Below are 54224 nucleotides of genomic sequence, written 5' to 3' on the forward strand. Positions count from 1 at the left end.
GGCCGAAATCCAACCTGACGGCTCGATCATGGGCCAAATCTGCTTCCACAACGGCGACGATGCTAATTTCATCGCCCCCAAATGCACTTCTTCAACAGCCTGCTAGAGCATTTCCAGGAAAAGTGTGAAACGGTTTCCGTCGGAATTGCGCCCAATAAACAGAGAGAGCGATCCGGAGCGCCGCTACCCCGCGTCTGCGTCTTTCGTGACTTCGTCGAGAAGCCATTCGCGGAAGGCGACGATGCGCGCGTCGTCCTTCATCGCTTCCGGATAAACCAGGAAATAGGCGAACTCCGGCGCGACCTTGATGCCGAGTTCGAAGGGCCGGATCAGCCGCCCTTGCGAAAGGTCGTTGGCCACCATGGCGAAGTCGGCAAGCGCCACCGCATTGCCGTCGAGCGCCGCCTGCGCGGCATCGGTCGAGGACCCGAAGACAAGGGTGCGGCTGTCGTCGAAATCTTCGACCCCTGCCGCGTGCATCCACATGCTCCAGTTCGGCCAAGTGACGCCCTGCCGGGACCATTCGATATGCGCCAGCGTATGGTGGAAGAGATCGCGCGGCTCCTTCAGCGGCGGGCCTGAGGCGAGCAGCGCCGGGCTGCAGACGGGGATGATGATGTTCTCGAACAGCCGGTGAGCGCAGAGCCCGGGATATTTGCCGGTACCGAAACGAATGCCGATATCGACATCGTCCCGCTCGAAATCCCTGACTTCATAGGTAATGTCGAAGCGCAACTCAACGCCCGGCTTTTCCCGGCGGAAACCGTCGACGCGCCGCATCAGCCACTTGGTTGCGAACTGCGCGTCGAGCGTCACTTTCAGCAGCGCCGTGCCTCTCGCCATCTTGCGCGCGCGGGTAACGGCGCGGCCAAGCAGGTCGAGCGCATCGACCGAGGCTTCGAACAGAACGTTTCCCGCTTCGGTCAGCCGCATGGTGCGGCTGGTGCGCGTGAACAGCACGAGGTCGAGCTGATCCTCTATTTCCTTGATCTGGTGGCTGACGGCCGCCGGCGTCAGGCCAAGCTCGTCCGCGGCACGGGTGAAATTGAGGTGCCTCGCCGCTGCCTCGAACGTCCTCAACGCACGCGTTCCGGGCAGCAAGCGGGCCATCCCCATCTCCAAAAAAAACTTGATAATCGGACAAGAACTACTCGTTTCCCGTTTGTTTTTCAATCCGGCAAGATGGCCGCATCGATAAACCATCAAACCGGATTTGATATCCGGAGAACACGGATAGCGCCATGACCGAGATCGTCCTGGAGTCCCACGCCGCTCCGAAATCCAACTCCGGCATCACGCTTTGGCTGCGTTCGGCATTCGAGTGGCTGCGCCAGGCCCGGGTCGCCGCTCGGTTTCCCGACGAATCCGTCGAGGATCTCTCCGACCGCCAGCTGCGCGACATCGGCGTCGAGCGCAGGGACGTCGCAAAGGCGATGAACCGGGACCTTGGCCGGATCGGATTGCTGGATACCGGCTGGCAGCAGCCTAAGCGGCACTGAGGGAATAGGGGAGTAGGCAGAGAATCTCGCTTCGGTGGACGTGCGTCCTCCGTGACATATCCTACTCCCTACCCCCTACCCCCTACCCCCTACTCCCTACCTCACCACCTTCACCACCGTCCGGTCCGACAGCAGCGGCAGCAGCCTCGCCATGGTGCGCGCCGTCACCGCGACGCAGCCTTGCGTCGGCGTGAAGCCGGGACGCGCCAGATGGAAGAAGATCGCGCTGCCGCGCCCGCGCCGGCGCGGCGCGATGTTCCAGTCCAGCACCAGGCACACATCGTAGAGCCGGTCGGCGCGCCGCATCCGTTCATGGCTGGCGCCGTAAGGGATCTTCACCGGCCGGTTGTAGTTGCGGTCGTCCGGCACCTCGCACCAGCCGAGATCCGGGCCGATCGGCGCCATCGCCAGCCCCGTCCGGCGGCCGCCGGGAAACTGGTCGTTGCGGAAATAGCCTGACAATATCCGCATCGCAGCCAGTGGCGTCGCGCCGTCGCCCTCGCGCTTGCTGGCGGAAATGCCGCCGCGCCCGAGGGCGCAGGGAAACACCGTTTGGCCGGCTTGCAGTAATCCCTGCGCAGGGTTGCCGGGCCTCGCACGCACAACCAGGACATGCAGCCCTTTCGGCAAAAATTCGCCTGCCGCATTGCGCGCGCGTTTTTTCTTGTATGATTGTCTCACGGAACAAATCACTGTGAACGACTGTTGCGCCGGTGAGCTTCCGCATAAATGGGGGGAGGTCAACTGAATATTCTTTTTAAAACAACGGATTGATCATGACATCACGCACCATTCTGATCGTTGACGACGACGACGACCTGCGAGCCACCCTCGTCGAGCAACTGGCGCTTTACGAGGAATTCGACGTCCAGCAGGAAGCCACTGCCGCAAAAGGCGTCGCCACGGCGCGCGGCGGCCTTGTCGATCTGCTCATCATGGACGTCGGCCTGCCAGACATGGACGGTCGCGAGGCGGTGAAGATCCTGCGCAAGGGCGGCTATAAGGCCCCGATCATCATGCTGACCGGCCACGACACCGATTCCGACACCATTCTGGGGCTCGAGGCCGGCGCCAACGATTACGTCACCAAGCCTTTCCGCTTCGCGGTGCTCTTGGCGCGCATCCGTGCGCAATTGCGCCAGCACGAGCAGAGCGAGGACGCCACCTTCTCGGTCGGCCCCTACACCTTCAAGCCCAGCCAGAAGCTTTTGATCGATCCGCGCGGCGCCAAGGTGCGGCTGACCGAAAAGGAAGCCTCGATCATCAAATATCTCTATCGCGCCGATCAGAAGGTGGTAACGCGCGACGTGCTCTTGGAAGAAGTGTGGGGTTACAATTCCGGCGTCACCACCCACACGCTGGAAACCCATGTCTACCGGCTGCGCCAGAAGATTGAGCGCGATCCTTCCAATGCCGAAATTCTTGTGACAGAAAGCGGCGGCTACAAGCTGGTTCCTTAAACATTTCATGATCTAGAGCAATTCCAGGAAAAGTGTGAAAGCGGTTTTCCGATCGGAATTGCGTCGAACCAAACAGATAGGCGGTCGGGCGGGACTGCCTCGGGTACGATCCTGATGCTGGAGGGTGATGGATCGGCTCGCTGCACGCATCGCACGACGCGTGATTGAAAGTTGGAGTGCGCGCTCCCGCAAGGAGGCGGCGCTCCAAAGGAGGGACTGGACTGACCGCTCGGGGACACAGCTAGCATGGCGCTGGATGACGACATCCGCATCCTGTCCGCCGTGAAGCTTTTTCAGGGCTTCACGCAGGAACAGTTGCGCCTGCTGGCCTTCGGCGCCGAGACCACTTTTCTGCAGGCCGACCACAAGCTCTACCGTGAGGATGACGTGGCCGACTCGGCCTATATCGTCGTCAGCGGGCGGATAGTCCTCTATCGCGAGCAGGGCAGCGGCGAACGCGTCCCGATCGGCACGGCCGGCCCCGGCGCCATGCTCAGCAAACTGGCCCTTATCGCCGACACCAACCGGCTGACCAGCGCCTCGGCCGCGATCGATTCGGAGGTGATCCGCTTGAGCCGCAAGATGTTTCGCCGCATCTTGGAGGAGTATCCGGAGCTGGCGGTGCAGTTGCACGAGCGCATCCTGGAGGAATTCCAAGAGATGATTGCCCGCATCGAGGAGCTCGCGCCACGGTTTACGGAATAGAAGCGCCGCAGCGCCTCTGCCGATTGATAGCGCTCAATCCAATTCAAACTTCGCGATGACCGGCACATGGTCCGACGGCTTCTCCCAGCCGCGCGCCGCCTTGAGGACCTCGTAACCGGCAAAGCTCGGCACCAGATTGGCGGACGACCAGATATGGTCGAGCCGCCGGCCGCGGTCCGATGCTTGCCAGTCCTTCGCGCGGTAGCTCCACCAGGTGTAGAGCTTTTGCTCGGCCGGCACATTGAGCCGCATCAGGTCAACCCAGCCGCCGGCCTGCCGCATCGCCTCGAAGTTTTCGGTCTCGACCGGGGTGTGGCTGACGACGTTGAGCAATTGCTTGTGCGACCACACGTCATGCTCCTGCGGCGCGATGTTGAGGTCGCCCACCAGGATCGAGGCATCGTGCTCACTCGCCGGCACGCTGTTCATCTCATAGACGAAATCGAGCTTGTGGCGGAATTTCCGGTTGATCTCCGGGTCCGGCTCATCGCCGCCGGCCGGAACGTAGAAATTGTGCAGCAGAATCGACCTGCCGCCGGCCTGGACCCTGACCGAGAGATGCCGGCTGTCGTCGATCTCGCAGAAACGCCGCTTCTCGACCAGCTCGATCGGCCGGCGCGCCACCGTCGCCACGCCGTGATAGCCTTTCTGGCCGTGGAACAGGATGTGCTCGTATCCCGCCTTGCGGAACGCCTTTTCCGGAAACAGCTCGTCCGGAACCTTGGTTTCCTGCAGGCAGAGCACGTCCGGCGCGTGCTCCTTGAGCAGCCGCTCGACGATCGGCATGCGCAGGCGCACCGAGTTGATGTTCCAGGTGGCTATGGTGAAGGGCATTCAGGCAGGTCCGGCAAAAGATCGCCGATCTACTGCCAGCCACGCGCCATAAAGACAAGCCGGCCCGCGCTGCAAGCCGGCCCTGCCCTGAATATGGGCGGACCTACCGCGTCTTGGTATTGAGCTCGCGGTTCGCCGTATAGTCGATCGCGAAGGTGCCGTCCGGAATGGAGACGCCTTCCTTGACGTTGAAGATCATCACCGTTGTGTCCTTGCCCTGCGCGTCGGTGATCGTCCACTGGCGCAGTTCATAGGTCTTCGGATCAAACATCATGGTGATCTTGGCGTTGCCGAACACCGACTTGTCGGAGAGTTGGATGGTGGTGAGGTCGTCTTCTTCCTTGACGGCCTTCACGCGCCCGCCGGAGAGATCGATCCGGTCGTCGAGCAAAAGCTTCAAGGGCGTCTTCGACAGCGGATAGAGGTCGGAGGTGTTCAGCTTCTTGTTGAGGATGACGACCGACTTGCCGTCCGAGATCACCCGGAAATTCGACGATCCGTCATAGTTGAAACGGATTTTGCCGGGACGTTCGAGGAAGAACTTGCCGCCGGTCTGCTCGCCCTTCGGGCCGAACTGCACGAATTCGCCGCTCATCGATTTGACCGAGGAAAAATGGTCGGCGATCTTTTGCGCAGCCGGCGGAACGGCGGCCTGAGCCAAGGCCAGAAGTTGGAAGCCCGGCACGACATTGATGGCGGCGGCGCCAGCGAGCACCAGGCCAAGGCCGAGCAGCTGTCGGCGGGTCGGAGCGAAATCTGTCTGGGTCTTCATGCCGGTCACTTCCTGTGATTTGCCTTGGTCGCTGTCTCTGGACCGCCAGTTGGGCCTAAGTTTGGCGGGTCGCACGGCGCTTGGTCGCATCAACGCGCCAGAGGGTTCAAAGTTGCCGGCCGCCTCCCGTAGGCCTCGCCGGGCTAGAACTTATCGTCCTCGGTGGGGACGAGAATCTCGCGTTTGCCGGCGTGGTTGGCCGGGCCGACGATGCCTTCCTTCTCCATCTTCTCGATGATCGACGCCGCGCGGTTGTAGCCGATGCCCAGCCGGCGCTGGATGTAGCTGGTCGAGGCCTTGCCGTCGCGCAGCACCACGGCCACCGCCTGATCGTAGGGATCGTCGGAATCCTCGAAATTGCCGCCCCCACCGCCGCCGCCGGAACCGCCCCGGCCCGAGGCGCCGTCCTCGTCGTCTTCCTCGTCATCCTCGGTGATGGCGTCGAGATACTCCGGCACGCCCTGCAGTTTGAGATGGCCGACGATCCGTTCGACCTCGTCGTCCGAGACGAAGGGACCGTGGACACGCTGGATGCGGCCGCCGCCCGCCATGTAGAGCATGTCGCCCATGCCGAGCAGCTGCTCGGCGCCCTGCTCGCCCAGGATGGTGCGGCTGTCGATCTTCGACGTTACCTGGAAGGAGATGCGGGTGGGGAAATTGGCCTTGATGGTGCCGGTGATGACGTCGACCGACGGGCGCTGCGTCGCCATGATGACGTGGATGCCGGCGGCGCGCGCCATCTGCGCCAGGCGCTGCACCGCGCCTTCGATGTCCTTGCCGGCCACCATCATCAGGTCGGCCATTTCGTCGATGATGACGACAATATAGGGCATCGGCTCGAGGTCGAGATCCTCCGTCTCGTAGATCGCCTCGCCGGTCTGGCGGTCGAAACCGGTCTGCACGGTGCGCGAGATTTTCTCGCCCTTCTTCTCGGCCTGGCTGACGCGTGCATTGAAGCCGTCGATGTTGCGCACGCCGACCTTGGACATCTTGCGGTAGCGGTCCTCCATCTCGCGCACCGTCCACTTCAGCGCCACCACGGCCTTCTTCGGATCGGTGACGACGGGCGTGAGCAGGTGCGGGATGCCGTCATAGACCGAGAGCTCGAGCATCTTCGGATCGATCATGATCAGCCGGCATTCCTGCGGGGTGAGCCGGTAGAGCAGCGACAGGATCATGGTGTTGATGGCGACCGACTTGCCCGAGCCGGTGGTGCCGGCGACCAGCACATGCGGCATCTTGGCGATGTCGACGATGACCGCCTCGCCGTTGATGGTCTTGCCGAGCGCCAAGGCGAGCTTCGCCTTGGTGGTTTCGAAGTCGCGGCTCGCCATGATCTCGCGCAGATAGACCGTCTCGCGCTTGGCATTCGGCAGCTCGATGCCGATGGCGTTGCGGCCGGGCACGACGGCGACGCGGCAGGCGATCGCGCTCATCGAGCGGGCGATGTCGTCGGAAAGGCCGATGACGCGCGAGGATTTGATGCCGGGCGCAGGCTCCAGCTCATAGAGCGTGACGACCGGACCCGGGCGGACATGGATGATCTCGCCCTTGACGCCGAAATCCTCGAGCACGCCTTCGAGCAGCCTTGCGTTCTGCTCCAGCGCGTCCTTCGAAAGGCTCGGGTCTTTCGCCACGTTCTTCGGTTCGGACAGGAAATGCAGCGACGGCATCTCGAACGTGCCGGAGCCAATGAGCGAGGTCTGCGCCTCGCGCTGAACGCGTGCGCCTTGCACCGGGCGCGGCGCAGGCGCCTCCACGCGCGTCGCCGCGTCCGAGCGGAAGTTGCGCACATTGGCGCGGCGCTGGACCGGCTCTTCGTCGTCGAAGTCGTCGAGATCGGCCTCTTCGTCGTCGAAGTCATTGTCGTCCACCGGATCGACCGAAGCGCTGCGGTCGTTGACCATTGCGGCGAAGAATTCCGGCTCGACACGGGCGCGGCCGCCGGGGCTCATCCTGGATTCGGCGTACTCGGCCGATTCGACCCGTTCGGCGGCGCGGCGCCAGGCGCTGGCCCGCGGCTCAATCTGAGGCTCGAACTCGTCACGCTCCTGCCTGCGGCGCGCGGCACGCCGATGCATCCATGCACGGAACGACAGCCACCAATGGGTGATGGCGCCGAGCGCAAGAATGCCTTCGTCGCCCTCGTCTTCATCCTCATCGAAGAGCAGATCGTCCTGCTCGCGCGGTTCCGGCTCGGCGGCGCGCTCCATGACGGCAAAGCCGTTCTTGCGCGCGATCAGCGCTGAGCCATACGCGAACAGCCAGAGCGCCGGCGTGGCAAGCACAATGGCGATGATGGTGGCGAAAAGGCCCTTCGGATAGCCGCCGACGGCGATGCCCGGGATCTTCAGCACCATGTCGCCGAACACGCCGCCGAGACCGGTCGGCAGCGGCCAGGTGTTGGGCGGCGTCACGCAACCGACGATCGCCGCGCCAAGCAGCGCGAAGCCGAACCAGGCAAGCCCGCGCTTGCCCAGCCTGTCGACGCCGCGGGCGGAGAAGAGCAGAAAGCCCCAGATCACCGCCGGCACCAGCCCGGCGACGGCGGCAAGGCCGAAGAACTGCATGGCAAGGTCGGAAAACACCGCGCCCGCATAGCCCATGGCGTTGGTGACGAGATTGTTGGTGGCGTGCGAGAAGCTCGGATCGGCGACGTTCCAGGTAGCGAGGCTGGCGACGCCGAAAGCGGTGAACACGAACATCCCGGCGCCGACCAGGCGCCCAACCTGCCGCCGCGCGAACGCCTGGATGCCGTGCTCCGTATCGGTCAGCGCGAGCGGTGCTGAAGCGCCTGAACGCATGCCTCTTCCCCGTGTGTCGATGCCTGGCCGGATGCGTGACGCATGCCGGGAGATTCGTCTCCCAGACTATCGGCGGGAAGGTTAAGGGCGCATTAACCATGGCCTTTTACCGAGATGCTTCCCGGAAAGGAGATGGCGGGCCCATGAAGCCCGCCATCTCTCATTGGCAGAGACGAAACGGTCAGGCCCGTAAGGACCCGACCTGCCGCAAATCACTTATGGCCGGCGTACTGCATCAGGTTGGCGCAGAATTCGGCATGCGGCTTGCTCATCGCCGCGTCTTGGCACTCCTTCATCATCGCGTCCTGCTTGTCCTTTGCCGTCGTCGCCCAGGCGGCCTTGAAATCGGCCTCGGACTTCATGGTCTTCATGCTGGAATCGGTGAAGAACGGAGCCATATTGTCAGGCGAGTCGAGCGCGCCGGCAAGTGCAACACCGCTGACCATCGACAGAGCCATTGCTCCCAGGAAGATATTCTTGCAGTTCATTGGTCGATTCCTTCCCTGATATTTGGCGACACCACGATGGCGGTCGCAATCCCAGTACGGAACCGGAAGGGCGGACGTTTCACACATTCGCGATCAAGTGAATGTGATCGAAACGCTCAATGCTCATATCCGAGAAAAAGGAGGCCCGGAAAATTTTCCGGGCCTCAAGGCGTGAGCCCCTTTCGAGAGCATCACGACGGGATCTTGGGAGCAAATCGGGAAAGCCGCGCCGCGGCTTCCCTTGATATCCGGACCGGCGGGAGGAGTATCCGCCGGTCCTTGGCCGGGTCGGCCTTACGGCACGACTTCGCCGTGCTGGGTGACGTCGAGACCCTCGACCTCTTCCTGGGTGCTCGGACGCAGGCCGACCAGCGCCTTGACGATGTAGAGGATGACCAAGGTGGCGACCGCCGTCCATACGATGGTGACAGCGACGCCGTATGCCTGCTTGGCGAGCGAGGCGCCCGACGACAGGCTGTTGATCGCCGGATCGGCGAGCACACCGGTCAGCAGTGCGCCGACGATGCCGCCGACGCCGTGGACGCCGAAGGCGTCGAGCGAGTCGTCATAGCCCATGGCGTGCTTGAGCTTGACCGCCGACAGGTAGCAGACGACGCCGGCGATGATGCCGACGAAGAAGGCGCCGGTCGGGTTGACGAAGCCGGAAGCAGGCGTCACCGCGACAAGGCCCGCGACAGCGCCCGAGATGATGCCGAGCACCGAAGGCTTCTTGGCGACGATCCATTCGGCGAACATCCAGGCCAGCGCCGCCGCTGCGGTGGCGACCTGCGTGTTCAACATCGCAGCGCCGGCGAGGCCGTCGGCCGCCAGTTCCGAACCGGCGTTGAAGCCGAACCAGCCGACCCACAGCAGCGAGGCGCCGATCACCGAATAGACCAGGTTGTGCGGCGCCATGTTGGTGGTGCCATAGCCCTCGCGCTTGCCGAGAACGAGCGCGCAGACCAGGCCCGCGACACCGGCATTGATATGGACGACGGTGCCGCCGGCGAAATCGAGCACACCGGCGGTGGCGAGGAAGCCGCCGCCCCATACCCAGTGCGCGACCGGCGCGTAGACGACCAGCAGCCACAGCGCCATGAAGATGAGCAGCGCCGAGAACTTCAAGCGTTCGGCGAAGGCGCCGGCGATCAGCGCCGGGGTGATGATGGCGAAGGTCATCTGGAACATCGAGAAGACGAATTCAGGGATGTTCGCCACACCGGGCGCCCACAGCGAGGAAGTGGTGATGCCGTGGTGGAAGAATTTCGAGGCACCGCCGATAAACTTGTTCATGCCGCCGCCGTCGGAGAAGGCCAGCGAGTAGCCGAACATGAACCACAGCACCGTCACCAGGCAGGTGATGGCGAAGCTCTGCATGATGGTGGCGAGCACGTTCTTCTTGCGCACCATGCCGCCGTAAAACAGCGCCAGGCCCGGGATGGTCATCATCAGCACCAGCGCCGTCGAGGTCAGCATCCAGGCGGTGTTGCCGGTGTCGAGCGCGGGCGCCGGGGCGGCCGGCGCTGCGGCCGTGGCTGCCGGAGCGGCCTCCTGCGCGAAGGCGGCGGCGGTGCTGAACGCTACGAGAGCGAGCGCAGCGGCCGCGCGTCCCGTCGTCTTCAAGGGGGAAGGAATATTCATTGAACTCTCCGTTGGAATAGCTGGTCGCCGCTCAGAGCGCGTCGGTGTCTGTTTCGCCGGTGCGGATGCGCACCGCCTGGTCGATGCCGAAGACGAAGATCTTGCCGTCGCCGATCTGGCCGGTCTTGGCGGCGGAGCCGATGGCTTCGACGGCCTTGTCGACCATGTCGGCGCCGACGGCGACCTCGATCTTGATTTTGGGCAGGAAGCTGACCGCGTATTCGGCGCCGCGATAGATTTCCGTATGTCCCTTCTGACGCCCGTAGCCTTTGACTTCGGTGACGGTCAGGCCCTGGATGCCGACGGCGGTGAGCGCTTCGCGCACCTCGTCGAGCTTGAACGGCTTGATGATTGCCATCACGATTTTCATAAGGTTTCACCCTTTGCTGTTGCGGTCCCCCGCGTTTGCACACCTTCACCGATCCCGAGGAGAGCCGGAGAGTGCAGGACAGGAATCAAGCTCCGTGCCAATTGCCGAAGCAGGGCATTAACCTGTTGTAAACAAACGGGATCCGCAGCCCTTGCTCAATAAACGGGCGCAGTGCCGTAATGGCTCATGAGTAAAAAATGGGCAAAATTTGGAAAATGCCTGCTTTCTAGGCTTGCCTCGAAGCCGGCTCAGCGTTTCAGCCGGATGAGGCCTTCCTGCGCGACCGAGGCGATCAGCGTTCCGTCGCGCGCGAACAGCGATCCGCGGGTGAAACCGCGCGAGCCTTGCGTGGAGGGGCTGTCCTGCGTGTAGAGGATCCAGTCGTCCAGCGAATGACTGCGGTGGAACCACATGGCATGGTCGAGGCTCGCCGCCTGGATGTCGCGATCGAAGATGGCGCGGCCATGCGCGAAGGTCGAGGTGTCGAGCAGCGTCATGTCGGAGAGATAGGCAAGAACCGCCGCCTGCGTGGCGCGGTCTTCCGGCACCGGGCCCGTGGTGCGGATCCAGATATTCTGCTCCGGCTCCAGCTTCTCGCGGCTGGTATAGTGCTTGAGCATTACCGGCTTCATCTCGATCGGCCGGTCGCGCTCCCAGTAGCGCTTGATGCCTTCCGGCACCGCCTCGCCGAACTTGCCGAGCAGCTCGCGCTGCGACAGAAGCGTGTCGGGCGCCGGCACGTTGCGCGGCATCGGCAGCTGATGCTCCAGCCCGACCTCGTCCTGCTGGAACGAGGCTTCCAGCGAGAAGATCGCCTGCCCATGCTGGATCGCCACCACCCGGCGCGTGGTGAAAGAGCCGCCGTCGCGGATGCGGTCGACCTCATAGACGATCGGAACCTTGGTGTCGCCGGGCCGCATGAAATAGCCGTGCAGCGAATGCACATGGCGCCCGGGCTCGACAGTGCGCTGGGCGGCGACCAGCGCCTGAGCGATCGTCTGGCCGCCGAACACGCGCTGCCAGTCGAGCTTGGGGCTGCGACCACGATACAGGTTGTGTTCGAGCTGCTCGAGGTCGAGAATGTCGAGAAGCTCGTCCATGGCCGCCGTCATGTTCCACGTCCCTTGAAGATGTGTCATGGCGGGTTTCGGACAGGAGAGCCGGGCAGTCAAGCTGCAACGGCCGCCGCGGTGGCCGGAGGCCGCGAAAGGAAAGTGCCATGGTCGACCGCAAGGCGGATGCAGCGGACAAAACCTCGGTGGACGTGCTGGTGGCGGGCGCCGGCTATGTCGGCCTTGCCGCGGCCGTGTCGCTGAAGCAGGCGCGACCGAGCCTTGCCGTCGCCATTGTCGATGCGGCACCTGCCGGCGTCTGGCAGAAGGACGGCCGCGCCTCGGCGATCGCCGCCGCGGCCTGCCGCATGCTGGAGCAGCTCGGCGTCTGGGACGAGATCGCGCCCGAGGCGCAGGCGATCACCGAGATGATCATCACCGATTCGCGCGCCGCCGATCCGGTGCGCCCGGTGTTTTTGACCTTCGACGGCGAGGTGGCGCCCGGCGAACCCTTCGCCCATATGGTGGCCAACCGGGTCCTCAACGGCGCGCTGCGCCGCCGCGCCGAAAAACTCGGCATCGACGTCATCGAAGGCATGGCCGTCAGCGCCTTCGACACGAACGGCGCCGGCATCACCGTGCATCTGGCCGACGGTGCCGCGCTTAAGGCCTGCCTGCTCGTCGCCGCTGACGGCGTCAATTCGAAGCTGCGCGACATGGCCGGCATCAGGACGGTAAAATGGGAATACGGCCAGTCCGGCATCGTCTGCACGGTCGCGCATGAGCGCCCGCACAATGGCCGCGCCGAGGAACATTTTTTGCCCGCCGGCCCCTTCGCCACCTTGCCGCTGAAGCCTGACGAGGACGGCACCAATCGCTCCTCGATCGTCTGGGTGGAGCGCACGGAAGACGCGCAGAAGCTGGTCGAGGGCGACGAGTTCGTCTTCGAGCATGAGCTGGAGCAGCGCTTTGGGCTGAAGCTCGGCGAGATCCGCGTCGCCGACAAGCCGCGCGCCTGGCCGCTCGGCCTGATCCTTGCGCGCGCCTTCGTCGCACCGCGCATCGCGCTCGCCGGCGATGCGGCGCACGGCATCCATCCGATCGCCGGCCAGGGCCTCAATCTCGGCTTCAAGGATGTCGCAGCACTTGCCGAAGTGGTGGTCGAGGCCGATCGGCTCGGCCAGGACATCGGCGCGCTCGACGTGCTCGAGCGCTACCAGCAATGGCGCCGCTTCGACACGTTGCAGATGGGCGTCACCACCGACGTGCTGAACCGTCTGTTTTCCAACGACATCGGCCCGCTGCGCGCCGTGCGCGACATCGGTCTCGGTCTCGTCGAGCGCATGCCGAAGCTGAAGGACTTCTTCATCCGCCAGGCCTCTGGCTTGTCAGGCGACACGCCGCGGCTGCTCAAGGGCGAGGCGATCTGATCTGGGAGGAGTGCCGATGTTCAGGAGGGTCCAGAACGAACGCGAAGTGATCGAAGAGGCCGATTGGCGCAACGTCGGCGCCGCCCCTCATTGTCCTGCCGGGCATTTCTCCCCGTATAGTGACGGGGAGAAAGGGCTGGTCCAGCCTCGGCGTCCTTCTCGCAACGTTGGCGATTGGCGAAATCATCGAAGAGAGCAGGTAAGGGGCGGCACAGACGCCCGATATTAACTTGATACCTGAAGCTGACTGCCCGCAGGCTTCAATTGACCTCAAAACCCAGCTTCTGCCGCAGCCTCACCATCCGCTGGTCGGCGATCCGCAGGCGTTGCTCGCCGCCCTGTGCCACCCGGTTCAGCATGCTGAGCAGATCGTCCCGTTCGTGCGGCTCGAGGCGCTCGCGCAGGAACGGCGCCAGCTTGTCGATGACGATCGTGGTGTCGTCGACCTGCGCGGCCGCCCATTTGGCGTAGACGACGGCCTCGTCGGTTTTCTTAGGGTTGTCGGCAATCTGCGCGATCACCTCACGGATGACGGCTTCGCGCTGCGGCAGGATCGGGCCATGTTCCGAAACGATCGCGGTGATCAGCGTCGCGGCGGCCACGACCGGATCGTCGATCGCCGTCAGCGGCGAAAGTGCCGCCTGTTTGCGCAGCTTCTTGCGGCGGATATTGCCCTGCACGCGGCCGATAACGTCGGCGACCTCGCTGGCCGCCTCGTTCATCGCCTTCAGCCGGTACCACCAGATGGCCGCCACGCCGAGCAGGCCAAGCATAGCGAGCAGAAAAGGCATGCCGAATTCCCCCGAAACCGCGGCAACGATAGAAGAAGTACAGCATCGCTTCAACTCGCGACAATTGCGGCGATGAACAAACCGCTAATAGCTCCGGGTCATGACCCCGGTATGTCGTAGACAGCCCTGACCTCGACGGTGCCGAGCTCGGCCAGCGGAATGCCGTCTGCGATCGCCATCGCCTCGTCAAGATCCGCGGCCTCGACCATGACGAAGCCGAGCAGCTGTTCTTTCGTCTCGGCGAACGGCCCGTCGGTAACCAGCCGCTTGCCCTTGCGACGCCTGAGCGACTTCGACATCTTCACCGGCTGCAGCGCCTGCGCGATGATCAGCTTGCCTTGTCGATCGAGTCCCCTGTCATAGGCGAGCGAATCGGCGTCGAGCTTGGCGGATCGTTCCGGCGTGAGCGCGAAGAGGTCCTTTTCCTCGCCGTAGACCAGCAGGACATATTTCATTGTCAGTTCCCTTCCTGCGATGAACCATAGGAGGCGACCGCGATGCTGTCAGCCTTGCTTCTGGCCGCCGCATGATCGAGCAGGCATGCCGCAACCCCGATTATGGCCACGGCCGCCGCCAGCCGGCCGAGGCCGAAGGCCGGGGGATCCAGCCAGAACTCTTCCGGTCGCTGCACCCTTCGGCCGGGGCGCCTCCAAAGTGCGAAAAACAGATTGTCCATCTTCAACCTCCTTCGGCCCCGAACTTCGTGGCCGCCCCCAGGACGGTCCGGCCGCCGGGAAGTCGACATTTTTGCACGCGTTTTTTTCGAGAATTTTTTTGCGCGCGTCGACTTCGCGGGCACAATCGCGCCATGGTCTTCCGGCGCGCTCGCGCTATAGTTCAGCGGAACGCCGGCGCCCGCCGGCGCGAACCCCGACAAGCCAGGAGGACTTCATGGACCGCACCGCAAACGCCGTCTGGAAAGGCAATCTTAAAGAGGGCAAAGGCACGCTGGAGACGCAGAGCGGGACTCTGAAGGGCATACCCTATTCCTTCAAGGCGCGCTTCGAGGATGAGAGCGGCAAATCCGGCACCAATCCGGAAGAGCTGATCGCCGCCGCCCATGCCGGATGCTACGCCATGCAGCTGTCGCATTTCCTCGCCGAGAACGGCACCCCGGCCACCGCGCTCGACTCCAAGGCTGTTGTGACACTGGTGCCCGGCACCGGCATAACCGGCAGCGCCATCACCCTGGTCGGCAAGGTCCCGGGCATCGATGCGGCAAAGTTCCAGGAACTGGCCGAGAAGGCCAAGGCCGAGTGCCCGGTCTCAAAGGCGCTCGGCGCCATCAAGGTCTCGCTCGACGCCAGGCTGGGCTGACTTAGACTGCGCGGGGCAGCGATCCGTCGCGCCCCTCTCTGCCCTGCCGGGCATCTCCCCCACGAGGGCCCACGAGGGGGGAGATCGGATATCGCGCCGGCTTTCGCCAATCGCCGACGCCGCAGGAACGAGCGAGGCGCTGGGAACTGCCAATCTCCCCCCTCGTGGGGGAGATGTCCGGCAGGACAGAGGGGGGCGCTGTCCCGCCATCATCTCACGCTAGCCGCCCAGCGCCTCGATCTTCGCCCGCAACGAAGCAACCTCTTCCTCCAGAGCCCGCACCCGCGCTTCGAGATCGGACTCCGACGCCGCCGATTGCCAAGGCGCCGCCGCCGTGATTTCCACCGGCCCGCTCAAAAGATGCACGTAGCGCTCCTCGCGCTGGCCCGGTGCGCGCTCGAGCAGTTGCACCAGCGGCGGACGGCGGCCGATGAGGAGGTCGAGATTATCGCGAAGCTCTTCGATCGACCCGAAGCGCGCCATGCGCTCGGAACGGGCGAGCAGCTCATGCGCCGTCTGCGCGCCGCGCAGAAGCAGCAGACCGACGATCGCGATCTGCGGCGTGGTCAGCGAAAAGCGCTGCGCCATCAGATGCTCGTAACGCTCGACGCGCGAAGCAAAAGCCTGGCGCACCAGACCCTTCTGTTCGAGCGAGCTGAGCGCGCGCCTAACGTCGGTCAGTTCCAGCGCCATCACCGGCTCGCGCGCCGTCTTCTGGTTGGCGGCGGCATGCGCACCGTTGAGCGTCAGCGGATAGACATCCGGCGTCAGCTCCTTCTTCTCGATCAGTGAGCCGAGCACGCGGGCTTCGACGGAAGAGAGGACGGGAAGATCGGTCATTGGGTTTGGCTTTTCGATAAGGTCGGTTCTCCGGGTACCGATTTTGACAGAAATCGGATCGCCGCGACAAGGCAGAACCTTCGGAACGTCGGCGGGACAGCGCCCCCCTCTGTCCTGCCGGACATCTCCCCCACTTGGGGGGAGATCAGCAGCTTCGCCGACGGCGCTCATCCTTCAACGTTGGCGATTGGCGAAAGCCGCGATGACAGCCAATCTCCCCACCCGTGGGGGAGATGGCCGGCAGGCCAGAGGGGGGCGCGAAGAATCGCTGCGTACGAACTTGAGCCGCTAAACTTTAGACGCGCCGCTCAACCATCATCTTCTTGATCTCCGCGATCGCCTTCGCCGGATTGAGCCCCTTCGGACAGGTTTGCGCGCAGTTCATGATGGTGTGACAGCGATAGAGGCGGAACGGATCCTCGAGATTGTCGAGCCGCTCGCCGGTCGCCTCATCGCGGGAATCGATCAGCCAGCGATAGGCCTGCAGCAGCGTTGCCGGGCCGAGATAGCGCTCGCCGTTCCACCAGTAGCTCGGGCACGAGGTCGAGCAGCAGGCGCACAGGATGCACTCATAGAGCCCATCGAGCTTCTCGCGGTCTTCATGGCTTTGCAGCCATTCCTTGGCGGGCGTCGGCGAGACCGTCTTCAGCCAGGGCTCGATCGAGGCATGCTGGGCATAGAAGTTGGTAAGGTCGGGCACGAGGTCCTTGATCACTGGCATATGCGGCAGCGGATAGATCTTCACCGCGCCGGAAATGTCTTCGGCGCCCTTGGTGCAGGCGAGCGTGTTCGAGCCGTCGATGTTCATGGCGCAGGACCCGCAAATGCCTTCGCGGCAGGAGCGGCGCAGCGTCAACGTCGGGTCGATCTTGTTCTTGATCCACAGCAGCGCGTCGAGCACCATCGGCCCGCAATCGTCCATGTCGACGAAATAAGTGTCAATGCGCGGATTCTCGTCGTCGTCCGGCGACCAGCGGTAGATGCGGTATTCGCGCAGATTGGTGGCGCCCTCCGGCTTCGGCCAGGTCTTGCCCTGCTGGACTTTCGAATTCTTGGGAAGCGTGAGTTCGACCATTACCTGCGGTCCTTTCGGATGACGAGCTTCAGCCCGGACCAGATTTCGTTGAGGGCCGCGACCTTGACGTCGACAAGGTCGCGCTTGAGCGCCTCGGCGCGGATGACGTCCTCGGTGACGTCGGTCGGCACGTTCGAAGCCTTCTTCGGCCAGGAGACCCAGACCATGCCGTCGCGCTTGATCGCCGTCTCGATGCCGGCCAGGCCGTCCTCGATCTCGGCGCGCTGCCGGGTGAACGCGTGCACGGCATCGTATTTCCGGTTGCCCGAGATCGCCGACCAGTTGGGCAGCCGATCGACCCCGGCAAACGCGACGGCCCCAGCCAACTCGTCGAGCTCCGGCGGCAGGGCGATGAAGGCGGCGACCATGCCGTCCTTCAGGCCGAGCTTGGCCGGAAGGGGCGTGCCGGAATATCCCGCGGCCGCCAATGCCATGTCAGTAGACCCTGGCCTTTGGCGCGATCTTGGCCAGGCTGATGCCGCCATCCTTTTCCGCCAGCAGCGGGTCGGTGTGCACCGGGCGGTAGGAAAGCGTCACCTTGCCGTCCTCGCCGACCTGGGCCAGCGTGTGCTTGCGCCAGTTGGCGTCGTCGCGCGCCGAGAAATCCTCTCGCGCGTGCGCGCCGCGGCTCTCCTTGCGCGCCTCGGCGCCGTAGACCGTGGCGATGGCATTGACCATCAGGTTTTCGAGCTCCAGCGTCTCGACCAGGTCCGAGTTCCAGATCATCGAGCGGTCGAAGACCTTGACGTCCTTGAGCTCGCTCCAGATTTGAGAAACGCGCTTGCAGCCATTTTCCAGCGATTCCTGCGTGCGGAACACCGCCGCGTCTTCCTGCATCGCCCGCTGCATCTTTTCGCGCAGCGCCGCGGTCGGGGTCGAGCCGCTGGCGTGGCGCAGCTTGTCGAAGCGATCCATGATCTTGTCGACCGATTCCTGATTGGGCGACGCAATCGCCGACTTGCGATCGATCACCTGGCCGGCGCGGATTGCGGCCGCGCGGCCGAACACGACCAGATCGATCAGCGAGTTGGAGCCGAGCCGGTTGGCGCCATGCACGGAGGCGCAGCCGGCTTCGCCCACCGCCATCAGGCCGGGCGACACGCGGTCGGGGTTGTCGAAGCTCGGATTGAGCGCCTCGCCCCAATAATTGGTCGGCACGCCACCCATATTGTAGTGGACCGTCGGCAGCACCGGGATCGGCTCCTTGGTCAGGTCGACGCCGGCGAAGATCTTGGCCGATTCCGAGATGCCCGGCAGCCGCTCGTGCAGCACCGCCGGATCGAGATGGTCGAGATGCAGGAAGATGTGGTCCTTGTTCTTGCCGACGCCGCGGCCCTCGCGGATCTCCAGCGTCATGCAGCGCGAGACCACGTCGCGCGAGGCGAGGTCCTTGGCCGACGGCGCGTAGCGCTCCATGAAGCGCTCACCCTCGGAATTGACGAGATAGCCGCCCTCGCCGCGCGCGCCTTCGGTGATCAGGCAGCCGGCGCCGTAGATGCCGGTCGGGTGGAACTGCACGAACTCCATGTCCTGCAGCGGCAGCCCGGCCCGCGCGGCCATGCCGCCGCCGTCGCCGGTGCAGGTATGCGCCGAAGTGGCGGAGAAATAGGCGCGGCCATAGCCGCCGGTGGCCAGCACCACCATCTTTGCCGAGAAGCGGTGGATGGTGCCGTCGTCGAGGTTCCACGCCACCACGCCGGTGCATGTGCCGTTCGGCTCCATGATCAGGTCGAGCGCGAAATACTCGATGAAGAACTGCGCGTTGTTCTTCAGCGACTGGCCGTAGAGCGTATGCAGGATGGCGTGCCCGGTGCGGTCGGCGGCGGCGCAGGTGCGCTGAACCGGCGGGCCGTCGCCATAATTCATCATGTGGCCGCCGAACGGCCGCTGATAGATCTTGCCCTCTTCGGTGCGCGAGAATGGCACGCCGTAATGCTCGAGCTCATAGACGGCGGCCGGCGCCTCGCGCACCATGTATTCCATGGCGTCGACGTCGCCCAGCCAGTCCGAGCCCTTGACGGTGTCGTACATGTGCCATTGCCAGGAATCGGGGCCCATGTTGGAGAGCGAGGCGGCGATGCCGCCTTGCGCCGCGACCGTGTGCGAGCGCGTCGGGAACACCTTGGTGATGCAGGCGGTGCGCAGCCCCTGCTCGGCCATGCCGAGCGTGGCGCGCAACCCGGCGCCGCCGGCGCCGACGATCACCACATCGAATTTGTGATCGACAAAGGTGTAGGCCGAAGCCATGCTGGCTGTGTTTGCGCTGGCCAAAGACGTCAGCCTCCGAATGCGAGTTTGAGCAGAGCGAAGAGTGAGGCGACGCCGACTGCTATTGAGAAGAATGTGTTGAGGGCGATCAGCGCCAGCTTCATGCCCTCGCCATGCACATAGTCCTCGATGATGACCTGCATGCCGATCCGCATGTGGTAGAGCGCGGAAATCAGCACCAACGACAGCACCAGCGCCACGAAGGGGTTCGCGAGCGACGCCCGCACTTCCGCATAGCCGTGGCCGTTGAGGGCGATCAGGAAGCCGACGAAGAACAGGATGAGCGGGATATTGGCCACCGCCGTCAACCGCTGGCGCCAGAAATGGCCGGTACCCTCACGCGCCGAACCAAGGCCGCGAACCTTCCCGAGCGGCGTGCGCATGTCCGAATTCTTTGCGGTCATCAGAGTGCCCCCCGCGCCATGTAGCCCGCGACCCAGATCAGCAGCGTCAGCACGATCGAGCCGGCGAGCGTTGCCCATGCGATCCTCGAGGCGGTGTGTTTTTCGAGCCCGGCGCCGGTGTCCCAGACGAGATGGCGCAACCCGCCCAGCATGTGGTGCATCAGCGCCCAGGTGTAGCCGAACAGGACCAGCCGGCCGAGCCAGGAGCCGAAGGCCCAGTTGACCCAATCGAACGCAGCCTGCGAACTCGACGCAGCGATCAACCAGGCCGCCACCAGGAGCGTGCCGAAATAGAGCGCGCCGCCGGTGATGCGATGGACGATCGACATCGTCATCGTGATCGGCGGCCTGTAAATCGTCAGGTGCGGCGAAAGCGGCCGTTCACGTCTGGCAATTGCGCGGGTGGCTGGTGATTTGCTCATGGCTCCCCCAGATCGGCGTTCCTGAGCCGCGAAGGATGCGGCTTTTGCCGCACAACATAGGGCCTCGGATAGCGGGTTTCTAATGCGCTTTTTGCACCGCGTCAAAGCCGGAAAATCGTTTTGAAAACGTCATTTAGTCTGACAAAACGGGGAAATTCAGCTTCAATCGATTAGCGGCCGATCTGCAGCCGGCGCAACGTCGCTGCAGTGCAATAAGATCCGTTATCTTTTGCAGCTCTGCGGCGTGGACCCCTTCTTCATCACCAGCGCCTCGCGACCGTCGATCACGATTGCGTCATGCGTCGCCGCTTCCTGGTAGCGGCTGGTTTGATTGGCGGGCGACGCTGGAAACACTTCGGCCGAGCTATCCGGCCCGAGCACACGCAGAGAAGAGCCGAGATTTTGGATGGTGATCATGCCGCCATTGCCGCATCTGTAGGTGGCCGTTCCGACGCCGGCTCGCGGCGTGGTCAAGTCGGTGGTGATTTTGGTTGCGGGTGGCGAAGCTGTTGCCAATGTCTTGGGCGTTGCGGCAGCTCCGGCCCCGGGAGCGACGGGTTGGCTGGTTGGAACGGGCGAGACTGTTGGCGATAAAGTATTCGCCGCCTTCGGCACGCCGTCCTGCGGCACGCAGGCCGTAGCCGCAAGAAGCAGCGGAACAACGAGCGACACCCAAATCGCGCGGCCAAACATCATGTGCTGCCCCTTTCGTGCGCGGCACGCTAGCCACGCAATGCGCCAAGATCAAGCTCGCCTGGGTCAGCTGGGCCGGGGCGGGGCGATGGACGGAGTGGAGCCAAGGCGCCGAAATTAACCATGTTCATTAAGTTCCCCTCCTGAAGCCTGTCTGCCCCTTAACAAAGGTTAAGAAAGGGTTAATTTCCGATTCGCACGACGTTTGCAGGGCGATCCCGAGGGTCGCACCGTCCAAGGGAGAGCGACATGCGTTCGAATTCAGTGCGGGCAGGCCTGGCGGTCGCGACGCTGGCTGGACTTGCCACCGCCATTGCTGTGCCGGCCGAAGCCGGCCTGCGCCATCATGACCGCGTCTATGCCGATTCCTTCGGCAATCTCGTCATCGACAGCGCCGCCGGCTACAAGCGCATCATCGTCGGCGAGGGCCGGCACGCCAAGCAGCTCTCGAACTTCACCGGCGCCGGCCAGCCCGACGTCATCTACGATTCCGACGCAGCCGGTGCCCCGGGCTGCTACCAGCCGCCGGTCTTCATCAAGGGCCGTTCCTATATGTACGGCCTCTCCGACGGCGAGATGCCCAACCTCAGCCCCTGCCGCTGACCGCCGCCGGGAACTGCCGGCGCGCGGTCCCGAGCGAGACGCGCACGCAGTCGCGGCCGGCATTCTTGGCCGCGTAAAGCGCTTCATCGGCGCGCCGCAGCAGATCTGAAAAATCCTCAGCCACGGCAAGCTCGGCGACGCCGAAGCTCGCGCTGCAGCGATGCTCGGCGGGCAGGCCCTCGATCGGCAGCTCGCCAAACGCGCTGCGCGCGCCTTCCGCGAACAATCGCGCGGCAGTGAGGTTGGTACCGGGCAGGATGATGGCGAATTCCTCGCCGCCGATGCGGCCGGCGACGTGATGCTCGGCCGCCGCCTCGCGCAGCAAGCCTGCGAACGTCTCGATGACACGATCGCCGCAGGCATGGCCGTAGCTGTCGTTGATCCTCTTGAAGTGGTCGAGGTCGGCGATGACCAGCGCCACCGGTACGCCCCGGCGCACCGCATCGCGCAACGCCAGCTCGGCATGGCGTTCGAAACCGCCGCGGTTGAGGAGCCGCGACAGCGTGTCCGTCTCCGATTTCGACATCGCCTCGGCCAGCACGTCGCGCACCAGGATAGCGAGCGCGAGCAGCGCCAGCGCCAGACCGAACACGGTGCCAAGCGACTGCGACACCAGCGCATAACCCGTCTGCACATAGGATTGCGGATTGGCGCCCCAGCCGCCCAACGCGCCGGCGATGAAAGGCTTTGATGCGAACTGCAGGGCGCTTGCCGCGAGCACGAGCATCAGGAGGTGATCGAGCCGCTCGAGCCGCTGCCTGGAGGACAGCACGATGCCAAGCGCGGTGCACTGCATGGCCGCATAAGGAAGCTGATAGGCCAACATGCGGGTGAGCGAGTATCGCGGCAGGTCCTGCACCAGATAGACGGCGGCCGAGGCCACGGCCAGGAAGACCAGCATCGGCGCCCAGGGCGGCGTCACGCCATATTTGTGGGCAACCCCGCCGTTGAAGGCGATGGTCGCGCCGAGGAAGACAGCGAAGGCCATGACAACCGGCAGCCGGGCATCGGCAAAAGCGGGGATACTGAACTCGATGGCGAAATAGGCCATGCCGAGCAAATAGCCGAAAGCCAGCCAGCGCGCCGACACACGCCCGACGTCGTGGACGGCGATCGCCACGAAGGCCGCGGCCAACAGCCCGGCGACGAGCAGATTGATCATCAGGATGAAATCGGCGCTGCCCATGTTCCCTTCGAAGCCCCCCGGGCAGAAAACCATCGACGGGCGAAAAACACGTTAACGCCGCATGCCTTCGGACGGGGATGCTGGCTGTTGTCAGGTGCTCTGGAGTCTCCGATTTCAGCCGACGCTCACCGCTTCGGGCACGAAGGCGGTTTCGGGGCGCTCGTAGGAAAGGCGGACGCTGTCACGGCCATTCCTCTTGGCCTTGTAGAGCGCCTCGTCGGCGCGCCGCATCAGCGGCGCCAGCCCTTCCGCGCCGCTGCGGGCCGCAACGCCGAAGCTCGCTGTCACCCTGGTGCCGGGCGGCAGGCCGTCGACGGCTCCGGCCGAATAGAAAGTGCGGATCGCTTCGGCGAAAAGGCGCGCCGCGGCGAGATCACTGAGCGGCAGAAGCACGGCGAACTCCTCGCCGCCGATGCGCCCCGCTGCGCCGCGCGCACCGGTGGCAAAGCGCAGCTTGGCAGCGAAATCGGCAATCACTCGGTCGCCCGCCTCATGTCCGTGCTGGTCATTGAGCGCCTTGAAGTGATCGAGGTCGGCAAGCACCAGCGCGACGGGAAACCCGGCCTTGGCGCATTGATCGAGCAGAAGTGCTGCCCGTTCCTGGAAGCCGCGGCGGTTGAGAAGGCCGGACAACGGGTCGGTGTGCGTCTCGGCCTTCAGTGCCTTCAGCACGTCGAGGGCGGCCGCCGTGAACAGGCAGAGCGCGATCAGAAGCGACAAAAGCGCGTGCGAGAGCAGCGCCGTCGTCCAGTAGGACGAGCCGTAGAAGCCGTCATAGCTTGGGAACGGTCCATGCGCGATGACGACGATCAGGGTACGGGCGGTGAAGTTCAGCGCGGAAAGCAGGGCCAGCGCGACCAGGATTTTCTCAGGGCCATTGTTGCGCACTGTCCTGAGCTCGACGGCGACGAGCAGGCTCAGGCCGCCGAAGCCGAAATTCATGCTGAGCACGCGCCAGGTAAGATCCGGCTGGACGAACATGAACCATGCGAAGGCGGCGAGCCCGCCGCCGGCCATGACACCGATGCCGAAATAGGGCACGCGCCGGCCGTAGCGGGCGATGATCGCGCCGGAAAGGCAGCAGGCGGCTATCGTGAAACATATGTTGGAGATCAGCTTGGTCGCCACGATGCCGAGCGGCAACGTGAAATATTGCAGCAGGAAACCCGACGCCGACAGGCAGTAGCTCGCCGCCAGCACCGCCAGATACGGACGATGGCGCTGATAAAACCACAGCACGAAGAACGCAGCGCCGAGCGCCAGCGCTATCGTCGGATTGAGCAGCGCTATGAGCAGACCGGTGTCCAACGGACCGTGACTTCCCCAAGTTACCCAAGGGGAGATGCTAGTCGGGAAGCACAAACAAGCGGTTAAGCGACGGCACGGAACAGCTCCGGGAGACCGGCGTTCTCAACACAAAACAGGAGAACGCCGATGGCCGGTACAATCACCCTGACCGAGCACGATGCGATCCGTTCCTGGGCGGCGGCGCGCGCCGGATTTCCGGCCATTGTCGACATTTCGCCCGAGGCCGGCACGCAACCCATGCTGCGCCTGGTTTTTGGCCAGAACGCCTATGAGGACGACGACCGCCCGGAGCGGCCTCCCAACGCCGGCGGCTACGAGCTGGTCGAATGGGACGAGTGGTTCAAGATTTTTGACGAGCAGCAACTGGCGCTGATCGTCGCTGCCGACGAGCCTGGCCGACGTGAGGAGTTCCACGAGATTATTCGGCTCGGCGACCGCTGAGCGACAAAAGGCCCGGATCGCGGTGCGCTCCGGGCCTTTGATCGCCTCCGCGGCAGGCCGTTACTTCCAGTCGCGGATATCGACGAAATGGCCGGCGATTGCCGCCGCCGCCGCCATGGCCGGCGAGACCAGATGGGTGCGGCCCTTAAAACCCTGCCGGCCCTCGAAATTGCGGTTCGAGGTCGAGGCGCAGCGCTCATGCGGCTTCAGCCGGTCGTCGTTCATCGCCAGGCACATCGAGCAGCCGGGCTCGCGCCAGTCGAAGCCCGCGGCGACGAAGATCTTGTCGAGCCCTTCGGCTTCGGCCTGCTCCTTCACCAGGCCGGAGCCCGGCACGATCATGGCGTTCACGCGCGGATTGACCTTCTTGCCCTCGACAACCTTGGCGGCGGCGCGCAGGTCCTCGATGCGGCCATTGGTGCAGGACCCGATGAAGACGCGGTCGAGCGTGATGTCGGTGATCTTGGTTCCGGGCGTCAGCCCCATATAGTCGAGCGCGCGCAGCTTCGAGGAACGCTTGTTCTCGTCGGCGATGTCGGCCGGATTCGGCACGAAACCCTGCACCGAGACGACATCCTCGGGCGAGGAGCCCCAGGAGACGATCGGCGGCAGTTTTTGCGCATCGAGCACGACCACCTTGTCGAAATGCGCACCTTCGTCGGAATGCAGCGTCTTCCAGTAGGCAAGCGCGGCGTCCCAGGCGGCGCCCTTCGGCGCGCGCGGCTTGTCCTTCACATAGGCGAAGGTGGTCTCGTCCGGCGCGATCAAGCCGGCGCGCGCACCGCCTTCGATCGACATGTTGCAGATCGTCATGCGGCCTTCCATCGACAGCGAGCGGATCGCCTCGCCGGCATATTCGATGACGTAGCCGGTGCCGCCGGCGGTGCCGATCTCGCCGATGATGGCGAGGATGATGTCCTTGGCGGTGACGCCTTCCGGAAGCTGGCCGTCAACGCGCACCAGCATGTTCTTGGCCTTGCGCTGGATCAAGGTTTGCGTCGCCAGCACATGCTCGACTTCCGAAGTGCCGATGCCGTGCGCCAGCGCGCCGAACGCACCGTGCGTGGAGGTGTGGCTGTCGCCGCAGACGATGGTCATGCCGGGCAGCGTGAAGCCTTGCTCCGGCCCGATGATGTGGACGATGCCCTGGCGGACGTCGTTCTCCGAATAATATTCGATGCCGAAATCCTTGGCATTCTTGGCCAGCGCCTCGACCTGGATACGGCTTTCCTCGTTCTTGATGCCGAACTTGCGCTCGGGCGAGGTCGGCACGTTGTGGTCGACCACGGCGAGCGTCTTCTCAGGATGGCGAACGTCTCGGCCACTCATGCGCAGGCCTTCGAAGGCCTGCGGGCTGGTGACCTCGTGGACGAGGTGGCGGTCGATATAGAGCAGGCAGGTGCCGTCGTCCTGGCGGTCGACGACATGGTCGTCGAAGATCTTGTCGTAGAGGGTGCGCGGTGCGCTCATGTGCGTAAATCCGTCGATATGAGAATGGCAAAAGCTGGCGCCGGGGCTTCCGACCGGCGAAGCGGCTGGATCAGTCGCCTCAGCTAAGTCGGCTGGTAAGCGCGCCGCAGACGCGCGCGGCAAATCGCGACGGCAGGCGCTTCCTGTCCTGCAGCACGAAACCCTTATAGGCCGGATCGCCGAAAAGCTCTTCCATGGCGCTGCTCATATCAACGTTTTGGCTTTTCGGCAATTGCGGTAGCTTTGCCTTCTCCCCTTGTGGGAGAAGGGGAAGCCGCGCTCACAGCACCTCGAATACGAAAGTCTTCACCAGCGCGTCCGGGTCGCCGATCGCATAGCAGCGGAACCACGGGCTTTCTTCGGCCAGCCGCCATTTCCTTGCCTGCCTGAGTGCGTCGAACACCGCCTGGAAGCCGCCGCTCTCAAAAACCTGGTCGCGCACGGTGAAGATGGCGTGGCCGCCGCTCTTCGTGATGCGCACCAGCTCGTGCAGGCCCTCTGCCGGCACGTGGCCGATGGTGAAGACGCCGGTCGAGAAGAAGGCGCGGAAATGACTGTCGGGCCAAGGCAGCGGACCGCCGAGCATCGCCTTCTTCAGCTCGCCATAGGCATTGCGGCTGCCTGCGATCTTCAGCATGTCGTCGGAAAGGTCGAGACCGGCGATGTCGCCATAGCCCAGCGCTTTCAATGACGGCCCGGACAGGCCGGTGCCGCAGCCGGCGTCGAGCAGCGGGCCTTCGCCCGCCGGCACATGCCGCGCCACCCAGGCGGTGATGAGGAAGGGCAGCAGATAACCGAGCGAGGCGGTCTCGCTGTCATAGGTCGCCGCCCATTCGGCATAGGCCTTGGCGAGCGCCTCCGGCGTCTCGGCCGAATAGACGGAGTCCAGCGCCGCATTGGCCTTGTCGAAATTCATGGGTCAGCTCCTGGACGTACCAACCCAGGAAGCGTAGCGCGCTCTTGGCCCGGGGGCTATTGCTCATGCTGCCGTCGCAGCCGTTTCTCGAGCGCCCGCAGCGCCAGCGACAGGCCGACCGTCAAGATCAGATAGATATAGGCGACGATCGAATAGGTCTCGAAGAAGCGGAACGAGCCGGCGGCATAGACCTTGCCGATCTGCGTGATGTCGGCGACGCCCAGCACCGAGACCAGCGAGGAGTCCTTGACCATGGCGACGAAATCGTTGCCAAGCGGCGGCAGGATGGTGCGGATCGCCTGCGGAAAGACAATCAGCCGGAAGCGCTGCACGCGCGTCAGCCCGAGCGCCTTGGCCGCCTCGATCTGACCCTTCTCGACCGACAGGATGCCGGCCCGGAACACTTCCGAGATGAAGGCCGAATAGCCGATGGTGAGTGCCATGATGGCGCGCCACAGAAGCGAGATGTCGCGCACCAGGAGCTCGCCGATCAGGCCGGCGCTCTGCAGCGGCGCCGTCAGCGCGTTCCACGCCGCGACGAAGGCCGGCGCCCCGGCAAACGCGATCCAGAACAGCAGCACCAGGATCGGCACGCCGCGGATGATCTCGACATAGAAGCGCGCGATCTGGCGCAGCCATTGCGACCCCGACAAGGCCATCAGCGCGATGCCGAGTCCAAGCGCCGAGGCCAGCGCGAAGCCGACCACGGTGACGAAGACGGTGATGCCGATGCCCTTGGCGACGGTGGCGAAGACCTCGGCGTAGAGGTCGCTGGCGGCGATGGCCAGCGCCGCGGCGAGCGCCAGAATGGCCGCTGCGGCCAGCCACCAGGGGAATTCGGATTTGGCGGTGGACGTCGTGGCGGACATCAGGATGTGTCGCCAGCATAGTTGCGAAGGCCGCGTTCCGACACACCCCCCTCTGCGCTGCCGGGCATCTCCCCCGCAGGAGGGAAGATCAGCAGCTTTGTCGCCGGCGCTATTCTTGCAATGTCGGCGATTTGCGAAAGCGAAGGCGACAGCCAATCTCCCCCCTTGCGGGGGAGATGTCCGGTAGGACAGAGGGGGGTGGGAAGGAATGAGACTTTCGCGGTTTTCCGCCCGCCGCCGTCGCCGATCATTCGCAGCAAAGGAGCCTACTGCCCCATCTTGTAGTCGAGGAACCACTTCTTGTTCAGCGCATCGAGCGTGCCATCGGCCTTGAGCGCGGCGATCGCGGCGTTGACCGGCTTCACCAGGTCGGAGCCCTTGGGGAAAATGAAGCCGAAATCCTCACTGCCGAGCGGCCCGCCGATCAGCTTCAGCTTGCCCTCGGAGGCGTCGACATAGCCCTTGCCGGCGGTGCCGTCCGTCAGCACCACGTCGACATCGCCGGACTTCAGCGCCTGCACGCTGGCGCCGAAGGTCTCGAACAATTTTATGCGCGGGTTCTGCTCATTGCCGTCGAGCACGCTGTAGACGGCGGTGTAGAAGGGCGTCGTGCCGGCTTGCGCGCCGATCAGCCCGTCCTTGGAGGCGGCAAAGCTCTTGGCGTCGGTGAAGCGGCTCTCGTCGCCGCGGACCAGCATGAACTGTTCCGAGCGCATGTAAGGGTCCGAGAAGTCGACCTTCGCCTTGCGCTCGTCCTTGATGGTGATGCCGGTCATGCCGATATCGTACTGGTTGTCGGAAACGGCCTGGATCATCGCGTCCCAGGAGGTGTTCTGGTACTCGACCTTGAAATTCAGCCGCTTGGCGATCTCATCCATCGCGTCATATTCCCAGCCGATCTGCTTGCCGGTCTGCTTGTCGATGAACTGCAGCGGCGGGTAAGCGTTTTCGGTCACCACCACGACCTTTTTGCCGCCGAGATCGGGCAGCGTGTCGGCGAGCGCCGCAGCGGGCGCGAGAAGGCAGGCCAGCAGGCCGGCCAGCAGCAGTTTCGACTTGATCATGACGAACTCCGAACGTGACTGGTGGCGCTACGCTCGCCCCAAGAGAAAAACCGGCGCCGACTTTAGCTTTCCGCAAGCGCCTTGCAAGCCGATCCGCTGCCTCGATGAGCGCCAAACCGGATTCCCATGCTCTGATCGGCACGTTTCCCGAACCCAGCCATGCGACGGACCATCCCGCGGAATCCGCGACCGCTTCGCGCAACCCGGCGACCAGCCGGGTCGGCGTGCCATGCAGGGCTTTCAGCTCGGCGCGTTCCGGCGGCATGCTGCAGGCAAGCGCCGCTTGCACATCCAAACGAAAAAGGCGGCCGAGGCCGCCTTTCCAAAACAATCTGCGGAAGCGCCTTATTCGGCCGACGCAGACTCCGCAGCCTTCTTCTCGGCGGCGTCCTGCGCGGCTTTCTCCGCAGCCAGCGCCTCGGCGGCGGCGACCTTCTCGGCCTCGATGCGGGCGCGTTCGGCGTTCAGCGCATCACGCTCTTCATCGTTCAGCTTGCGGGCGCGCACGCCGGTGTTTTCCGAAATGCGGGCCGACTTGCCGCGACGGTCGCGCAGGTAATAGAGCTTGGCGCGGCGCACCTTGCCACGCCGCACGATCTCGACGCCTTCGACCATCGGCGAGTAGACCGGGAACACGCGCTCGACGCCTTCGCCGTAGGAAATCTTGCGGACGGTGAAATTCTCCTGGAAGCCGGAGCCGGAACGGGCGATGACGACGCCCTCATAAGCCTGGACGCGGGTGCGGCTGCCTTCGGTGACGCGCACCTGGACGCGCACGGTGTCGCCAGGCTGGAATTCGGGCAGCTTGCGCTTGGCTTCGATCTTGGCGGCCTGCTCGGCCTCGAGCTGACGGATGAGATCCATCTCAAATATCCACTTCTTGTTCTTCCGACAGCCAGAGCGTCCTCGACTTGCCTTGCAGTTCCAACGACCGCTCGGCTATGTCCTTTGCCCAGACATCAAATCGGGGGCATCGGACAGGGACGGCTACACCGCCATTTGTTGACGGGTCCGGAAGATCGTTCTTCCGGTTCGGGCGGCGACATACAGCTATTTCGGCGCTTTGTCACGCCTTTGACGCCTAATTTTTGAAAACTATGGCCTCATCATATTGCCGCCGTGCCGGGTTGCGCGCGCCATGCAAGCTTTCTAAGTCGGAGAAAGCTATTTCCCAGGCCTCCCTCGATGACATTCTTCGATGCCGTCCTGCTCCTCTTCGCGGGCTTTGTCTCGGGCGCGGTGAACGCCGTCGCCGGCGGCGGCACTTTCGTCACCTTCGGTGCCATGACGCTGGTCGGCCTGCCGCCGATCGTCGCCAACGCAACGTCCTCGGTGACACAGTTTCCGGGCTACATCACCTCGACGCTCGCCTATCTCGACGACATCAGGCATTTCTGGCGCCAGGCGCTTGTGCTCTGCGTGATATCAGGCTTTGGCGCGCTGGCCGGTTCGCTCATTCTGCTGGCGCTCTCCAACACGTCCTTCCGAGCGCTTGTGCCCTGGCTGCTGATCGCCGCGACCGCCCTGTTCGCGGCCGGTCCGTGGCTGAAGCCGGCGGCCGGACCGGACCACCAGGCCTCGGTCGGCTCGCTCGCGGGGTCGCTGGCGCAGTTCCTGACTTCGGTCTATGGCGGCTTCTTCGGCGCCGGCATGGGCGTGATGATGCTTGCCACCCTCGGCCTGACGCAGGCCGGCGACTACCACAAGCTCAATGCGTTGAAGAACATGCTGGCGGTGGTCATCGCGGCAATCGCCATCCTGGTTTTCGTTTCGGGCGGCATCGTCGCCTGGCCGCAGGCGATCGTCATGATCCCCGGCGGGGCGCTGGGCGGCTATGCCGGGGTGTGGATCGCCAGGCGCGTGCCGCAAGGCGTCGTGCGCGGCTTCGTCGTCGGCGTCGGCCTGTTTCTGGCCTTTTATTACTTCACCAAGGGCTGAGCACCCGCCAGCAGATCGGGCCGGCGCTCCCTCGTCAGCTTCTCCGCCTCGGCGCGACGCCACTCGGCGATCTTCTTGTGATTGCCGGAGGTCAGCACTTCGGGGATTTGCCTGCCCTCGAATTCCTGCGGCCGCGTGTAATGCGGGTGCTCGAGCAGGCCGTTCTCAAAGCTTTCTTCCTCGCCCGAGACGGCGTTGCCCATCACCCCCGGCAGCAGCCGCACCACCGCATCGAGCAGCACAAGTGCCGCCGGCTCGCCGCCCGACAGGATGAAATCGCCGATCGAGACTTCCTCCAGACCGCACGCCTCGATCAGCCGCTGGTCGACGCCCTCGAACCGGCCGCACAGGATGACGGCACCCGGCCCGGCGGCGAGCTCGCGCACCCGGGCCTGCGTCAGCGGTTTTCCACGCGGGCTCATCAGCAACCTTGGACGTTCATCGCCCTGCGGCGAAACGTGGTCGATCGCCCTGGCCAGCACGTCGGCGCGCATCACCATGCCGGCGCCGCCGCCGGCCGGCGTATCGTCGACGGTGCGATGCCGGTCAGTGGCGAAATCGCGGATCTGGATCGCTTCCAGCGACCAGGTGCCGGCTTCCAGCGCCCGGCCGGCGAGCGAAAGCCCAAGCGCACCCGGAAACATCTCCGGATAGAGCGTCAGCACCGAGGCGGCAAAGCTCACCGGTTGCCCCCCGCGTCCTTCGGTCCGCGCGGCCGGCCCTTCGGGTCGAAACCGGGCCGCCCGGCGGCTTCGCTATCCTCGTCCTCGACCAGCCCAGCCGCCAGGGGATCGACCTGAACGAAGCCGTCGGCGATCGACACATGCGGCACCGCGGCTTGCGTGAACGGGATCAGCACGCCCTTGCGGCCGGCGAGCGTGACGTCGAGTATGTCGCCGCCGCCGAAATTGTGCACGGCGACAATCCTGCCGATGACGCCGGTATCGTCCCTGACCTCCAGGCCGACGAGGTCGGCATGGTAGAACTCGTCCTCCTCGCCGTCGTTCGGCAGCACCGAACGGTCGACGAACAGTTCGGTGCCGGCAAGCGCCTCGGCGGTGTTGCGGTCGCCGACACCCTTGAAGCGCACCACCACGACCGTGCCGGCCGGCCGGATGTCGAGGATCTGGAAGGCTCGGCCATCCTTGGCATACAGCGGCCCGTAGTCGGCCAGCGCCAGCGGATCGCCGGTGAAGGTTTTCACCCGCAACTCGCCCTTGATGCCGTGCGCGGCGCCGATCACGGCCATCTGTACAGGGTTCTCGAGCTTCGACATCGGCATCACTTCCTTTGCCCTGCTCTAACCCTCTGAAGCCGCCATTTCAATGATCGGCTCTTCACCGCTTCCTAACCTGACTGCCCGAAAATGCCGGCATGCAGAAATTCCTCATCCCGGCAAAACCCGACCTCCAGGCGGCGCGCGAGAGCTGGCTCAAGATGCTGGCGCGCGAGCGCCGGCTGTCGCCCGAAACGGTCGAAGCCTATGAGCGCGACACGCGCCAGTTCCTGCATTTCCTGACCGGGCATTGCGGCGGCCCGCCAGGCATCTCCGATATCGCCGACCTGCGGCCGGCCGACCTGCGCGGCTTCCTCGCCGCGCGCCGCAACGGCGGCGCCGGCGCCCGCACGCTCGGCCGCGGCCTGGCCGGCATCCGTTCGCTGCTGCGCTTTCTCGAAAAGCGCGGCTTCGTCAACGCGGCGGGCGCGGCCGCCCTGCGCGCGCCGCGCCAGCCGAAATCGCTACCGAAACCACTGACGGCGAGCGATGCCAAGCAGGTCGTGACTGTCGAGGGCCAACTGGCGGAGGAACCCTGGATCGCCGCCCGCAACGCCGCCGTGCTGACGCTGCTCTACGGCTCCGGCCTGCGCATCTCGGAAGCGCTGGGCTTAGCCGGGGCCGATCTCGCCACCGAGGCTGACACGGTCCTGCGCATCACCGGCAAGGGCGGCAAGACAAGGCTGGTGCCGGTGCTGCCGGTGGCGCTCAGGGCGGTCGCCGAATACCGGCGGCTGTGTCCCTTCCACATCGATCCGAAAGAGCTGCTGTTCCGCGGCGCTCGCGGCGGCCCGCTCAATCCGGCCATCGTCCAGCGCGAGATGGCGAAGCTGCGCTCGGCCCTCAACCTGCCGGAAACCGCGACGCCGCATGCCTTGCGCCATTCCTTCGCCACGCATCTGCTCGGCCGTGGCGGCGACCTGCGCACCATCCAGGAACTGCTCGGCCATGCCAGCCTGTCGACCACCCAGGTCTATACCGGCGTCGATACGGCAAGGCTGCTCGACATCTACGACCGGGCGCATCCAAGGGCGTGAAGCGTTTGGCGAAGCCGCCCCGCTTCCTCGTGCCAAGGCGGAGCAACGAGCGGAGTGAACCCTGAAATCGTGCTGCAGGTCGAAACCGGCGGCTGTCGAGCAGCTGCAGGTAGCCTGACCCAACCTTGACATTCTTCGAAAGTCGGCCGCCCGTTTCCCGACGGCCGCCTCTCGAATACCCTAGGTCAGCGCATCACATAGACGATGCGCCGCGTGCCCGGATCGACCAGCGCCGGCTGGTTGTTCACATAGACATAGCGGTAGTTGTAATCCGGGATCTCGCGCAGCTCGACCGTGTCGGGCAGCACCGCGCCGGTCACCACTTCGCCCTCGAGATAGACCGGTTCGACCCGGTGCGTGGTGACATAGGTGCCGACCTCGGCCGGCGGCCTGGCGATCGGCTCGATGGCGTCGTCGCCGGAAACGATGGCGCCCGTGTAGGTGTCAGTGGTGTAGATATCATCGGTCGGCGGAGCCACGACGGCAATGCCGGCATCGGCCGGCCGGCGCGTCACCACAACACGGCTGCCGCCGAATTCGGCAGTCACATAGTCGGAATAAACCCAACCTTTGCCGCCGGCTTCGGCGATGGTGCACCATTTGCTGCCTTCGATGCAGCCTCTGAGCGTCGCCGACTGGCCGGCAGCCAGCACGCCGATAACGGGATACTGCGGCCCGGGGCCGGCGCGGACATTCAGATCCGTCACTGCCGAGACGGGCGTGTCGGCAAGCGCCGCGCCCGACGTGGCAAGCAGCGCACCGGCAAGTGCCGGAAACAATAGACTTTTCATGATTTCTCTCCGTTCTCAACGCTCCCTCGGGCTCGAAAACGAACCAAAACCTTATGCGTTCCGGCTAAAGTGCCGTCGCCTGCTCACGAATTGTTCCATTTGTTGTGGGCAACTCGGTCAAAAGCTGGTGAACGAAGGCCAGTTTTTGCGCCGTCATCTCCGAAATGACGAAGGGATAAAGGTCGGGCAGACCCATGCAGCGGTTGATCGAATTGGAGGCCTCCGACAGCACCAGCCAGCGGGCGAGGATCCTTTCGAACGGTTCCGGCGTCGGATCGGGTTCGGCGGGCTCCCGCAGCGGATGTCCCCCTGTATCGCCGGGCGGCAGGTCATTGGCTTCCACTGTCTCCAGCCGGCCGAGGGGAAAATTCAGCGCATGCACCATCTCCAGCGTGTCGGTGATATGCAGGTGGTGCGCCCAGGTCTCGGCCCAGTCTTCCCAGGGGTGGGACGCCGCATAGGCCGAGATGTGGCGCTGCTCCCAGTCCGGCGGCGCGCCGTTGGCGTAGTGGGCCTTCAGCGCTTGCTCGTAGTCGACCCGCTCGTCGCCGAACAGAGCGCGAAAGCCCGAAAGTCGCTCGGGATCGTCGCGGATCAGCCGATCCCAGTAATAGTGGCCGAGCTCGTGGCGGAAGTGGCCGAGCAAGGTGCGGTAGTTCTCGCCCATCTCGACGCGCCGCCGCTCGCGCTCGGCGGAATCGGCCTCGGCGACGTTGAGGGTAATCCTGCCGTTGTCGTGGCCGGTCAGGATGCGCTCGCCGCCTGGTCCGCCGCCGATCGGATCGGCGAGGAAGTCGAAAGCGAGCCCGGCCTCGTCCTGCGGTCCGGCCTTGGGCGCGACCGGCAGGCCGAAGGCGAGCAGCGAATAGACGGCGCGTTTCTTGGCCGCCTCGACGCGGATCCAGCGCCGGCGGTTGCCCTCCACCGAAAGGTCGGGGATCAATTGGTTGAGCGCGCAAGCGCGGCAGAAAATCCTGCCCGGCTCGGCCCGCCAGTTGCAGGCGCACTCGTCGGCATTTCCGCATGGAACGGCGTCGCCGCCGGAAAGCACGAAACACGCCCGCCCCGGATCGTAAAGCACCAGGCTTGAACAGTTCAGGCATTGCGCGTTCTCGAAATAGAGACGGTGGCCGCAATGAGGGCAGTCGAACAGCTTCATCGGTCATCGAACCGCGGGAAAAGGTCACCGGAGTTGGGCATCGCCCAAACGCCCGTCGCCGGCCCTCGTTCCGTTTCTATTTCGTCGCGAGCAGGGCGACGCCCCGCCTGGCCACGCTTTCGCCTGACAATGTCGCGCCGCAACAAAGCCTGGGTGAGCGGTCCGGCGACATGCTCGCCGGCGCAGAAGATCTTCTCCGCTACCGCCTGCATCAGTGTGGCGCGCGCTTCGGAACAGCCGGGATGGGCAGCCGCATAGGCGAGCCTGCGCCAATGATCACAATATCGACGTCTTCCCTCAAGACACGCCACAATAAATCCTTGCGCCATAATTTATGCTTGATCGTGCGCAAATTCCCCGGCATTCGCCAGCTTCAAGCGCCGCGCAGCCCGCGCGGGCGGTGACAACCGGGCGCTTCACTGGCAGATTTGCAGCCGGGACGTGATTCAGGCAACCAGGAGAACGATATGGCATTTTTTGCCAAGGGAAGGATTTTCATGGCCGCCGTTGTGGCGGCTTTCGGGCTGGCGACAGGGGCGCAGGCCGCGGCCAGCTGCGGCAAGAACGGCGCCGGCTTCGACGCTTGGAAACAGCAATTTGCCGCGGAAGCACAAGCCGAGGGCGTGGGCCAGAGGGGTCTGTCCGCGTTGGCCGGCGCGACTTACGCGACAAGGACGATCGCTGCCGACCGCGCGATCCACAAGGCTTTCAGCGGCTCGGTGGAAGCGTTCATGCAGCGTCGTGGTGGGGCCGCGATCATTTCCAAGGGCCGTGCGTTGAAGAAGCAGAACGCGGCGATGTTCGACAGGATCGAACAGACTTACGGCGTGCCGCCGGGCGTCCTGCTTGCAATCTGGGGCATGGAGACTGGCTTCGGCGCGTCGATGGGCAACCAGAACACGGTCTCCGCCATTCTGACGCTGGCCTATGATTGCCGCCGCCCGGACTATTTCACCCCGCATGCCATCGCCGCCCTGAAGCTGGTCGATCGCGGCGCGCTGACCGCCTCCTCGGTCGGCGCCATGCATGGCGAGATCGGCCATACGCAGTTCCTGCCCGGAAATGTTCTGAAGTATGGCGTCGGCAACGGAAATCTGCGCGACAGGAACACGGCGCTGGCTTCCACCGCCAACTTCCTCAAAGCCCATGGCTGGCAGGCCGGCGCGGGATATGAGGCGAATATGGGCGCCATCGCCGGCTGGAATTCGGCAAGCGTCTACCAGCAGGCCATCGCCCGCATCGCCGAGGCGATCGACGCCAACTGATGCAACATCTCCATTCCGACGAGAAGCCCGGCCTGCGCCGGGCTTTTTGTTACGGAGCAAGGATCAAAACCCAACCACCCGGAACGACCAGGTTCGATCTCATCACCTAACTCTCAATCATTCGCGTAACCGCTCAATGGACATTTCCGGGAAACGGGAATCTGGAAGGTACCGGTAGTGCCGTTGCAGGTACGGAATTTGGGGTTCCGCGGCGCTGGAGTAGCCGCCTTTGGCCTGTCCTCGATCACCGTCGGGACTCCGGCAGCTTGCGAGTAGCTGCCGCCTAAGGGGCATTTCTCGGAAGCGGCAACCTCGAAGGAGCCGGTGATAACATTTGAGCAGGTACGGAATTTAGAGTTCCGCGGCGCCGGTGTGGCCGCAGCAGCCGCCTTTGACTTGCCCTTGATGACCAACCAGATTTCGGTCGGTTGGTCGAGTTGCAGCCTGTTTATGTCGGAGTAGCTGATGCGGCCGCTGCGTATCCCCTCGGCTATGCGCTGGCAGAACAAGGCCGGCATGCGCTCCTGCGAGACGCCCATGAAGGAGGCGATTTCGTGCTTGAACGTGATGCTCCATAAATGGACAGCGGAGATGCACCCGTCCAAATTAGCCGCAGACGCCTGCTTCGTGGCTGCTTGCGAGGACCCGCACGTCATCAAGGTCAACGCCGTCGCGACCAGAAGAGAAACACTACTTTTCACTGTTAAAACCCCCGCATCCCGCTAGCGAACTTAATTGGAGCGGCGGAAAGGTCAAACGATAATTTCTCTGAAGTGGTCTGAACTTTCTAAGATTAGATACACGAAATAAAACCCGGCGTCTCCGCCGGGTTTCCCGCTTATCTCAACTTTCCGACGTTCGGATATCAGCCTTCGCGGTTCCTTGCCGCCAGCGTCCGCAACCGCAGCGCATTGAGACGGATGAAGCCGGCGGCGTCCTTCTGATCATAGGCGCCGCGATCGTCCTCGAAGGTGACCAGCGCGTCGGAATAGAGCGTCTTCTTCGACTTGCGGCCGGTGACGATGACATTGCCCTTGTAGAGCTTCAGCCGCACCGTGCCTTCGACGTCTTCCTGGCTCTTGTCGATCATCGCCTGCAGCATCACGCGCTCGGGCGAGAACCAGAAGCCGTTGTAGATGAGCTCGGCGTAGCGCGGCATGAACTCGTCCTTGAGGTGCGCGGCACCGCGGTCGAGCGTGATCGATTCGATCGCCCGATGGGCGGCGAGCAGGATGGTGCCGCCGGGGGTCTCGTAGACGCCGCGCGACTTCATGCCGACGAAGCGGTTTTCGACAAGGTCGAGACGGCCGATGCCGTTGTCGCGGCCGAGGTCGTTGAGCGCCGCCAGCATGGTCGCCGGCGACAGCTTCTTGCCGTTGAGCGCGACCGGATCGCCCTTCAGGAATTCGATCTCGATCTCGGTGACGACGTCCGGCGCGTCCATCGGCGAGACGGTGCGCTGGTGGACGAATTCCGGCGGCTCGCTCCACGGATCCTCGAGCACCTTGCCTTCCGAGGAGGAATGCAAAAGGTTGGCGTCGACCGAGAAAGGCGCATCGCCGCGCTTGTCCTTCGGCACCGGGATCTGATGCTGCTCGGCGAAGTTGATGAGATCGGTGCGCGACTTGAACGACCAGTCGCGCCAGGGCGCGATGACCTTGATGTCGGGGTTCAGCGCGTAAGCCGAAAGTTCGAAGCGGACCTGGTCGTTGCCCTTGCCGGTGGCGCCATGCGCGATGGCGTCGGCACCGGTTTCTTTGGCGATCTCGACCAGGTGCTTGGAGATCAGCGGCCGGGCGATCGAAGTCCCGAGCAGATATGTACCTTCATAGACGGCGTTGGCGCGGAACATCGGGAAGACGAAGTCCGAAACGAATTCCTCGCGCACGTCGACGATGCGGATGTCCTTGATGCCCATCATCTCGGCCTTGCGGCGCGCCGGCTCCAGCTCGCCGCCCTGGCCGAGATCGGCGGTGAAAGTGACGACTTCGGCGCCGAGCTCGGTCTGCAGCCATTTCAGGATGATGGAGGTGTCGAGGCCGCCGGAATAGGCGAGCACGACTTTCTTGACGTCTTTGGTCTTGGACATTTTGGCGGTTCCGCGGGAGATGGGCTTTGCGGGCGAGGTATCACGGCCCTTCCGGGCGGCGCAAGAGACGAACAGATGCCTGCCGGTGGCACAGGCTGGGCCAGATGTTTGCCTGAACAGACGCTGGCGACGCAAAAATCGCCGCGTTATAGAGCTGCGCGATCCACTCCGAGGCGACCCATGTCCTTCATTCCCGACACTTCGACGCTCATCCAGTTCGCCATCGCCACGGTCATCCTGGCGATCACGCCGGGACCGGACATGACGCTGTTCGTGTCGCGTACGCTGAGCCAGGGCCGCGCCACCGGCTTCGCCTCGATGGCAGGCGCGCTATGCGGCACGTTGGTCCACACCACGCTGGTGGTGGTCGGCGTCTCGGCGCTGATCGTGGCCTCTCCCATGGCTTTCTTTGCGCTGAAGATTTTCGGCGCCGGCTATCTGGTGTTTTTAGCCTGGCAGGCGGTGGCCAAAGGCTCGGCCTTTTCGCCGGAGAAGAAGACGGGACCGCAAATCTCGCTGTTCCGCAGCTGGGCGGCCGGGCTCGGGGTCAATCTCCTCAACCCGAAGATCATCCTGTTCTTCATGACGTTCCTGCCGCAATTCGTCTCCGCGCATGACCCGTACGCGCCCGGCAAGCTGTTCTTCCTCGGCGTCACGTTCATCGTGCTGTCGATTCCGGTGACGGCGCCGATGGTGCTCGCGGCGGAGAAATTCGCGGCGGCGATGAAGGCGAGCCCGCGCGTCACGCGCGTGGTCGACTATCTGTTCGGCGGCGTGTTCTCGGCCTTCGCGCTCAAGATCCTGACGGCACAGGCGAAGTAGAGCCCGCGCCGAGCTCAGGGCTCCAGATCGGGCAGCGCCTCGCGGCGCCAACTGCCGGCCCAGCGGCCGGCGGAGAGCCAGTAGATGATGCCGCCGACCATGCCGCTGCCGATCAGCGCGAGCCTGACATTGTTGTCGGCGACATCGAAATCGCCGTCGCCGATGTTATGCGCGAAGCCGAGGAAGACGACGGCGATCACGGCGCCGCCCAGCGCATAGAACAGCCAGTCGCGGCGGCCGAGCACTTCGGCGATCAGGATGACGATCGCCGCCGGCATGAAGCCGAAATAGGCGACGAACAGTGCCAGGAAAGGCACCGAAAAATAGAGCGCGGGCGCGATCGTCGGATTTCCGGGCTCCGGCGCATAGCCGAAATAGCCGAGGAACAGCAGGTTGAGAAAGGCGCTCGCCGCCAGCGAGGCGATTACATAGCCGATCAGGATGGCGGCGAAGCGGACGAGATAGGCGATGATACGCCTCACGCCTCGCCGTGCCCCGCGATCATCATCGCTTCAAGCGCCAGCCGGTCGATCTTGCGCATGCGTTCCGATTCCGACTTGAGCTGGCCGCAGGCGGCGAGGATGTCGCGGCCACGCGGCGTGCGGATCGGTGAGGCATAGCCGGCATTGTTGACGTAATCGGCGAACTTCTCGATCGTCTCCCAGTCCGAGCACTGATAGTTGGTGCCGGGCCACGGGTTGAACGGGATCAAGTTGATCTTGGCCGGAATGCCCCTGAGCAGCTTGACCAGCGCCTTGGCGTCCTCGAGGGAATCGTTGACGTCCTTGAGCATCACATATTCAAAGGTGATGCGGCGGGCGTTGGAGAGACCCGGATAGGCGCGGCAGGCAGCGATCAGCTCCTTCAACGGATACTTCTTGTTGATCGGCACCAGCAGGTCGCGCAGGTCGTCATTGGTGGCATGCAGCGAGATCGCCAGCATGACGCCGATCTCCTCGCCGGTGCGGGCAATCTCCGGCACGACGCCCGAGGTCGACAGCGTGATGCGTCTTTTCGACAGGGAAAGTCCGTCGCCGTCGGAAGCGATCAGCAGCGCCTTCTTCACCGCCTCGAAATTGTAGAGCGGCTCGCCCATGCCCATCATGACGATGTTGGATACCTTGCGGCCCTCGGCCGGCACGATGGCGCCGTCCGGCGTGTCGCGGTCGGGGAAGTCCCCGAGCCGGTCGCGCGCGGTAAGCAGCTGCGCCAGGATTTCGTCCGTCGTCAGGTTGCGCACCAGCTTCTGCGTGCCGGTGTGGCAGAAGGAGCAGGTCAGCGTGCAGCCGACCTGCGAGGAGATGCAGAGCGTGCCGCGGCCTTCCTCCGGAATATAAACGGTCTCGATCTCGACCGGACGGCCGGCGCCGCGCGGCGGAAAGCGAAACAGCCATTTGCGCGTGCCGTCCGAAGAGATCTGCTCCTCGACGATCTCGGGCCGCGCGACGGTGAAATGCTTGTCGAGCTCGGCGCGCAGATCCTTGGAGATGTTGAACATATGGGCGAAGTCGGAGACCCCGCGCACATACATCCAGTGCCAGAGCTGCTGGGCGCGCATCTTCGCCTGGCGCTCCGGCACGATGCCGGCGTCAACCAGAGCGGCGCCAAGCTCGGCGCGCGTCAGGCCGATCAGCGACGGCTTTTCGGCCGGCGTGGCGCGGGCGCGCAAGGCGTCGCGGGCGCCTTCGGCGGTCAGATCGAATGAAAGGGTCATGGTTGCGCCAATATAAGCGGTTTGCGGCCGATTTCAGCATCGTGCCTGAAATGAAACGCGCGCATAGCACAGCTTGCGACCGGAGTCATGTCGGCGGCACAGGCGGCCGGTGTCGCTATTCCCGCCCCGGCTGAGATCACATATTCGTGTTGACGTAACAGCTCGAAGCGCACCCGCGAACCTGAAAGGGGCGACCATGCCCTTGCAGAAATGGGAGTACGCGGAATGCATTCGATCAAGCTTGTTGCCATCGCCGGTCTCGCAAGCCTTTTTGCCTCGCAGGCGTTCGCCGAGGATACGATGGGCACGATGACCATGATGAAGGGTGGGCAAGTGACGGCGATCATGCCCGACGGCCATATGGGCACCATGATGCCTGACGCCAAGATGAGCGCCGAAATGATGAAGATGGCGAAGCCGATCAAGCATTGTATGATGATAATCACCGACGCCAAAGGCAAAGCCTACATGATCGATACGTCGAGCAAGAAGGCCCAGGCCGAATGTGAAAAGATGGCGATGTGAGAATGGTGGGACTCGCCAGCCCTGCTGCCCGCCGGCGCAGGCCGGCGGGATATCCAAACCGCGGTCCTGCCCTGGCTCCTCGATCTCCGATTTTCGTCGCTCGCCTCGACCTGACCTGACCTCGCAGGCTTGATCCTCCCTCTCAATGTGCTAGGGGCGGGTCATCACCCAGAGGACAGGCATGGCCGGCATATCGCGTAGATACCCGATGCTGCGGCGCTCGCAGGCTATGTGGGCGTCGCGCCGCGTCTGGCAGCCGCGCCTTGTGTTCTGGGCCGGCGCCATCTCGATCGGGTTGATCAGCGTGCTGTTCGCCATGCTGGCCGACCGGGCGCAGGCGCTGTTCCACGTCGTCACCGGCGGCGATAGCGGCAGCTGGCGCTTTTATCTGCCGCTGGTCATGACGCCCGCCGGCTTCGTGATTTGCGCCTGGCTTGCCCATTCCTTCTTTCCGGGATCGCAAGGCAGCGGCATTCCGCAGGCGATCGCCGCCCGTCACCTGCGCGATGACGAGGATCGCGGCCACCTTCTTTCGCTGCGCCTGGCAGCGGGCAAGGTTGCGCTTACCGTCATCGGTCTCGCCTGCGGCGGATCGATCGGCCGCGAGGGCCCGACGGTGCAGGTTGGCGCCTCGCTCATGCTTCAGGCGGCGCGCTGGGGCGGCATGGCGCAGGCGCGCGGCCTGATCCTGGCCGGCTCGGCTGCCGGCGTCGCCGCCGCCTTCAACACGCCGCTCGCCGGCATCGTCTTCGCCATCGAGGAGATGGGTCGCGCCTATGAGTCGCGCACCAACGGGCTGGTGCTGACGGCGGTGATCCTCGCCGGCCTCGCCTCGCTCGGCCTGCTCGGCAACTACACCTATTTCGGCGTCGCCACGGGCACGGTGGCCTTCGCCACCGACTGGCCGCTGGTGATTGCCTGCGGCGTCATCGGCGGCGGCTTCGGCGCGCTGTTTTCGCTGTTGGCGCTGAGGATCACGCGGCGCGTCCGACGCTGGAATGGCCTGCAGCCATTGTGGCGCGCGCTGCTCGTGGCAGGCATCTGCGGCCTGGCGGTTGCCGCGATCGGTCTCGTCTCGGGCGGCCTTACCTTCGGAACCGGCTACGCTCAGGCCCGCGGCGCCGTTGAAGGCGCGCCGCTACCCGCATTCTTCTTCCTGGAAAAATTCGCGGCCGGCGTGCTGTCGATGGTGTCGGGCATTCCGGGCGGCATCTTCGCGCCGTCGCTGGCGGTGGGCGCCGGTCTCGGCAGCACGCTTGGCCTGGCGTTCGGCGCCGGGACAGGCCTCGCCGCGCTGCTCGGCATGGCCGGCTATTTCGCCGGCGTCGTGCAGGCGCCGATGACGGCCTTCGTCATCATCCTCGAAATGACCGGCAACCACGACAACGTCATCGCGCTGATGTGCGCGGCGATGCTCGGCTACGGCACGGCGCGGCTGATTTCCAACGAGCCGCTCTATCACGCGCTGTCGCGCGTGTTCATCGCCGAGGCGATTAGGCGGCGCAGGGCCGTCGAGCAGCAAGGCTGAATGGCGAGCTTGGCGCTGTCGCCTTAGTCGCTTGTCCCTGGCCGCATTTGCGGAACACGGACTTCGATATTGCTATCCTCCGCCAAGGGAGCCTCAGCCTATTTGCACTTGGCGATCGAGGCCAGCGCGGCCGAGATGCCCTTCAGCGAAAAGACGTAGGAAGTCGGGTTGCCGCGGCCGGACTTCGCCTGCACCTTCATGTCGGTGCCCGTCTTCATGGCGGCGATCAGCACCGGCTCTTCAGCGGCGTTCTCGACCCAGGCCGACTTGCCGCGGGTGAACATCGAGAAGGACTTCTTGTCGATGGTGACGGTGGCCTTGGAGCCTTCCTGGAAGTTGTAGCCGGCGATGAACTGCGGCTCATAGGACACCTGCTGCCCGGGCCGCTGGCTGACGAAGAAGAACATGTCGCCATGGTCGAGCTTCGGCGGCTGCTTGTCGGTCGGCACCGTCAGCACATAACAGACCTTGCCGCCTGCCGACTGATAGCTGTAGGTGCCCCAGGCGTTGTGCTGGCCGATCTTGGTCGCCTGCTGCGCCAGCGCCGGCGCCGCGAAGGCGGCCGCCAGGACCAGGCTGGAAACTGTAGCAATCAATCCGCGCATCGTTCTTCCCGTATTCCGAAATGGTGCGGAGGCGGGCCGCATGGCGTCCTGCCGTCGCTTCATTTTGATTTAATCAGGGTTACCAAACGGTGAATTTTTCCCAACAAAAGGAACTCACCCCAGGAAACCGCCGCCATTCGCGCCGCCGCTTCCACGCGGCGGTCGCGTGTCCCGGCGCGAACTTGGAGGGCACGAAAGCGGCAAGAGTTTGTCTTTTCGCGCGGGCGGTTTCGCGGTTTCGTTGTGGCGAAAAGTCAGCCAGGATCAACCTTTGTCGGCGAGGGCGTCCCTGGCGGCCTGCCGGTGCGCCGGGGTGATATGGGCGCTGACGGCGGTGATCGCCGCGGTAAGCACGGCAAGGTCATCGGTGAACCCGAGACCGAGTACGAAGTCGGGGATGAAATCCACCGGCAGCACGAAATAGCCGAGCGCGGCAAGCAGGGTACCCTTGGTGCGCAGCGGCGTGTCCTTGTCCATGGCGCAATAGTAGGCGGCGACCACCTCCTCCATGAACGGTATCTGCCGGGCAGCCTTCTTGGCGGTGCGCCAGAACTTCTCGCGCACCTCGCCTTCGCCGGCGAGCCTGTCGCCGAAGCCAAAGAAATCGAAACGGGATTCCTGCGCCATCAATCTCTCCTCGGCCACGCGCCAGCTTGCGTTGCGGCCACCGCGGAAGATGTGGTGAAAGCGGCACCCCCCTGCAAGAGTCTCCACCGTTGCCGACCCGGAAAATCGGAACGGACTTATCGGCAGTCGTCAGCCGAAATAGCGGTTCATTCGCTTCGCCAGTTCGATGTCTAGCGCCGTGACGCCGCCGGCGTCATGCGTGTTCAGCGTGACGTCGACGGTCTTGTAGACGTTCGACCAGTCCGGGTGGTGGTCCATCTTCTCGGCGGCCAGCGCCACGCGGGTCATGAAGGCGAAGGCCTCGGAGAAGTTCTTGAAGCCGAAGCTGCGCTTGATGGAGGCGCCGTCGGCGGCCAGCGACCAGCCTTCGAGTTCCGCCAGCGCTGCAGTGATCGCTTCCTTGTTGAGTTTTTCCCTGGTCATGTCGGGTTCCCGTGCTATTCGGAGGTAATCCAACCATAGCGCCGGATCGATGAGCGCAAAGCCCATAAAATCCATTCTGTTCGTCTGCCTCGGCAACATCTGCCGCTCGCCCTTGGCCGAAGGCGTCTTCCGCGCCGTGTGGACCGAGCGCGGGGAAGGCCGGGACATCCTTCTCGATTCGGCCGCGACCAGCGGCTGGGAGGTCGGCTCCGCGCCCGATCCGCGTTCGATCGCGGTTGCCACAAGGCACGGCATCGACATTTCCGCGCAAAAGGCGCGCAGGATAGCGCTGGACGATTTTTCGCGCTTCGACCTGATTCTCGGCATGGACCGGACAAATGTGCGCGATCTGAAGGCGTTGGCGCCGCAGGCCGCGCGCCACCGCATCCATCTCTTCCTGGAGTTTGCCAGCGGAAATGCGCGCGATGTGCCGGACCCCTATTACGAAGACCAGCAGGCCTTCGTTTCGGTCTACCGCATGATCCGCGAGGCGTCGGAGGCGCTGGCGAAGCGGCTGGAAGCGAGCGGATCGGCGCCGACCAGCGGCCAGGCTTCCTCGACGATGTAGGGGCCGCCGCCGACCGAACCGCGCGACGACATCAAGACGAAGCGGCCGACCCGGAAGGGCAGCGTGGAAAAGTTGCCGCGCGCCGACAGATATTGCGCGACATCCGCCGGGCTCGAATTGCGCAGGCGCGCGAGCGTCACATGCGGCGAGAATTTGCGCGGATCGGCCGGCAGGCCGAGCCGCTGGCAGATGCGGTCGATCTCGCCCTGCAGTGCCACCAGGTCCGGCGAGGCGGACACGCCGGCCCATACGGCGTGCGGCTTCTTGCCGCCGAAAGCGCCCACGCCGGAGAGCGCCAGGGGGAAGGAGGGACGGTTGACGCGATCGAGCGCATTGGCGATGTCGTCGGCGATATGGCCCTCCACATCGCCGATGAAGCGCAGCGTCAGATGATAGTTTTCGACGTCGATCCAGCGGGCTCCGGGCAGGCCGCCCCGGAGCAGCGAGAGTGAAAGCGCGGCATCACGCGGAATTTCGAGGGCGGTGAAAAGACGTGGCATGGGAAGCCTCCTGTCCTCGAATCGAAACTCTCGCCCCTAGCGAATCATCGATAGCCATGCGGGGCAAGCGGTTTGTTGTCCACAAGCTTTCCCCTGGGGAAACCGTGGCGTTTTGGTCTCATCACGCGCCGCCCTTGGCGGCGATGGCCTTTTCCACGACCGGTAGAATGCCTTTGACCATGACGTCTATTCCCTTCGGGTTGGGATGAAGACCGTCCTCCAGCTGCATGGCCGGGTGGCCGGCGACCCCATCAAGAAAAAACGGATAGAGCGGAACGGCGTATTTCGCGGCAAGCTTCGGGTAGATGGCGTCGAAGGCCTTCTGGTACTCGGCGCCGAGATTGGGCGCTGCAAGCATGCCTGCCAGGAGCACCGGGATGTTCCGTTGCTTCAACTTGGCCAACATAGCGTCGAGATTTTTCTCGGCGATCTCGGGCGAGACGCCGCGCAGCATGTCGTTGGCGCCGAGCTCAAGGATGACGAGCCCGGTGCCGTCGGGCACCGACCAGTCGAGCCGCGCGAGGCCGCCGCTTGTGGTGTCGCCGGAAACCCCGGCATTGCCGACGGCGACGTCGAGGCCTTTTGCCTTCAAGGCCGCCTGCAATTTATCGGTGAAGCCCTCATCGGGACCAAGGCTGAACCCCGCCATCAGGCTGTCGCCGAAGCCGACGATCTTGAACGTATCGGCGCGCGCCGGCGAAATGGCACCGCAAACCACCAGGAGAAGAGTGAGGGCTGCGGCAGCTGAGTGTTTGAAAGCCATGCGGCGAGCCCCATATGACCGACACGATTCATGCAAAGGAGACATTTTTTGCCTCCTTCTTCCACCATATAGGGCGCATTCATTGTGACAGAAGCCGTCATCGCATTGAGGGATGTCTCGCTGACGCTCGGCGAGGGCGCTTCCTCCGTCCATGTGCTGAAGGGTGTCAGCCTCGATGTGGCCGCCGGCGAAGCCACCGGGATCGTCGGCCCGTCGGGATCCGGCAAGTCCACCTTGCTGATGGTTCTGGCCGGGCTGGAAAGGGTCGATTCGGGCACGGTTCGGATCGCTGGAGAATTGCTCAACGGCAGAAGCGAGGACCAGATTGCTTCATTTCGGGGGCGAAACATCGGCATTGTCTTCCAGTCCTTCCACCTTATTCCCAACATGACGGCGCTCGAGAATGTCGCGGTGCCGCTGGAGCTCGCCGGGCACAACGACCCGTTCGGGGTGGCCGCGCAGGAGCTCGCGGCGGTCGGCTTGAGCGACCGCGTGACGCACTATCCGGGAGAGCTTTCGGGCGGCGAGCAGCAGCGCGTGGCGATCGCCAGGGCCCTGGCGCCTTCGCCGCGCATCCTCATTGCCGACGAGCCGACCGGCAACCTCGACCAGGCGACGGGAAAGCAGATCGCCGACCTCCTCTTCGCCAAGGCGGCCGAGCGCGGCATGACGCTGGTGCTGGTCACGCATGACCCGGCGCTTGCGGGCCGCTGCTCGCGCCAGGTGTCGATGCGCTCGGGACGCATCGAGGACGCGCCAAGACAGGCTAGGGTGCCGGCCTGATGCGGACTTTGAAACTTGCCCTGCGCTTCTCGCTGCGCGAGATGCGCGGCGGCCTCTCCGGCTTCATGATCTTCCTCGCCTGCATCGCGCTTGGCGTCGCAGCGATCGGCGGCGTTAATTCGGTGGCGCAGGCGATTACTGCCGGCGTAGCCAACCAGGGCCAGACGCTGCTCGGCGGCGACTTGCGCTTCCAGATCAACCAGCGCAGCGCTTCGGACGCCGAGCTCGGCTTCATCAAGAGCCTCGGCACGGTCTCGCTGAATTCCAGCATGCGCTCGATGGCGCGGCTCGAGGACGGCTCCGACCAGGCGCTGGTCGAAGCCAAGGCGGTCGACGACGCCTATCCGCTTTACGGCACGCTGGAGACCGATCCGCAGCTGCCCAGGAATGAATTGTTCGGCGAAAGATCCGGCATCTTCGGCGCCGCCGCGCCCGCTCTCTTGTTCGATCGCCTCAATCTGCATATGGGCGACCGCTTGAAGCTTGGCGGCGCAACGTTCGAGCTGAGGGCCCGATTGGTCAGCGAACCCGACTCGATTTCCGACGGTTTCGGCTTCGCGCCGCGGCTGATGATTTCGGACGACGGGCTGGTCGCGTCAGGGCTGGTTCAGCCCGGCAGCCTGGTCGAGAACGCCTATAAGATCCGACTGCCCGATGGCGCGAGCGAGGCGCGGATCAAAGGCATTCAAGCCCAAGCGGCGAAAGACTTTCCGCAGGCCGGCTGGTCGATCCGCACGCGCAGCAACGCAGCCCCGGCGCTTTCCGCCAACATCCAGCGCTTCTCGCAGTTCCTGACGCTGGTCGGGCTGACGGCGCTTGTGGTCGGCGGCGTCGGCGTGGCGAATGCGGTCCGCGCCTATCTCGACGGCAAGCGCGGCGTCATCGCCACCTTCAAGAGCCTCGGCGCCTCCGGGGGCTTCGTCTTCGCCATCTATCTCGTGCAGATCCTTTTGATTGCCGGGCTCGGCATCGTGCTCGGCCTGATCCTGGGTGCGGCAATGCCGTTCGTGGCGAGCGCGCTCCTGCAGTCGGTCATTCCGGTGCCGGCGCAAGGCGGCTTTTATCCCGGCGCGCTTGCGATGGCGGCACTGTTCGGCCTTTTGGCGACGCTGGCCTTCGCGCTGCTGCCGCTCGGCCGCGCCCGCGACGTGCCGGCAACGGCGCTTTTTCGCGAGATGGGGTTCGAAAGCCGCGGCCTGCCGCGCCTGCCCTATGTCGGCGCCGCGCTGACGATCGTGCTCGCGCTGGCGGCGCTCGCCATCCTTTCCGCCGACGATCGGCGCATCGCCTCGATCTTCGTCGGCGCCACCGTCTTTGCCTTCCTGGTGCTGCGGCTGGTGGCGGCGCTGGTCCAATGGCTGGCCCGGCGAAGCCCGCGGCTGCGCTCGGTCTCTCTCAGGCTGGCGCTCGGCAATATCCACCGGCCCGGCGCGCTGACGCCATCGGTGGTGCTGTCGCTCGGGCTCGGCCTGACGCTGCTGGTGACGCTGGCGCTGATCGACGGGAATCTCAGGCGCCAGATCTCCGGCAGTCTGCCGGAGCGGGCGCCGAACTTCTTCTTCGTTGACATCCAGAGCAGCGATGTCGATGCCTTTGCCGGCCTGGTTGAAAAGGAAGCGCCGCAAGGGATGCTGGTCAAGGTGCCGATGCTGCGCGGCCGCATCATGGCGCTCAACGGCATCGCCGTCGACAAGGTGAAGGTCCCGGCCGACGGCGCCTGGGTGCTGCGCGGCGACCGCGGGCTGACCTATGACGCAAAGCAGCCGGAAAACGCTACGCTGACCGAAGGCAACTGGTGGCCGCAGCACTATTCCGGCGAGCCGCTGGTGTCGTTCTCGGCCGAGGAAGGCAAAGCGATCGGGCTGAAGCTCGGCGACACGGTCACGGTCAACGTGCTCGGCCGCAACGTGACGGCAAGAATAGCCAGCTTCCGCCAGGTCGAGTGGGAAACCATGGGTATCAATTTCGTCATGATCTTCTCGCCCAATACGTTCGCCGGCGCGCCGCATGGCTGGCTGGCGACGCTGACCGACAGAAAGGCCACCACGGCCGACGACGCGCGGCTGCTCAACGCTGTCACCCGCGCCTTTCCGGCAGTGACGACGGTGAGGGTCAAGGACGCGCTCGACATCGTCAACCGGCTGGTCGCGCAGCTGGGCACTGCGATCCGCGCCGCAGCCGGCGTGGCGCTGATCGCCTCCGTGCTGGTGCTCTCCGGTGCTTTGGCCGCCGGCAACCGGGCGCGCATCCACGACGCGGTGGTGCTGAAGACGCTCGGCGCGACAAGGAGGACGCTGATTGCGGCCTTCTCGCTGGAATATGTGCTGATCGGTCTTGCGACCGCGCTGTTCGCGCTTGCCGCGGGCGGCGTCGCGGCATGGTTCGTGGTGGCCCGCATCATGACGCTGCCGTCTCACTTCATGCCGGAAGTTGCGGTGGCGACGATCCTCGTCTCGCTCGCCGTCACCGTCGGCATCGGCCTTGCCGGCACCTGGCGGGTGCTTGGCCACAAGGCGGCGCCGGTGCTGCGCGAGCTTTGATCCGGCAGCGCCCTTCGGTGGCCTGTCTGCGTTAAATCTTGGTAAGAATGCCGGCGGGAAAGGCTGAAAATCGGGCTTTTGCCTTCTCACGAAGCGTTACCGCTCGTTACCGTCTTGTTCTTGAGGTCGAGAACGCTCATATTTCGCGCTAGGCATGCTGGAGTCCCGCCAGCGGCGCCTGGTCCAAGGAGGTCGCTCCAAGGACCTGTCACCGGACGGGGCAGAAGCAATAGAGGATTTCCAATGGCTGATCCCATTCGCAACTACCAGACGTCCGCCGCCTCCGGCGCGCGCGTCGATATCGATCAGGGCCTGCGGGCCTATATGATCAAAGTCTATAACCTGATGGGGCTTGGCCTGCTCATCACAGGCATTGCCGCCTGGGGCGCATTCCAGCTGGCCGTCACCGGCGACGGCCAGCTCACCGCCTTCGGCCAACTCATCTATGCTAGCGCGTTCCGCTGGGTCGTTATCCTGGCGCCTCTCGCTGCCGTGATGTTCCTGTCCTTCAGGATCCAATCGATGAGCGTGGCTGCAGCGCAGACCACGTTCTGGGTTTATGCCGGCCTTGTCGGCCTGTCGCTGTCGACGATCTTCCTCGTCTACACCGGCACCAGCATCACCCAGACCTTCTTCGCCACGGCCGCGGCCTTCGGCGGCCTGTCGCTCTACGGCTACACGACCAGGCGCGACCTGAGCGCGTTCGGCTCGTTCCTGATCATGGGCGTGATCGGGCTGCTGATCGCGATGGTCATCAACATCTTCCTGGCGTCGTCGGCGCTGGCCTTCGCCATTTCGGCGATCGGCGTGCTGGTGTTCGCGGGCCTCACCGCCTACGACACGCAGCGCATCAAGGAGATGTATTTCGAGGGTGACGTCGCGGATGTCGCCGGCCGCAAAGCGATCATGGGCGCGCTGCAGCTCTATCTCGACTTCATCAACCTGTTCATGTTCCTGCTGCAGTTCATGGGCGACCGCCGCTAAACGGTAGCCGTCCGGCTGGACCATAGACTTCGGAAAGGGCGGCCCAACGGCCGCCCTTTCCTTTTGTATGCTCCTCTGCTGTTATTGAAGCAACAGGACGAACTGCACAAATTATGAGCAATCTCGCGATCAGAGCCGCTACTGCCGCCGAACTCGACCGAATCACCGAAATCTATGCGGACGCGGTCACGCACGGCACCGCGAGCTACGAACTGGAGCCGCCCAGCCGCGCCGAAATGGGCAATCGATTCGACAGCTTGGCACGAGGCGGCTTTCCCTATCTTGTGGCTGAAAGGGACGGCGTCGTGCTCGGCTACGCCTATGTCGGACCGTTCCGGCCCCGGCCCGCCTATCGCTTCACCGTCGAGGACTCGGTCTATGTGGCGCCCGAGGCCAAGGGCCAGGGCATCGGCCTCCTGCTGATGCTGGCGCTCATCGAGGCGGTGCGCCTGGCCGGCTTTCGCCAGATCATCGCGGTGATCGGCGACGGCCATGCCGACAGCGCCTCGGTGCGGCTGCACGAGAGGCTCGGCTTTCGTCACTCCGGGCGCCTGGAAGGCTCGGGCTACAAGCATGGGCGCTGGCTGGACACCGTGTTCATGCAGCTGCCGCTCAACGGCGGCGCGGAACTGCCGCCGGATCCGGAGTCACTGCCGGAGCGAAGATTTCGCGGCAAAGCGGATAGTTAAGCTTCGACCAGCTTCAGCTTGGGATCGAATACGCCGAGCACGCGGCCGAGTTCCTGACCGCGCTTGAGGATGCGTCCGCCGGCGGCGATGACGGCGAAGGCGCCCTGTCGGCGCGCCAATTTCGGGTCCTTGACGATCTGGAACAGCGGCACTTCGCTGGCGCGGCGGAAGACCGAAAAGACAGCGCGATCGGAAAGATGGTCGATCGCATAGTCGCGCCATTCATTGGCCGCCACCATGCGCCCGTAAAGCCTTAGGATCTGGTCGAGCTCGCGCCGGTCGAAGCGCACCGGCTGGTCGAGGCGTGCGCTGCGCGCCTCATGCAGCGGGATCAGTATTCCGGATGCTTCCCCATCCTCCGTCCCGCTGCTGTGATCGGTCATGCCGCGATCCTTCGATTGAATCTTGCGCCGGCCAAGGTTCGCGCTTTCGCGGCCGAATTGCAAGGGCCGGCGAAGCAGGCTTGCGGTCCGCCGTTTCCGAAAGGTCCAGTCACGTTTGCAAAACGCGTGTTGGAATTGGTGATGCTCTGCCACATTGTCGCCACAAATTATCCGCGCTCATGCCCCAATGTCCGACGAGTTTAGCCGCGTTGCCTGAGACGGTTCGGTCCGGCACCGGCTCGTAAACCCCAAGCCCCCCGCCCACGGGTCAGCGTCGGATCGAACCAACCTCGGTTTTTCCTTGGAAAAATCAGGTGCGACGATCCCAAAACCTGAATAACCGGCGTCAGAAGCAAGCTGACGCCGGTTTTGCCATGCCTGTCCGCTCTGGCCCGCCGGCCCCTGTCTCGCGGCCAGGCGGGCGTCATCACAATGCACGATCAGGGAATGAGAGCTGGAACCGCTGCGCTGGATGAGCGACCAGTCCTAAGGAGCGCATACAGGATCTCATCGCGCCAGATGCCGCCGACACACAGATGATCGCGCAGTAGGCCTTCGCGCCCGAATCCGAGTTTCTCGACCAATTTGCGCGACGGGGTGTTGTTGGGATCGATGAACGCCTGCAGACGGTGCAGGCCGAGATCGTCGAAACAGAAGTCGAGCATCGCCGAGACAGCCTCGGTGGCCATGCCCCGGCTCTGATATGCGGGGTTGATGAAATAGCCGATGGCCGCACGCTTGTTGCGGATGTGGCCATCGTGATAGCTGACGAGGCCGAGGCAGCGGTCAGTCTCAATGTCGGCGACCGCCCAGTGCCGATGGTAGGACGGAGTGCAGGCGACATATCTGAGCACGGTGCGCTCGGTCTCGGTCCGCTTGGTGTGGACTGGTGCGTTCCAAAACCGCATCGCCTCCGGGTCGGCAAAGCATTCGTGCATCGCATCCGTGTCCTCAGCCCTGAACTGACGCAGGCGTAGCCGCGTCGTCAGGAGAATCGGGTGCGGCTCGGGTCGCTTTGCCATGGATGCTCTGCTTCGTGGGCCCCGGCCGGCTTTCGTCGGCGATCAGGTTTTGTCAGCGGAGCCGTCAGAGCCGGTCAGGCTTGCGGATGAGCGCGGCGCCGAGAATCGGTCCCGGGACGCCGTCCTTGCCGACGGACTGCAGCAGCACGGCACAGCCGCCCTTCTTCGCAATCTCCGTCATCGGCAGCTCGTAGCGCTGCGCCTTGCCGTTCCACATGCCAGCGATCTGGATGTCGGAAACGGCGTTCCAATAGGTCATGTTGCGGCCGCTGTTTTCGCCCTGGCCGATCTTCACCATCTGCGGCGGATCGAAATAGACGATCACCACATGGGCGTCGGTCGGCCCATTGCCGGCATCGCCGGCGTCAATCATGACCCGATCGCTGGTGCGGCTCACCTTGATGCCGACCCGCATGCCCTCGCCGGTCCTGTCCATGCGGGCCAGCGCGCCGTCTATCTCCTTGCGGTTGGCGCCGTTGACATGGCTGCGGCCGTTGATGACGGCTTGCGGGGTGTAGACCGAACGGCTGCCGAAGGCGCGCATATAGTCATACTGCCGCTCGGTGTTCTCTTTGTTGCTCAGCGTGTCCTGCCAGCCCAGGTAGTCCCAGTAATTGACGTGATAAGCGAGCGCGACGACATTTTCCTTCGCCGCCAGCTCGGCGAAGAATTCATCGGCCGGCGGACAGGAACTGCAGCCCTGGCTGGTGAACAACTCGACGACGCCCAAAGGCTTTTCAGTCTGCGGCTTGCCGGTCGCGACTTTCTCAAGCTCGGCTGCCACGGCCACGCGGCTCAACGCCGTGAGGACCAGCGCAACTGCCGTAAGCCGCAATGGTCCTCGCAATGCCATGACCGTTCCGATTCCCGCCGGTCACGCCGGCCTTGTTCTGGTTGCTAAAATATGTGGCAGAACGGACAGTCAACGGGAAGTCACGTTGCGGTGAAATTTTGTCGCCGACCGCAGGTAAGGCGGCGACAGGAGGGGCCACTGCATTCTTCGACCCGGTTCGATTTCGGGACCGCATCGCCGCGAAGGGGTAAGTTTGCTGCTCCGGAGGATTTCTATTGCGCGCCAATCGGACTTGGACTTTGAGCCGGGCCGGAGAATGCTTGGCCTGCCGCAGTTTAACTACGACGTCAGCAGGCACCAGGCAGTGGGAAAATCTCCCCTTGCCTATGCCTACCGCCTATTCCCTGTCGCTACGCAGCCAAATCGCGCAGCACGTATTGCAGGATGCCGCCGTTCTTGAAGTAGTCGAGTTCGTCCAGCGTATCGATGCGACAGATGATCGGCACGTTCTTCAGCGTACCGTCGCCATAGGTGACCTTGGCCGTCATCTTCTGGCGCGGCTTGATGGCATCCAGGCCGTCGATCTCGACCAGCTCGTCGCCTTTGAGGTTGAGGGAAGCCCATGAGGTGCCGTCCTCGAAGACGAAGGGGATGACCCCCATGCCGACCAGGTTCGAG

61 protein-coding genes (1 of these 61 running past the window's edge) are annotated in these 54224 nt (G+C 64.3%); 18 read left to right on the plus strand and 43 right to left on the minus strand.

All coding sequences use genetic code 11. The features are described from left to right. Positions 1-183: 183 nt before the first annotated feature. Positions 184-1110, minus strand: a complete 927-nt coding sequence (gene gcvA, locus CK221_RS26865) for a transcriptional regulator GcvA (RefSeq protein WP_095779914.1) — start codon at positions 1108-1110, stop codon at positions 184-186. 131 nt (positions 1111-1241) lie between these two features. Between gcvA and CK221_RS26870 the strand changes: the two genes are divergently transcribed. Beyond that, positions 1242-1499 (plus strand): DUF1127 domain-containing protein, encoded by a 258-nt coding sequence (locus tag CK221_RS26870; RefSeq protein WP_095779915.1) that lies wholly within the window; start codon positions 1242-1244, stop codon positions 1497-1499. 96 nt (positions 1500-1595) lie between these two features. Here the strand turns inward: CK221_RS26870 and CK221_RS26875 are convergent, their stop codons facing one another. After that, on the minus strand, positions 1596-2192 hold the full coding sequence (locus tag CK221_RS26875; protein ID WP_095779916.1) for a L,D-transpeptidase: 597 nt from the start codon (positions 2190-2192) through the stop codon (positions 1596-1598). Positions 2193-2275: 83 nt separating this feature from the next. Here CK221_RS26875 and CK221_RS26880 point away from each other — a divergent pair, with 83 nt between their 5' ends. Together CK221_RS26880 and CK221_RS26885 are read left to right on the plus strand one after the other, a co-directional pair. Then, on the plus strand, positions 2276-2959 hold the full coding sequence (locus CK221_RS26880; protein WP_066998380.1) for a response regulator transcription factor: 684 nt from the start codon (positions 2276-2278) through the stop codon (positions 2957-2959). A 246-nt stretch (positions 2960-3205) separates the two neighbouring features. After that, positions 3206-3664 (plus strand): cyclic nucleotide-binding domain-containing protein, encoded by a 459-nt coding sequence (locus tag CK221_RS26885; RefSeq protein WP_095779917.1) that lies wholly within the window; start codon positions 3206-3208, stop codon positions 3662-3664. 33 nt (positions 3665-3697) lie between these two features. Here CK221_RS26885 and CK221_RS26890 read toward each other — a convergent pair whose 3' ends face one another. From CK221_RS26890 to tesB, 7 genes are all read right to left on the minus strand, one after another. Then, positions 3698-4498, minus strand: a complete 801-nt coding sequence (locus CK221_RS26890) for an exodeoxyribonuclease III (protein ID WP_095779918.1) — start codon at positions 4496-4498, stop codon at positions 3698-3700. Between the two features lie 103 nt (positions 4499-4601). Next, on the minus strand, positions 4602-5270 hold the full coding sequence (locus tag CK221_RS26895; RefSeq protein ID WP_066998340.1) for an outer membrane lipoprotein carrier protein LolA: 669 nt from the start codon (positions 5268-5270) through the stop codon (positions 4602-4604). Positions 5271-5413: 143 nt separating this feature from the next. Continuing rightward, a complete protein-coding gene (locus tag CK221_RS26900; RefSeq protein ID WP_095779919.1) occupies positions 5414-8074 on the minus strand; it encodes a DNA translocase FtsK in 2661 nt (886 codons plus the stop codon). A 212-nt stretch (positions 8075-8286) separates the two neighbouring features. Beyond that, positions 8287-8562, minus strand: a complete 276-nt coding sequence (locus CK221_RS26905) for a hypothetical protein (protein WP_066998346.1) — start codon at positions 8560-8562, stop codon at positions 8287-8289. A 294-nt stretch (positions 8563-8856) separates the two neighbouring features. Next, positions 8857-10038, minus strand: a complete 1182-nt coding sequence (locus CK221_RS26910; protein ID WP_245322420.1) for an ammonium transporter — start codon at positions 10036-10038, stop codon at positions 8857-8859. Between the two features lie 196 nt (positions 10039-10234). Further along, positions 10235-10573 (minus strand): P-II family nitrogen regulator, encoded by a 339-nt coding sequence (locus CK221_RS26915; RefSeq protein ID WP_095779921.1) that lies wholly within the window; start codon positions 10571-10573, stop codon positions 10235-10237. Between the two features lie 248 nt (positions 10574-10821). Further along, on the minus strand, positions 10822-11685 hold the full coding sequence (tesB, locus tag CK221_RS26920; protein ID WP_066998363.1) for an acyl-CoA thioesterase II: 864 nt from the start codon (positions 11683-11685) through the stop codon (positions 10822-10824). Between the two features lie 107 nt (positions 11686-11792). Here tesB and CK221_RS26925 point away from each other — a divergent pair, with 107 nt between their 5' ends. Further along, on the plus strand, positions 11793-13055 hold the full coding sequence (locus tag CK221_RS26925) for a ubiquinone biosynthesis hydroxylase (protein ID WP_095779922.1): 1263 nt from the start codon (positions 11793-11795) through the stop codon (positions 13053-13055). A gap of 260 nt (positions 13056-13315) precedes the next feature. Here CK221_RS26925 and CK221_RS26930 read toward each other — a convergent pair whose 3' ends face one another. The 3 genes from CK221_RS26930 to CK221_RS26940 form a co-directional block, all read right to left on the minus strand. Next, the gene (locus CK221_RS26930; RefSeq protein ID WP_067322954.1) at positions 13316-13846 is read right to left on the minus strand and encodes a hypothetical protein; all 531 of its coding nucleotides are present in this window, start codon (positions 13844-13846) and stop codon (positions 13316-13318) included. Between the two features lie 98 nt (positions 13847-13944). Further along, the gene (locus CK221_RS26935) at positions 13945-14301 is read right to left on the minus strand and encodes a YciI family protein (RefSeq protein WP_066991875.1); all 357 of its coding nucleotides are present in this window, start codon (positions 14299-14301) and stop codon (positions 13945-13947) included. A 2-nt stretch (positions 14302-14303) separates the two neighbouring features. After that, entirely contained in the window at positions 14304-14522 is a 219-nt protein-coding gene (locus CK221_RS26940) for a hypothetical protein (RefSeq protein ID WP_066991872.1), read from the minus strand. A 215-nt stretch (positions 14523-14737) separates the two neighbouring features. Between CK221_RS26940 and CK221_RS26945 the strand changes: the two genes are divergently transcribed. Beyond that, positions 14738-15163 (plus strand): OsmC family protein, encoded by a 426-nt coding sequence (locus tag CK221_RS26945; RefSeq protein WP_095779974.1) that lies wholly within the window; start codon positions 14738-14740, stop codon positions 15161-15163. 219 nt (positions 15164-15382) lie between these two features. Here CK221_RS26945 and CK221_RS26955 read toward each other — a convergent pair whose 3' ends face one another. From CK221_RS26955 to CK221_RS26985, 7 genes are all read right to left on the minus strand, one after another. Continuing rightward, positions 15383-16003 carry a DUF480 domain-containing protein gene (locus CK221_RS26955; RefSeq protein WP_095779923.1) on the minus strand — a complete coding sequence of 207 codons (621 nt, stop codon included), beginning with the start codon at positions 16001-16003 and terminating at the stop codon, positions 15383-15385. A 295-nt stretch (positions 16004-16298) separates the two neighbouring features. Continuing rightward, positions 16299-17078 carry a succinate dehydrogenase iron-sulfur subunit gene (locus tag CK221_RS26960; protein WP_095779924.1) on the minus strand — a complete coding sequence of 260 codons (780 nt, stop codon included), beginning with the start codon at positions 17076-17078 and terminating at the stop codon, positions 16299-16301. Then, complete coding sequence (locus CK221_RS26965; RefSeq protein WP_095779925.1) at positions 17078-17512, minus strand: DUF3052 family protein; 435 nt, start codon at positions 17510-17512, stop codon at positions 17078-17080. The genes CK221_RS26960 and CK221_RS26965 overlap by 1 nt, the downstream gene beginning before the upstream one ends. A 1-nt stretch (position 17513) precedes the next feature. After that, a complete protein-coding gene (gene sdhA / locus CK221_RS26970) occupies positions 17514-19325 on the minus strand; it encodes a succinate dehydrogenase flavoprotein subunit (protein WP_095779926.1) in 1812 nt (603 codons plus the stop codon). A gap of 29 nt (positions 19326-19354) precedes the next feature. After that, positions 19355-19750, minus strand: a complete 396-nt coding sequence (sdhD, locus tag CK221_RS26975; protein WP_066991857.1) for a succinate dehydrogenase, hydrophobic membrane anchor protein — start codon at positions 19748-19750, stop codon at positions 19355-19357. After that, positions 19750-20172 (minus strand): succinate dehydrogenase, cytochrome b556 subunit, encoded by a 423-nt coding sequence (sdhC, locus tag CK221_RS26980; protein ID WP_095779927.1) that lies wholly within the window; start codon positions 20170-20172, stop codon positions 19750-19752. The genes sdhD and sdhC overlap by 1 nt, the downstream gene beginning before the upstream one ends. 222 nt (positions 20173-20394) lie before the next feature. Continuing rightward, entirely contained in the window at positions 20395-20868 is a 474-nt protein-coding gene (locus CK221_RS26985; RefSeq protein ID WP_095779928.1) for a hypothetical protein, read from the minus strand. A gap of 246 nt (positions 20869-21114) precedes the next feature. Here CK221_RS26985 and CK221_RS26990 point away from each other — a divergent pair, with 246 nt between their 5' ends. Then, positions 21115-21468, plus strand: coding sequence for a hypothetical protein (locus tag CK221_RS26990; RefSeq protein WP_095779929.1), 354 nt, complete (start codon positions 21115-21117; stop codon positions 21466-21468). Here CK221_RS26990 and CK221_RS26995 read toward each other — a convergent pair. Further along, the gene (locus CK221_RS26995; protein ID WP_095779930.1) at positions 21452-22654 is read right to left on the minus strand and encodes a GGDEF domain-containing protein; all 1203 of its coding nucleotides are present in this window, start codon (positions 22652-22654) and stop codon (positions 21452-21454) included. The two genes, CK221_RS26990 and CK221_RS26995, sit on opposite strands and share 17 nt — an antisense overlap. A gap of 114 nt (positions 22655-22768) precedes the next feature. Next, the gene (locus CK221_RS27000) at positions 22769-23962 is read right to left on the minus strand and encodes a GGDEF domain-containing protein (protein ID WP_095779931.1); all 1194 of its coding nucleotides are present in this window, start codon (positions 23960-23962) and stop codon (positions 22769-22771) included. Positions 23963-24088: 126 nt separating this feature from the next. On the opposite strand from CK221_RS27000, the gene CK221_RS27005 reads away from it, so the two are divergent. Further along, on the plus strand, positions 24089-24403 hold the full coding sequence (locus CK221_RS27005) for a hypothetical protein (RefSeq protein ID WP_066991843.1): 315 nt from the start codon (positions 24089-24091) through the stop codon (positions 24401-24403). Positions 24404-24463: 60 nt separating this feature from the next. On the opposite strand, the gene leuC is transcribed toward CK221_RS27005, so the two are convergent. From leuC to rplS, 5 genes are all read right to left on the minus strand, one after another. Then, positions 24464-25873 (minus strand): 3-isopropylmalate dehydratase large subunit, encoded by a 1410-nt coding sequence (gene leuC, locus CK221_RS27010; protein ID WP_066991840.1) that lies wholly within the window; start codon positions 25871-25873, stop codon positions 24464-24466. 280 nt (positions 25874-26153) lie between these two features. Further along, the gene (locus CK221_RS27020; protein ID WP_095779932.1) at positions 26154-26789 is read right to left on the minus strand and encodes a methyltransferase domain-containing protein; all 636 of its coding nucleotides are present in this window, start codon (positions 26787-26789) and stop codon (positions 26154-26156) included. 56 nt (positions 26790-26845) lie between these two features. Beyond that, positions 26846-27658: an amino acid ABC transporter permease gene (locus tag CK221_RS27025; protein ID WP_095779933.1), complete on the minus strand. Its 813-nt coding sequence runs from the start codon at positions 27656-27658 to the stop codon at positions 26846-26848. Between the two features lie 266 nt (positions 27659-27924). After that, complete coding sequence (locus CK221_RS27035) at positions 27925-28722, minus strand: transporter substrate-binding domain-containing protein (RefSeq protein WP_095779935.1); 798 nt, start codon at positions 28720-28722, stop codon at positions 27925-27927. A 345-nt stretch (positions 28723-29067) separates the two neighbouring features. Further along, complete coding sequence (gene rplS / locus CK221_RS27045) at positions 29068-29586, minus strand: 50S ribosomal protein L19 (protein WP_040974610.1); 519 nt, start codon at positions 29584-29586, stop codon at positions 29068-29070. Positions 29587-29907: 321 nt separating this feature from the next. Between rplS and CK221_RS27050 the strand changes: the two genes are divergently transcribed. Beyond that, positions 29908-30660 carry a sulfite exporter TauE/SafE family protein gene (locus CK221_RS27050; RefSeq protein WP_095779936.1) on the plus strand — a complete coding sequence of 251 codons (753 nt, stop codon included), beginning with the start codon at positions 29908-29910 and terminating at the stop codon, positions 30658-30660. Here CK221_RS27050 and trmD read toward each other — a convergent pair. Both trmD and rimM read right to left on the minus strand, forming a co-directional pair. Further along, complete coding sequence (trmD, locus tag CK221_RS27055; RefSeq protein ID WP_095779937.1) at positions 30642-31343, minus strand: tRNA (guanosine(37)-N1)-methyltransferase TrmD; 702 nt, start codon at positions 31341-31343, stop codon at positions 30642-30644. The genes CK221_RS27050 and trmD overlap by 19 nt on opposite strands. Continuing rightward, positions 31340-31936, minus strand: a complete 597-nt coding sequence (gene rimM, locus CK221_RS27060; protein WP_095779976.1) for a ribosome maturation factor RimM — start codon at positions 31934-31936, stop codon at positions 31340-31342. The genes trmD and rimM overlap by 4 nt, the downstream gene beginning before the upstream one ends. Positions 31937-32034: 98 nt before the next feature. Here rimM and CK221_RS27065 point away from each other — a divergent pair, with 98 nt between their 5' ends. Beyond that, positions 32035-32973 (plus strand): tyrosine recombinase XerC, encoded by a 939-nt coding sequence (locus CK221_RS27065; protein WP_095779938.1) that lies wholly within the window; start codon positions 32035-32037, stop codon positions 32971-32973. A 185-nt stretch (positions 32974-33158) separates the two neighbouring features. On the opposite strand, the gene CK221_RS27070 is transcribed toward CK221_RS27065, so the two are convergent. Then, positions 33159-33764: a DUF1236 domain-containing protein gene (locus CK221_RS27070; RefSeq protein ID WP_095779939.1), complete on the minus strand. Its 606-nt coding sequence runs from the start codon at positions 33762-33764 to the stop codon at positions 33159-33161. A 64-nt stretch (positions 33765-33828) separates the two neighbouring features. Continuing rightward, the gene (locus CK221_RS27075; RefSeq protein WP_095779940.1) at positions 33829-34923 is read right to left on the minus strand and encodes a putative zinc-binding metallopeptidase; all 1095 of its coding nucleotides are present in this window, start codon (positions 34921-34923) and stop codon (positions 33829-33831) included. Positions 34924-35390: 467 nt separating this feature from the next. Here CK221_RS27075 and CK221_RS27085 point away from each other — a divergent pair, with 467 nt between their 5' ends. Continuing rightward, complete coding sequence (locus tag CK221_RS27085; protein ID WP_066991813.1) at positions 35391-36188, plus strand: lytic transglycosylase domain-containing protein; 798 nt, start codon at positions 35391-35393, stop codon at positions 36186-36188. Between the two features lie 113 nt (positions 36189-36301). Here the strand turns inward: CK221_RS27085 and CK221_RS30460 are convergent, their stop codons facing one another. Next, positions 36302-36889, minus strand: coding sequence for a hypothetical protein (locus CK221_RS30460; protein WP_179295211.1), 588 nt, complete (start codon positions 36887-36889; stop codon positions 36302-36304). 164 nt (positions 36890-37053) lie between these two features. Then, the gene (locus tag CK221_RS27095; protein WP_095779941.1) at positions 37054-38277 is read right to left on the minus strand and encodes an argininosuccinate synthase; all 1224 of its coding nucleotides are present in this window, start codon (positions 38275-38277) and stop codon (positions 37054-37056) included. 180 nt (positions 38278-38457) lie between these two features. Here CK221_RS27095 and CK221_RS27100 point away from each other — a divergent pair, with 180 nt between their 5' ends. Next, positions 38458-39099 carry a LysE family translocator gene (locus tag CK221_RS27100; RefSeq protein WP_095779942.1) on the plus strand — a complete coding sequence of 214 codons (642 nt, stop codon included), beginning with the start codon at positions 38458-38460 and terminating at the stop codon, positions 39097-39099. A 14-nt stretch (positions 39100-39113) separates the two neighbouring features. Here CK221_RS27100 and CK221_RS27105 read toward each other — a convergent pair whose 3' ends face one another. Both CK221_RS27105 and rlmN read right to left on the minus strand, forming a co-directional pair. Further along, positions 39114-39581, minus strand: a complete 468-nt coding sequence (locus tag CK221_RS27105) for a hypothetical protein (RefSeq protein ID WP_095779943.1) — start codon at positions 39579-39581, stop codon at positions 39114-39116. Next, positions 39578-40813, minus strand: a complete 1236-nt coding sequence (gene rlmN / locus CK221_RS27110; RefSeq protein WP_095779944.1) for a 23S rRNA (adenine(2503)-C(2))-methyltransferase RlmN — start codon at positions 40811-40813, stop codon at positions 39578-39580. The genes CK221_RS27105 and rlmN overlap by 4 nt, the downstream gene beginning before the upstream one ends. Positions 40814-41038: 225 nt before the next feature. Here rlmN and CK221_RS27115 point away from each other — a divergent pair, with 225 nt between their 5' ends. Together CK221_RS27115 and CK221_RS27120 are read left to right on the plus strand one after the other, a co-directional pair. Further along, a complete protein-coding gene (locus tag CK221_RS27115) occupies positions 41039-41338 on the plus strand; it encodes a hypothetical protein (RefSeq protein ID WP_095779945.1) in 300 nt (99 codons plus the stop codon). Between the two features lie 181 nt (positions 41339-41519). Then, positions 41520-42866 carry a chloride channel protein gene (locus tag CK221_RS27120; RefSeq protein WP_095779946.1) on the plus strand — a complete coding sequence of 449 codons (1347 nt, stop codon included), beginning with the start codon at positions 41520-41522 and terminating at the stop codon, positions 42864-42866. 98 nt (positions 42867-42964) lie between these two features. Here the strand turns inward: CK221_RS27120 and CK221_RS27125 are convergent, their stop codons facing one another. The 3 genes from CK221_RS27125 to CK221_RS27135 all read right to left on the minus strand — a co-directional run bounded on the left by CK221_RS27125 (position 42965) and on the right by CK221_RS27135 (position 44521). Beyond that, positions 42965-43471, minus strand: coding sequence for an invasion associated locus B family protein (locus CK221_RS27125; RefSeq protein WP_066991787.1), 507 nt, complete (start codon positions 43469-43471; stop codon positions 42965-42967). Between the two features lie 264 nt (positions 43472-43735). Then, positions 43736-44098, minus strand: a complete 363-nt coding sequence (locus CK221_RS27130; RefSeq protein ID WP_066991933.1) for a YkvA family protein — start codon at positions 44096-44098, stop codon at positions 43736-43738. Positions 44099-44227: 129 nt separating this feature from the next. Then, positions 44228-44521, minus strand: coding sequence for a 4a-hydroxytetrahydrobiopterin dehydratase (locus tag CK221_RS27135; protein ID WP_066991930.1), 294 nt, complete (start codon positions 44519-44521; stop codon positions 44228-44230). Positions 44522-44570: 49 nt separating this feature from the next. Between CK221_RS27135 and CK221_RS27140 the strand changes: the two genes are divergently transcribed. Next, the gene (locus CK221_RS27140) at positions 44571-45089 is read left to right on the plus strand and encodes a low molecular weight protein-tyrosine-phosphatase (RefSeq protein WP_095779947.1); all 519 of its coding nucleotides are present in this window, start codon (positions 44571-44573) and stop codon (positions 45087-45089) included. Here the strand turns inward: CK221_RS27140 and thpR are convergent. Next, positions 44993-45589: an RNA 2',3'-cyclic phosphodiesterase gene (thpR, locus tag CK221_RS27145; RefSeq protein WP_095779948.1), complete on the minus strand. Its 597-nt coding sequence runs from the start codon at positions 45587-45589 to the stop codon at positions 44993-44995. The genes CK221_RS27140 and thpR overlap by 97 nt on opposite strands. A 121-nt stretch (positions 45590-45710) precedes the next feature. Next, positions 45711-46352, minus strand: coding sequence for an arylesterase (locus CK221_RS27150; RefSeq protein WP_067323694.1), 642 nt, complete (start codon positions 46350-46352; stop codon positions 45711-45713). 84 nt (positions 46353-46436) lie between these two features. Here CK221_RS27150 and CK221_RS27155 point away from each other — a divergent pair, with 84 nt between their 5' ends. The 4 genes from CK221_RS27155 (at position 46437) to CK221_RS27170 (ending at position 51348) form a co-directional block, all read left to right on the plus strand. Next, on the plus strand, positions 46437-47135 hold the full coding sequence (locus CK221_RS27155) for an ABC transporter ATP-binding protein (RefSeq protein ID WP_095779949.1): 699 nt from the start codon (positions 46437-46439) through the stop codon (positions 47133-47135). Then, a complete protein-coding gene (locus CK221_RS27160) occupies positions 47135-49675 on the plus strand; it encodes an ABC transporter permease (protein ID WP_095779950.1) in 2541 nt (846 codons plus the stop codon). The genes CK221_RS27155 and CK221_RS27160 overlap by 1 nt, the downstream gene beginning before the upstream one ends. A gap of 243 nt (positions 49676-49918) precedes the next feature. Beyond that, positions 49919-50659, plus strand: coding sequence for a Bax inhibitor-1/YccA family protein (locus CK221_RS27165; RefSeq protein WP_067323688.1), 741 nt, complete (start codon positions 49919-49921; stop codon positions 50657-50659). Positions 50660-50772: 113 nt separating this feature from the next. Next, entirely contained in the window at positions 50773-51348 is a 576-nt protein-coding gene (locus CK221_RS27170; protein WP_095779951.1) for a GNAT family N-acetyltransferase, read from the plus strand. Here the strand turns inward: CK221_RS27170 and CK221_RS27175 are convergent. The 4 genes from CK221_RS27175 to acnA form a co-directional block, all read right to left on the minus strand. Next, entirely contained in the window at positions 51345-51731 is a 387-nt protein-coding gene (locus CK221_RS27175) for a DUF2794 domain-containing protein (protein WP_095779977.1), read from the minus strand. The two genes, CK221_RS27170 and CK221_RS27175, sit on opposite strands and share 4 nt — an antisense overlap. A 440-nt stretch (positions 51732-52171) precedes the next feature. Next, positions 52172-52753: a GNAT family protein gene (locus CK221_RS27180; protein WP_095779952.1), complete on the minus strand. Its 582-nt coding sequence runs from the start codon at positions 52751-52753 to the stop codon at positions 52172-52174. 64 nt (positions 52754-52817) lie between these two features. Continuing rightward, a complete protein-coding gene (locus CK221_RS27185) occupies positions 52818-53606 on the minus strand; it encodes a thioredoxin family protein (RefSeq protein ID WP_095779953.1) in 789 nt (262 codons plus the stop codon). 350 nt (positions 53607-53956) lie between these two features. Then, positions 53957-54224 carry the end of an aconitate hydratase AcnA gene (acnA, locus tag CK221_RS27190; protein WP_095779954.1) on the minus strand. The gene runs 2423 nt beyond the window's last position, so the window shows 268 of its 2691 coding nt (coding positions 2424-2691); the start codon falls outside the window, past its right edge; the stop codon is at positions 53957-53959.

It is taken from the genome of Mesorhizobium sp. WSM3868 (assembly GCF_002294785.1).
In the GTDB taxonomy this organism is placed as follows: Bacteria; Pseudomonadota; Alphaproteobacteria; order Rhizobiales; family Rhizobiaceae; genus Mesorhizobium.

Coding starts and splice junctions, on each gene's coding strand:
- CK221_RS27070 (WP_095779939.1), bottom strand. CDS start 33,764: ATGAAAAGTCTATTGTTTCCGGCACTTGCCGGTGCGCTGCTTGCCACG.
- rlmN (WP_095779944.1), bottom strand. CDS start 40,813: ATGACCCTTTCATTCGATCTGACCGCCGAAGGCGCCCGCGACGCCTTG.
- tesB (WP_066998363.1), bottom strand. CDS start 11,685: ATGACGGCGGCCATGGACGAGCTTCTCGACATTCTCGACCTCGAGCAG.
- CK221_RS27125 (WP_066991787.1), bottom strand. CDS start 43,471: ATGCGCGGATTGATTGCTACAGTTTCCAGCCTGGTCCTGGCGGCCGCC.
- gcvA (WP_095779914.1), bottom strand. CDS start 1,110: ATGGCCCGCTTGCTGCCCGGAACGCGTGCGTTGAGGACGTTCGAGGCA.
- CK221_RS27075 (WP_095779940.1), bottom strand. CDS start 34,923: ATGAAGCTGTTCGACTGCCCTCATTGCGGCCACCGTCTCTATTTCGAG.
- CK221_RS26905 (WP_066998346.1), bottom strand. CDS start 8,562: ATGAACTGCAAGAATATCTTCCTGGGAGCAATGGCTCTGTCGATGGTC.
- CK221_RS27025 (WP_095779933.1), bottom strand. CDS start 27,658: ATGTCCGCCACGACGTCCACCGCCAAATCCGAATTCCCCTGGTGGCTG.
- CK221_RS26885 (WP_095779917.1), top strand. CDS start 3,206: ATGGCGCTGGATGACGACATCCGCATCCTGTCCGCCGTGAAGCTTTTT.
- sdhD (WP_066991857.1), bottom strand. CDS start 19,750: ATGACCGCAAAGAATTCGGACATGCGCACGCCGCTCGGGAAGGTTCGC.
- CK221_RS27170 (WP_095779951.1), top strand. CDS start 50,773: ATGAGCAATCTCGCGATCAGAGCCGCTACTGCCGCCGAACTCGACCGA.
- CK221_RS26930 (WP_067322954.1), bottom strand. CDS start 13,846: ATGCCTTTTCTGCTCGCTATGCTTGGCCTGCTCGGCGTGGCGGCCATC.
- CK221_RS26945 (WP_095779974.1), top strand. CDS start 14,738: ATGGACCGCACCGCAAACGCCGTCTGGAAAGGCAATCTTAAAGAGGGC.
- CK221_RS26960 (WP_095779924.1), bottom strand. CDS start 17,078: ATGGTCGAACTCACGCTTCCCAAGAATTCGAAAGTCCAGCAGGGCAAG.
- sdhC (WP_095779927.1), bottom strand. CDS start 20,172: ATGAGCAAATCACCAGCCACCCGCGCAATTGCCAGACGTGAACGGCCG.
- CK221_RS27115 (WP_095779945.1), top strand. CDS start 41,039: ATGCATTCGATCAAGCTTGTTGCCATCGCCGGTCTCGCAAGCCTTTTT.
- CK221_RS27175 (WP_095779977.1), bottom strand. CDS start 51,731: ATGACCGATCACAGCAGCGGGACGGAGGATGGGGAAGCATCCGGAATA.
- CK221_RS26890 (WP_095779918.1), bottom strand. CDS start 4,498: ATGCCCTTCACCATAGCCACCTGGAACATCAACTCGGTGCGCCTGCGC.
- CK221_RS27160 (WP_095779950.1), top strand. CDS start 47,135: ATGCGGACTTTGAAACTTGCCCTGCGCTTCTCGCTGCGCGAGATGCGC.
- CK221_RS27005 (WP_066991843.1), top strand. CDS start 24,089: ATGGCCGGTACAATCACCCTGACCGAGCACGATGCGATCCGTTCCTGG.
- CK221_RS27180 (WP_095779952.1), bottom strand. CDS start 52,753: ATGGCAAAGCGACCCGAGCCGCACCCGATTCTCCTGACGACGCGGCTA.
- CK221_RS27050 (WP_095779936.1), top strand. CDS start 29,908: ATGACATTCTTCGATGCCGTCCTGCTCCTCTTCGCGGGCTTTGTCTCG.
- CK221_RS27100 (WP_095779942.1), top strand. CDS start 38,458: ATGTCCTTCATTCCCGACACTTCGACGCTCATCCAGTTCGCCATCGCC.
- CK221_RS27165 (WP_067323688.1), top strand. CDS start 49,919: ATGGCTGATCCCATTCGCAACTACCAGACGTCCGCCGCCTCCGGCGCG.
- CK221_RS27035 (WP_095779935.1), bottom strand. CDS start 28,722: ATGATCAAGTCGAAACTGCTGCTGGCCGGCCTGCTGGCCTGCCTTCTC.
- CK221_RS27140 (WP_095779947.1), top strand. CDS start 44,571: ATGAGCGCAAAGCCCATAAAATCCATTCTGTTCGTCTGCCTCGGCAAC.
- CK221_RS26985 (WP_095779928.1), bottom strand. CDS start 20,868: ATGATGTTTGGCCGCGCGATTTGGGTGTCGCTCGTTGTTCCGCTGCTT.
- thpR (WP_095779948.1), bottom strand. CDS start 45,589: ATGCCACGTCTTTTCACCGCCCTCGAAATTCCGCGTGATGCCGCGCTT.
- sdhA (WP_095779926.1), bottom strand. CDS start 19,325: ATGGCTTCGGCCTACACCTTTGTCGATCACAAATTCGATGTGGTGATC.
- CK221_RS26990 (WP_095779929.1), top strand. CDS start 21,115: ATGCGTTCGAATTCAGTGCGGGCAGGCCTGGCGGTCGCGACGCTGGCT.
- CK221_RS26900 (WP_095779919.1), bottom strand. CDS start 8,074: ATGCGTTCAGGCGCTTCAGCACCGCTCGCGCTGACCGATACGGAGCAC.
- CK221_RS26995 (WP_095779930.1), bottom strand. CDS start 22,654: ATGGGCAGCGCCGATTTCATCCTGATGATCAATCTGCTCGTCGCCGGG.
- rplS (WP_040974610.1), bottom strand. CDS start 29,586: ATGGATCTCATCCGTCAGCTCGAGGCCGAGCAGGCCGCCAAGATCGAA.
- CK221_RS26940 (WP_066991872.1), bottom strand. CDS start 14,522: ATGGACAATCTGTTTTTCGCACTTTGGAGGCGCCCCGGCCGAAGGGTG.
- CK221_RS26935 (WP_066991875.1), bottom strand. CDS start 14,301: ATGAAATATGTCCTGCTGGTCTACGGCGAGGAAAAGGACCTCTTCGCG.
- CK221_RS27095 (WP_095779941.1), bottom strand. CDS start 38,277: ATGTCCAAGACCAAAGACGTCAAGAAAGTCGTGCTCGCCTATTCCGGC.
- CK221_RS26910 (WP_245322420.1), bottom strand. CDS start 10,038: ATGCTGACCTCGACGGCGCTGGTGCTGATGATGACCATCCCGGGCCTG.
- CK221_RS27020 (WP_095779932.1), bottom strand. CDS start 26,789: ATGAATTTCGACAAGGCCAATGCGGCGCTGGACTCCGTCTATTCGGCC.
- CK221_RS27135 (WP_066991930.1), bottom strand. CDS start 44,521: ATGACCAGGGAAAAACTCAACAAGGAAGCGATCACTGCAGCGCTGGCG.
- CK221_RS27120 (WP_095779946.1), top strand. CDS start 41,520: ATGGCCGGCATATCGCGTAGATACCCGATGCTGCGGCGCTCGCAGGCT.
- CK221_RS26955 (WP_095779923.1), bottom strand. CDS start 16,003: ATGACCGATCTTCCCGTCCTCTCTTCCGTCGAAGCCCGCGTGCTCGGC.
- CK221_RS27185 (WP_095779953.1), bottom strand. CDS start 53,606: ATGGCATTGCGAGGACCATTGCGGCTTACGGCAGTTGCGCTGGTCCTC.
- CK221_RS27085 (WP_066991813.1), top strand. CDS start 35,391: ATGGCATTTTTTGCCAAGGGAAGGATTTTCATGGCCGCCGTTGTGGCG.
- CK221_RS26925 (WP_095779922.1), top strand. CDS start 11,793: ATGGTCGACCGCAAGGCGGATGCAGCGGACAAAACCTCGGTGGACGTG.
- CK221_RS27065 (WP_095779938.1), top strand. CDS start 32,035: ATGCAGAAATTCCTCATCCCGGCAAAACCCGACCTCCAGGCGGCGCGC.
- leuC (WP_066991840.1), bottom strand. CDS start 25,873: ATGAGCGCACCGCGCACCCTCTACGACAAGATCTTCGACGACCATGTC.
- rimM (WP_095779976.1), bottom strand. CDS start 31,936: ATGTCGAAGCTCGAGAACCCTGTACAGATGGCCGTGATCGGCGCCGCG.
- CK221_RS26880 (WP_066998380.1), top strand. CDS start 2,276: ATGACATCACGCACCATTCTGATCGTTGACGACGACGACGACCTGCGA.
- CK221_RS27130 (WP_066991933.1), bottom strand. CDS start 44,098: ATGGCGCAGGAATCCCGTTTCGATTTCTTTGGCTTCGGCGACAGGCTC.
- CK221_RS26965 (WP_095779925.1), bottom strand. CDS start 17,512: ATGGCATTGGCGGCCGCGGGATATTCCGGCACGCCCCTTCCGGCCAAG.
- CK221_RS27150 (WP_067323694.1), bottom strand. CDS start 46,352: ATGGCTTTCAAACACTCAGCTGCCGCAGCCCTCACTCTTCTCCTGGTG.
- CK221_RS26915 (WP_095779921.1), bottom strand. CDS start 10,573: ATGAAAATCGTGATGGCAATCATCAAGCCGTTCAAGCTCGACGAGGTG.
- CK221_RS26870 (WP_095779915.1), top strand. CDS start 1,242: ATGACCGAGATCGTCCTGGAGTCCCACGCCGCTCCGAAATCCAACTCC.
- CK221_RS26895 (WP_066998340.1), bottom strand. CDS start 5,270: ATGAAGACCCAGACAGATTTCGCTCCGACCCGCCGACAGCTGCTCGGC.